This is a genomic window from Bacteroidia bacterium, assembly GCA_026932145.1.
Taxonomy (GTDB): Bacteria; Bacteroidota; Bacteroidia; order J057; family JAIXKT01; genus JAIXKT01.
The window spans coordinates 53,723-111,393 of record JAIXKT010000019.1 but is presented as its reverse complement, the minus strand read 5'-3'; the positions used below and the strand labels follow the sequence as shown (position 1 = coordinate 111,393).

At 44.9% G+C, this 57,671-nt stretch carries 45 protein-coding genes, 3 tRNA genes and 1 pseudogene (1 of these 49 cut by a window edge); 33 read left to right on the top strand and 16 right to left on the bottom strand.

What is annotated here, in order from left to right; genetic code table 11:
• The 7 genes from LC115_05425 to LC115_05395 form a co-directional block, all read left to right on the top strand.
• A protein-coding gene (locus LC115_05425) for a hypothetical protein (protein ID MCZ2356118.1) crosses the window boundary here: on the top strand, nucleotides 1-694 show its 3' portion. It extends 182 nt beyond the left edge of the window; 694 of the gene's 876 nt are visible here — the last part of the coding sequence; the start codon falls outside the window, past its left edge; its stop codon occupies nucleotides 692-694.
• 11 nt (nucleotides 695-705) lie between these two features.
• Nucleotides 706-921: a hypothetical protein gene (locus LC115_05420; protein MCZ2356117.1), complete on the top strand. Its 216-nt coding sequence runs from the start codon at nucleotides 706-708 to the stop codon at nucleotides 919-921.
• Between the two features lie 50 nt (nucleotides 922-971).
• Nucleotides 972-1,676, top strand: coding sequence for a hypothetical protein (locus LC115_05415; GenBank protein ID MCZ2356116.1), 705 nt, complete (start codon nucleotides 972-974; stop codon nucleotides 1,674-1,676).
• A complete protein-coding gene (locus LC115_05410) occupies nucleotides 1,673-2,125 on the top strand; it encodes an aspartate ammonia-lyase (protein ID MCZ2356115.1) in 453 nt (150 codons plus the stop codon). The genes LC115_05415 and LC115_05410 overlap by 4 nt, the downstream gene beginning before the upstream one ends.
• Before the next feature lie 99 nt (nucleotides 2,126-2,224).
• Complete coding sequence (locus LC115_05405; protein ID MCZ2356114.1) at nucleotides 2,225-2,392, top strand: hypothetical protein; 168 nt, start codon at nucleotides 2,225-2,227, stop codon at nucleotides 2,390-2,392.
• 155 nt (nucleotides 2,393-2,547) lie between these two features.
• Complete coding sequence (locus LC115_05400) at nucleotides 2,548-6,369, top strand: SBBP repeat-containing protein (GenBank protein MCZ2356113.1); 3,822 nt, start codon at nucleotides 2,548-2,550, stop codon at nucleotides 6,367-6,369.
• Nucleotides 6,366-7,718 (top strand): T9SS type A sorting domain-containing protein, encoded by a 1,353-nt coding sequence (locus tag LC115_05395; GenBank protein ID MCZ2356112.1) that lies wholly within the window; start codon nucleotides 6,366-6,368, stop codon nucleotides 7,716-7,718. Before LC115_05400 ends, LC115_05395 begins: the two co-directional genes overlap by 4 nt.
• A 911-nt stretch (nucleotides 7,719-8,629) precedes the next feature.
• On the opposite strand, the gene LC115_05390 is transcribed toward LC115_05395, so the two are convergent.
• The gene (locus LC115_05390) at nucleotides 8,630-9,796 is read right to left on the bottom strand and encodes an IS91 family transposase (protein MCZ2356111.1); all 1,167 of its coding nucleotides are present in this window, start codon (nucleotides 9,794-9,796) and stop codon (nucleotides 8,630-8,632) included.
• On the bottom strand, nucleotides 9,789-10,697 hold the full coding sequence (locus tag LC115_05385; GenBank protein ID MCZ2356110.1) for a tyrosine-type recombinase/integrase: 909 nt from the start codon (nucleotides 10,695-10,697) through the stop codon (nucleotides 9,789-9,791). The genes LC115_05390 and LC115_05385 overlap by 8 nt, the downstream gene beginning before the upstream one ends.
• A 419-nt stretch (nucleotides 10,698-11,116) precedes the next feature.
• On the opposite strand from LC115_05385, the gene LC115_05380 reads away from it, so the two are divergent.
• The 6 genes from LC115_05380 to LC115_05355 all read left to right on the top strand — a co-directional run bounded on the left by LC115_05380 (nucleotide 11,117) and on the right by LC115_05355 (nucleotide 18,139).
• A complete protein-coding gene (locus tag LC115_05380) occupies nucleotides 11,117-12,607 on the top strand; it encodes an IS1634 family transposase (GenBank protein MCZ2356109.1) in 1,491 nt (496 codons plus the stop codon).
• 479 nt (nucleotides 12,608-13,086) lie between these two features.
• Nucleotides 13,087-14,538: a T9SS type A sorting domain-containing protein gene (locus tag LC115_05375; protein ID MCZ2356108.1), complete on the top strand. Its 1,452-nt coding sequence runs from the start codon at nucleotides 13,087-13,089 to the stop codon at nucleotides 14,536-14,538.
• Nucleotides 14,539-14,550: 12 nt separating this feature from the next.
• Nucleotides 14,551-14,751 (top strand): hypothetical protein, encoded by a 201-nt coding sequence (locus LC115_05370; protein ID MCZ2356107.1) that lies wholly within the window; start codon nucleotides 14,551-14,553, stop codon nucleotides 14,749-14,751.
• Between the two features lies 1 nt (nucleotide 14,752).
• Nucleotides 14,753-15,739: a T9SS type A sorting domain-containing protein gene (locus LC115_05365; protein ID MCZ2356106.1), complete on the top strand. Its 987-nt coding sequence runs from the start codon at nucleotides 14,753-14,755 to the stop codon at nucleotides 15,737-15,739.
• A gap of 12 nt (nucleotides 15,740-15,751) precedes the next feature.
• Nucleotides 15,752-16,393: a hypothetical protein gene (locus tag LC115_05360; GenBank protein ID MCZ2356105.1), complete on the top strand. Its 642-nt coding sequence runs from the start codon at nucleotides 15,752-15,754 to the stop codon at nucleotides 16,391-16,393.
• A 306-nt stretch (nucleotides 16,394-16,699) separates the two neighbouring features.
• On the top strand, nucleotides 16,700-18,139 hold the full coding sequence (locus LC115_05355) for an ATP-binding protein (protein MCZ2356104.1): 1,440 nt from the start codon (nucleotides 16,700-16,702) through the stop codon (nucleotides 18,137-18,139).
• A gap of 299 nt (nucleotides 18,140-18,438) precedes the next feature.
• Here LC115_05355 and LC115_05350 read toward each other — a convergent pair whose 3' ends face one another.
• From LC115_05350 to LC115_05335, 4 genes are all read right to left on the bottom strand, one after another.
• Nucleotides 18,439-18,612: a hypothetical protein gene (locus LC115_05350; GenBank protein MCZ2356103.1), complete on the bottom strand. Its 174-nt coding sequence runs from the start codon at nucleotides 18,610-18,612 to the stop codon at nucleotides 18,439-18,441.
• 160 nt (nucleotides 18,613-18,772) lie between these two features.
• Nucleotides 18,773-18,846: transfer RNA gene (locus tag LC115_05345), tRNA-Arg, on the bottom strand.
• A 62-nt stretch (nucleotides 18,847-18,908) separates the two neighbouring features.
• Nucleotides 18,909-18,983: transfer RNA gene (locus LC115_05340), tRNA-Pro, on the bottom strand.
• A gap of 40 nt (nucleotides 18,984-19,023) precedes the next feature.
• A tRNA-Ser gene (locus tag LC115_05335) sits at nucleotides 19,024-19,110 on the bottom strand.
• A 400-nt stretch (nucleotides 19,111-19,510) separates the two neighbouring features.
• Between LC115_05335 and LC115_05330 the strand changes: the two genes are divergently transcribed.
• The 6 genes from LC115_05330 (at nucleotide 19,511) to LC115_05305 (ending at nucleotide 26,667) form a co-directional block, all read left to right on the top strand.
• A complete protein-coding gene (locus tag LC115_05330; protein ID MCZ2356102.1) occupies nucleotides 19,511-20,305 on the top strand; it encodes an FkbM family methyltransferase in 795 nt (264 codons plus the stop codon).
• 281 nt (nucleotides 20,306-20,586) lie between these two features.
• Nucleotides 20,587-22,389, top strand: a complete 1,803-nt coding sequence (locus LC115_05325; GenBank protein MCZ2356101.1) for an ABC transporter substrate-binding protein — start codon at nucleotides 20,587-20,589, stop codon at nucleotides 22,387-22,389.
• Nucleotides 22,390-22,421: 32 nt separating this feature from the next.
• The gene (locus LC115_05320) at nucleotides 22,422-23,795 is read left to right on the top strand and encodes an ABC transporter permease (GenBank protein MCZ2356100.1); all 1,374 of its coding nucleotides are present in this window, start codon (nucleotides 22,422-22,424) and stop codon (nucleotides 23,793-23,795) included.
• Complete coding sequence (locus tag LC115_05315; GenBank protein ID MCZ2356099.1) at nucleotides 23,792-25,000, top strand: ABC transporter permease; 1,209 nt, start codon at nucleotides 23,792-23,794, stop codon at nucleotides 24,998-25,000. The genes LC115_05320 and LC115_05315 overlap by 4 nt, the downstream gene beginning before the upstream one ends.
• Before the next feature lie 33 nt (nucleotides 25,001-25,033).
• Complete coding sequence (locus LC115_05310) at nucleotides 25,034-26,020, top strand: VWA domain-containing protein (protein MCZ2356098.1); 987 nt, start codon at nucleotides 25,034-25,036, stop codon at nucleotides 26,018-26,020.
• Nucleotides 26,017-26,667, top strand: coding sequence for a tetratricopeptide repeat protein (locus LC115_05305; GenBank protein ID MCZ2356097.1), 651 nt, complete (start codon nucleotides 26,017-26,019; stop codon nucleotides 26,665-26,667). Before LC115_05310 ends, LC115_05305 begins: the two co-directional genes overlap by 4 nt.
• A gap of 15 nt (nucleotides 26,668-26,682) precedes the next feature.
• On the opposite strand, the gene LC115_05300 is transcribed toward LC115_05305, so the two are convergent.
• A complete protein-coding gene (locus LC115_05300; protein ID MCZ2356096.1) occupies nucleotides 26,683-26,937 on the bottom strand; it encodes a cytochrome b5 in 255 nt (84 codons plus the stop codon).
• A complete protein-coding gene (locus LC115_05295; GenBank protein ID MCZ2356095.1) occupies nucleotides 26,924-27,919 on the bottom strand; it encodes an aspartate-semialdehyde dehydrogenase in 996 nt (331 codons plus the stop codon). The genes LC115_05300 and LC115_05295 overlap by 14 nt, the downstream gene beginning before the upstream one ends.
• 77 nt (nucleotides 27,920-27,996) lie before the next feature.
• On the opposite strand from LC115_05295, the gene LC115_05290 reads away from it, so the two are divergent.
• Together LC115_05290 and mtaB are read left to right on the top strand one after the other, a co-directional pair.
• Nucleotides 27,997-33,087, top strand: a complete 5,091-nt coding sequence (locus LC115_05290) for a lamin tail domain-containing protein (GenBank protein MCZ2356094.1) — start codon at nucleotides 27,997-27,999, stop codon at nucleotides 33,085-33,087.
• Nucleotides 33,088-33,128: 41 nt separating this feature from the next.
• The gene (gene mtaB / locus LC115_05285; GenBank protein ID MCZ2356093.1) at nucleotides 33,129-34,433 is read left to right on the top strand and encodes a tRNA (N(6)-L-threonylcarbamoyladenosine(37)-C(2))-methylthiotransferase MtaB; all 1,305 of its coding nucleotides are present in this window, start codon (nucleotides 33,129-33,131) and stop codon (nucleotides 34,431-34,433) included.
• 311 nt (nucleotides 34,434-34,744) lie between these two features.
• Here mtaB and LC115_05280 read toward each other — a convergent pair whose 3' ends face one another.
• On the bottom strand, nucleotides 34,745-35,734 hold the full coding sequence (locus LC115_05280; GenBank protein ID MCZ2356092.1) for a pyruvate dehydrogenase complex E1 component subunit beta: 990 nt from the start codon (nucleotides 35,732-35,734) through the stop codon (nucleotides 34,745-34,747).
• A 72-nt stretch (nucleotides 35,735-35,806) separates the two neighbouring features.
• The gene (locus LC115_05275; protein ID MCZ2356091.1) at nucleotides 35,807-39,001 is read right to left on the bottom strand and encodes a gliding motility-associated C-terminal domain-containing protein; all 3,195 of its coding nucleotides are present in this window, start codon (nucleotides 38,999-39,001) and stop codon (nucleotides 35,807-35,809) included.
• A gap of 223 nt (nucleotides 39,002-39,224) precedes the next feature.
• Between LC115_05275 and LC115_05270 the strand changes: the two genes are divergently transcribed.
• The 4 genes from LC115_05270 to LC115_05255 all read left to right on the top strand — a co-directional run bounded on the left by LC115_05270 (nucleotide 39,225) and on the right by LC115_05255 (nucleotide 42,322).
• Nucleotides 39,225-40,202, top strand: coding sequence for a polyprenyl synthetase family protein (locus tag LC115_05270; protein ID MCZ2356090.1), 978 nt, complete (start codon nucleotides 39,225-39,227; stop codon nucleotides 40,200-40,202).
• 77 nt (nucleotides 40,203-40,279) lie between these two features.
• On the top strand, nucleotides 40,280-41,212 hold the full coding sequence (locus tag LC115_05265) for a PfkB family carbohydrate kinase (GenBank protein ID MCZ2356089.1): 933 nt from the start codon (nucleotides 40,280-40,282) through the stop codon (nucleotides 41,210-41,212).
• 15 nt (nucleotides 41,213-41,227) lie between these two features.
• A complete protein-coding gene (locus LC115_05260; GenBank protein MCZ2356088.1) occupies nucleotides 41,228-41,545 on the top strand; it encodes a Rieske (2Fe-2S) protein in 318 nt (105 codons plus the stop codon).
• A gap of 27 nt (nucleotides 41,546-41,572) precedes the next feature.
• The gene (locus LC115_05255) at nucleotides 41,573-42,322 is read left to right on the top strand and encodes a TIGR00730 family Rossman fold protein (protein MCZ2356087.1); all 750 of its coding nucleotides are present in this window, start codon (nucleotides 41,573-41,575) and stop codon (nucleotides 42,320-42,322) included.
• Nucleotides 42,323-42,627: 305 nt separating this feature from the next.
• Here LC115_05255 and LC115_05250 read toward each other — a convergent pair whose 3' ends face one another.
• Entirely contained in the window at nucleotides 42,628-43,080 is a 453-nt protein-coding gene (locus LC115_05250) for a hypothetical protein (GenBank protein ID MCZ2356086.1), read from the bottom strand.
• 301 nt (nucleotides 43,081-43,381) lie between these two features.
• Nucleotides 43,382-44,587 (bottom strand): acetyl-CoA C-acyltransferase, encoded by a 1,206-nt coding sequence (locus LC115_05245; protein MCZ2356085.1) that lies wholly within the window; start codon nucleotides 44,585-44,587, stop codon nucleotides 43,382-43,384.
• A gap of 47 nt (nucleotides 44,588-44,634) precedes the next feature.
• On the opposite strand from LC115_05245, the gene LC115_05240 reads away from it, so the two are divergent.
• The gene (locus tag LC115_05240; protein ID MCZ2356084.1) at nucleotides 44,635-45,132 is read left to right on the top strand and encodes a DUF4293 domain-containing protein; all 498 of its coding nucleotides are present in this window, start codon (nucleotides 44,635-44,637) and stop codon (nucleotides 45,130-45,132) included.
• A gap of 11 nt (nucleotides 45,133-45,143) precedes the next feature.
• Here the strand turns inward: LC115_05240 and LC115_05235 are convergent, their stop codons facing one another.
• A complete protein-coding gene (locus LC115_05235; GenBank protein ID MCZ2356083.1) occupies nucleotides 45,144-45,569 on the bottom strand; it encodes a helix-turn-helix domain-containing protein in 426 nt (141 codons plus the stop codon).
• Between the two features lie 245 nt (nucleotides 45,570-45,814).
• On the opposite strand from LC115_05235, the gene LC115_05230 reads away from it, so the two are divergent.
• The 7 genes and pseudogenes from LC115_05230 (at nucleotide 45,815) to LC115_05200 (ending at nucleotide 54,379) form a co-directional block, all read left to right on the top strand.
• Nucleotides 45,815-46,465 (top strand): hypothetical protein, encoded by a 651-nt coding sequence (locus LC115_05230; protein MCZ2356082.1) that lies wholly within the window; start codon nucleotides 45,815-45,817, stop codon nucleotides 46,463-46,465.
• A 15-nt stretch (nucleotides 46,466-46,480) separates the two neighbouring features.
• Complete coding sequence (locus tag LC115_05225; GenBank protein MCZ2356081.1) at nucleotides 46,481-50,119, top strand: T9SS type A sorting domain-containing protein; 3,639 nt, start codon at nucleotides 46,481-46,483, stop codon at nucleotides 50,117-50,119.
• 33 nt (nucleotides 50,120-50,152) lie between these two features.
• Entirely contained in the window at nucleotides 50,153-51,016 is an 864-nt protein-coding gene (locus LC115_05220) for a hypothetical protein (GenBank protein MCZ2356080.1), read from the top strand.
• A 200-nt stretch (nucleotides 51,017-51,216) separates the two neighbouring features.
• The gene (locus tag LC115_05215) at nucleotides 51,217-52,179 is read left to right on the top strand and encodes a phosphoribosylaminoimidazolesuccinocarboxamide synthase (GenBank protein MCZ2356079.1); all 963 of its coding nucleotides are present in this window, start codon (nucleotides 51,217-51,219) and stop codon (nucleotides 52,177-52,179) included.
• Between the two features lie 30 nt (nucleotides 52,180-52,209).
• Nucleotides 52,210-52,584: pseudogene (locus LC115_05210) on the top strand (STAS domain-containing protein).
• 117 nt (nucleotides 52,585-52,701) lie between these two features.
• Entirely contained in the window at nucleotides 52,702-53,610 is a 909-nt protein-coding gene (locus tag LC115_05205; protein ID MCZ2356078.1) for a ribonuclease Z, read from the top strand.
• Between the two features lies 1 nt (nucleotide 53,611).
• Nucleotides 53,612-54,379, top strand: a complete 768-nt coding sequence (locus tag LC115_05200) for a queuosine precursor transporter (protein ID MCZ2356077.1) — start codon at nucleotides 53,612-53,614, stop codon at nucleotides 54,377-54,379.
• Here LC115_05200 and LC115_05195 read toward each other — a convergent pair.
• From LC115_05195 to LC115_05185, 3 genes are all read right to left on the bottom strand, one after another.
• Nucleotides 54,261-55,574 (bottom strand): MFS transporter, encoded by a 1,314-nt coding sequence (locus LC115_05195; protein ID MCZ2356076.1) that lies wholly within the window; start codon nucleotides 55,572-55,574, stop codon nucleotides 54,261-54,263. The two genes, LC115_05200 and LC115_05195, sit on opposite strands and share 119 nt — an antisense overlap.
• A gap of 85 nt (nucleotides 55,575-55,659) precedes the next feature.
• The gene (locus LC115_05190; protein ID MCZ2356075.1) at nucleotides 55,660-56,349 is read right to left on the bottom strand and encodes a PKD domain-containing protein; all 690 of its coding nucleotides are present in this window, start codon (nucleotides 56,347-56,349) and stop codon (nucleotides 55,660-55,662) included.
• Between the two features lie 127 nt (nucleotides 56,350-56,476).
• Entirely contained in the window at nucleotides 56,477-57,511 is a 1,035-nt protein-coding gene (locus LC115_05185) for a TerC family protein (GenBank protein ID MCZ2356074.1), read from the bottom strand.
• Between the last annotated feature and the right edge of the window lie 160 nt (nucleotides 57,512-57,671).

Genomic DNA, 57,671 nt, shown 5'->3' with positions numbered 1-57,671 from the left:
ACTACCGTTCCCTAGTTGGGCATTTTATGGTATAACTGATAGATTGACTGCACAGATAGATTTGTTACCGTGGCTTTACGGTGCATTTTCTGACTTAAAAAAACCAATCCCAAGTTTGAACTTAAGGTATAGATTTAATGAACAACAAGGGATTATACCAACAATTGGCATTGAAGCAATGTTTGTGCATTTTTGGGACACACTCCAAAGATTTGAAACCCCCACTCTGACTGTTTGGGAAAACGGCTCTTACTTTCATCTGAAACCATCATTGGGATATAATTTCAAAGACAAATATTACATTAATCTATCAGCTGGACTAGATTATATTGGAGAACTTATTTTGCGAAACAACGATTCGTTGAATTTTCAATCCAAAACATTTCAAAAAAGTTGGAATCCAAATTTTTCAATAGGGTTCGATTACAGACCATCAAAATGGATTAGCTATCATTTAGCATATACTTATGGTTCAACCTTGACATTTTTAGAAAATGTCCCTCGAAAACATCAATTGACTTATGGATTTAGAGTTGCACCATTTTATAAGAACCGATTTGGTGTTTTAAGAAATATGAGAATTGAAATATTAGCCATTAATGGTTTCTTCCCTGACATTGACGCTCAACAAGTATTTCCTTTACCGATTTTTCCTTATTTCTATTGGCAATGGACTAAGGAAAAAAAGAAATAAAACTATCACAAATGTCGAGTAAATTAATTGACAGAAAAGAACAACGAAGGCATAACAGCGTGTATGTAGCAATAGCGGGTGAAGTGGTAAATCGAAGGTCTGTGCCTCTAAGAAACCTTGTGCTAATCGGACAGGAACGTGTTTCTAATCCGCTACTGCACATACACGCGAACCGTTGTGCGTCAGTATTTCCGAGCAGTCGCACAAAACTCAACATTGACAAATAGGACGACACATTTTGACGTAAAGACAAACTAACTTTGATGAAAAATAAAATATGACAGAAACAGTTTTTGAAATTTTAGCAGAAGGCGGAAGCTTAACAATTGAACGCAAACGAAACCGAAACGGAGAAAAATTCATTTATCATCACAACGAAATGGATTTGACAGACGAAGGATTAGAAGTGAACGAAAAAGGCGAATACGAAAATTTCGACCAACCTTTTCAATTAATCAATTCTAAATATCCTTGGTTTAGACTTCATCTTACAACTCTTCACGAAGATTTTAGAGATTATGTTTTGTATGAACTCATCATCGCATTGAACAAACAAGGCGTAACACCAGACGAACTTCGTTATTCAAAACAAGATTTAGAAAAATCATTAAACGCTAAACTTGAATTCGGAAATCCGCCAGTTACAAACGGTTTGCAAATTATTAAAATATGCAACCTAATTAAACTTACTGAATACGATTATCAAAATTACACAGAAGAAAGTGGTAAACAAGATAGAATTAAGGGAAAGTATGAAATGTGGACAGATGAACAAACATATAATCCTGAAAATATGGAAGTATTAAGAGCGTCAAACAATTTTGAAACTGTTGGCAAACTTGAAATAATAGGAAACGCAATTGTTATAAAAAATGAGTTTGGGCAAATTGACTATACATTTCCATCAGACAAATTTACTGTTTCAACAAAACCAATTTTAAGTCAATCAATAGGTTGGTTTTACAAGAATATACATTTATGATATCAAATAGACTTTCCAAAGGAATTACAGGAATTGCAGGTGAATATTATGTAGCAGCTGAATTATCAAGACGTGGTTTTATGGCGTCTATTACACTACGAAATAATGATAGCGTAGACATATTAGCTTGTGAACCAAATGGATTTAAAACATTTGCAATACAAGTAAAAACAATTCAAAATAAATCAAAAAAATGGCCATTAAATAAAAAGGCTGAAAACATAAAGAGTAAAGACCTTTTTTATATTTTTGTTATGCTTAAAGATGAATTTGAAAGACCAGATTTTTATATTGTACCTAGTATTGAATTAGCTGAAAATGTTAGAAACAATCATCAAACTTGGTTAGACACACCGGGAAGAAATGGTCAAAAACACAATGACAATGATATGAGGTCTTTCAGAGATAACGTTGATATTTATAAAGAAAAATGGGAACTTTTGAATTAATTATGCCGAACGCACAACAGCAGTTTGGCAAAATGGCGGGTTCGGTGCTAAATTGAACATTTGGTTTTCAAATAAGCATTAGTGCTAAAATGAAAGTAAGTGCTTCAAAATCCGCCACTTCGCCAAGCTGCCAAACGTTATAAGCAACCAATAGGACATTGCGAACATGACGGACAGGAGCAACCTTCAACCAAAAAAGCCCACGCGCGCAACCGCACATTTAGGCACATTTCCATTTTCACAACCACAACAGGCAACGGCACATAAAAATGTAAAAGAGCCCAAATTCACCAACCGCACGCCAGCCCCAAAGTATAGATTATATTTCGACTTATATTTTCAATCATTCAAACCACCTTGAACATTTCTGTTTACAGAAAATAAAAATCAATAATTTAAATTAAATCCTTAATTTTAATCACATGAAAAAATATATAATAATTATTATTTCTTTGACCTTTTCCATAACCTTGAAAGCACAAAACACGGCCACAACCATCTGGACAGATACTTTCGGCTTACAGGACACGGTGCTTAAAATACCAACTGTTATAGACGGTAACGGAAATCTTTATGTAGCCGGCTCTTCAATTAACAGCTTAACAGGACCAGATATTGAAATAAAAAAGTACGACCAGTATGGAGCAACACTATTTACAATAAGCTACACGGGAAGTGGAAACTACAGAGATCAGGCCACAGCACTTGCCATAGACAGCAATCAGAATTTAATAGTAGCCGGATTTAGCTATATAAATGCAACCAATAACTACGATTTTTTAGTGCTCAAATACGACAGCACAGGCACCTTGCTCTGGACGTACACCTACAATGGAGTTGGAAGTGCGGCAGATATAGTGAGTGCCATTATTGTTGACACCACTAATATTTATGTTACCGGAGCAAGCATGGGGTATCTGACCTTATTTGATTATGCAACTATAAAATTAAACAGCAGCGGAAGTCAGCAATGGATAAAAACATACAACTACTTAGGGAATGATATTCCATTTAACGTAGAAATAGCCGACAATAACATATTTGTAAATGGAGGCAGCCAAAGCACCATTACCACCTATGATTATGCAAGGCTGCAATATACACCGGCAGGAACCACGGTTGATACACTGCGATCAGCAGGAGTCAGCTTTGATAAATTAACACAGGCAGTAACAGATGTAAACGGAAATGTATATGTTACAGGAGCAGAAGCAACACTATCAAACGGGTTAGATTATAAAACAATAAAATTCGATTACCAGGGAAATGTAAAATGGACAAGAACATTCGATCACACCTCACACCAGGATGATATAGCCAACTCTTTAGGAGTAGATTACTATGGCAATGTATATGTAACAGGCCAAACAAAAAACAGCAGCGGCAATGATGATTACTGCACCATAAAATACGACAGTACAGGAACACAGCAGTGGGTAAGATATTACAATTACAACCATGAGGACAAAGCCAACAGGCTGATTGTGGGTGATGATAATAATGTTTACATTACAGGCGAAAGCAGCAACGGCAGCAATAAAGATTTTGCCACCATAGGCTACAAAGAAAACGGAGACACCTTATGGACCATAAGATTTAACGGAGCATATAACAGCGATGATATAGCCACAGGAATTGAAAAACATGACGGACTGGTTTATGTGAGCGGGCAAAGTAAAATAAGCGCCACGACCTGGCAGTATGTAACCATAGCCTATGGCGAAGCCACGTATGAAGAAATACCCGATGCCTTTAACGAAGAGCCGGGTAATATGTGGTATTACCCAAACAATGGGCAGTTAGCGAATGATACGGGAGGCGTGGCAACAGAGGTAGCATACTATACCCAAAACCAAAGCCCCGCCATGTATTTTGATAACTATGGGGTAAATTACGTATTTAGTAAAATAGACAACGATACGGCCACAACCGATACACTTTATAAAGTGGCTATGAACTTTATAACAGATGCACCTCCTGTACCTGTTCCGGGAGCTATACCGGTAGGCAGTGCAGCAATTTTACCAAACGAAGTATATCCTAAAGGAAAAGAAAGCAGCCATTACCACAACTTTTATTTGCCACATTGCGCAAGCGGAGTAGTAGATGTACACGGCTACAAAGGTCTTTTTATAGAAAAGCTATACAAAGGCATTAATGTTTATTTTACAAGCAATAAGACAGGAGCCAAACATTACTTTGTAATTAACAGAGGAGCAGATTACACAGATATAGTGATGCGGCTTGCAGGAGCCGACAGCATTACCCACAGCCCCGGCACCTACAGCATACACACAGGCATCGGCACTTTAAAATACGATACGCTTGTGGCTTACGAGGTAGATGCTTCAGGAGCAGTAATCCCCAACACCATGCAGCCGCTTAATATTTATAAAGATACGGTTAACGGGCACTGGCATTTTGTACCTTTTACCTACAATACAAGCAATACGTTGGTGATTATGGCGAAGCAGAAGGAAAGGCAGGCGGCCAGCCAGGCAACAGGCTTATGCTGGAGCTCTTATTTTGGGAGAGAAGGTTTTGATGAAATTTATGCTGTAGATGCCGATGCCTCAGGTAATGCTTACACCGGTGGGTTAACGAGTAGTCATGGTTTTCCAAATACACTTGGACAAAATTTTGGTAGTTGGAACACAAATATGGTAACAACTAAATTTGATTCTGACCACAAAAGAGAATGGAGTACCTTTTACAGTGGTTCAAACGAACAGTCTGTTTACGATGTAAAAGTTAAAAGCAATGGCAGTGTTTACACCACAGGCTATACCAAATCTGCCTTATTTAACTGGGTACCAAATGGGAATGCTTATCTCGATAGTATTATAAATGGACCTACTGATGCCTTTGTAGTCAGGTTTGATCCAATAGGTACTATCAGGTGGGCAACGCACTTTGGAGGCACAGGCAGCGACTATGGCTATTCACTTGCTTTTGACCAGAACAATAATTTATTGCTGTGCGGTAAAGGAGAAACGGGTAATTTTCCTCTGAAAACCTGGGGCAGCGCCTATTATCAAACCAATGCAGGCAGCAGCGATGGCTTTATTGCAAGATTTGACCAAAATGATTCATTGCTTTACTGCTCGTTCATTGGTGGAAGTGCTGCTGAATTTGTTTCATCTGTAATAACTGACGGAAATAATAATGTAATAGTTTCGGGCAATACCTATAGCTCAAATTTTCCAACATTAAGTCCACCGGGCTCATATAAGGACAGTTTAAGAGGAGGCACTACGGATGATTTTATCTGTAAGTTTTCGCCAGCAAACAGTTTAATTTGGTCAGCTTATATAGGTGGTTCGGGCGATGAATATTCTATATTCGGTACCGCAGGTACAAAAATTGCTGCTGATGATAATAATAATATTTACCTTGTCGGATCTACTTACAGCAGCGATTTTCCTTTGTACAGCTCAACAGGTTTTAACGACCATACTTTTTCTTCCACAGACGGTTATATTATGAAGTTTTCTGCTGCAAACTGCGATACCTTATGGAGTACTTATTACAGCGAAACGGGTAAAACAGCCTTTACCTCCATTGCTGTTGACAATGAAAACCGCAAGTATATAGCAGGTGGAACAAACGATTTTGATTTGAATATTGTGCCGCAGCAAAGCGCTTATACGCAAAGCTCAGTTAATGGTAATGTCTATGTTTATCCATATACCGATGGAATACTTAATGTATTTAATGAAAACGAAGATATAATTTACTCCACCTATATTGGCGGAAAAACCTCTCAACCGTTTGTAACAGATTATGAATTAATTTATGACCTTGCAGCTGCGGGCAACCAGCTATACATGGTAGGCAAAACAAACGCTGATGATTCAACAGTTACCTTTCCTACTTATGATTCAGGTAATGGTGCATATTACGAAGAATACTTTATGGGAGGTAATTCTGATGCTTTCATTTCTTTAATCTGTACTGATTTAATTGACGGCATTGACGAAGAATATAAGGATATAACGAACAATGGCATTTTAATTTATCCCAACCCTTCCAATAACAGGCTGAATATTAAAGTACCTTATTCAGAAACCTTAATTACACTGGATTTATTGAATGTAAACGGGCAGATAATCACGCAGATTTCAAAAAACAATGTTTCAGGAAATTCAGCTGCTGTGAATATTGAAAACATTCCTGCCGGTATCTATTTAATAAAGGCGAATTATACCAATAAAGTAATCAGCTCTAAATTTATCAAGCAATGAAATTGAAGACTTCCATAGCCATTTTTGCCTTAACGGCAAAAATGGCTTTTGCTCAAAATGGATGGATAAGCGCAGGAACCCCATACACTACACTTCAAATCAACTGTCTCTTTAATGACACCATTTCGGACAGGCTTTATGCAGCGGGTCAAGTATTAAATCCGTCATTCAGTAAGTTAGCAATATTATATTATGACGGTGTCACATGGAATAATATTGGTAACGCTGATAATCAGACACGTGGAATTACAAGATTTAACAACGATATTATTGTATCTGGTTTTTTTTCAAAAATTAATGGCGTTGATGTAAATAATATTGCAAGGTATGACGGAACTAACTGGTATTCATTCGGAAATTTCAATGGCTTCGTTTGGAATGTAAAAGTGCTTAATGATACTTTATATGCTATGGGTGCTTTTTCTATGGTGGACAGCCTGCTTTGTAACGGTATTGCTAAGTGGACAGGCTCATCATGGAAACCGGTTTTTAGTTTCCCTTATGTAGGTGCTTATGTTTACGATGCAGAAATATATCAAGGAGATTTATATTTGGGTGGGAACAGCTTTTATATTGGAACAACAGATTATAATGACATTGTTGTTTACAAAAATGGAGCATGGCAAATGGTAGGAAATGGCATCCTTGGTGGAACTTCATTTGTAGATAAACTACTTGCATATAAAAATGAATTAATTATTGCCGGTATAATATGGCGTTCAGCAAGTAATACTGGTGATGGCATACAAAAATGGAACGGCAGTTCATGGTCTGATTTGGGTATGGGACTTAGAACCGGCACAAATCCTAATAACAGCGCACCTCATGTGCATGATATGAAAATACACAACAATGAATTGTATGTTGCCGGGGTTTTTGATTATGCAGACAGTCTTTATGCTAAACATTTGGCCAAATGGGATGGTGAAAAATGGTGTAATTTTCCTACACAGGATTTTATTGCAACTAATTTAGTAGTGGATATTTACCACGATACCATTTTTACAGGCTGCGGTTATGATACGCTAAATAGCGATACTATAAACTATTTAGCAAAAATGCTCAGCCTTCAACCTTTGGGTTGCAGAGTAACAGGAATTGATGAGAAGCAGAATAATGAAGCTGAAGGTATGGTAGTTTATCCCAATCCTGCAAACGAATATCTCAATTTTTTGCATTTCGAATCTAATTCAACTATTATAGTAACAGATATGGCCGGACAATTGATAATAAAAACTAATTTAGGCTCAAATCAGAAATTAGATATTAGTAATTTGTCAAGTGGTATTTATTTCATCAGGGTGCAATCATCAAAGAATGTACAAACTTTAAAATTGTTAAAGCAATAATAAATGAGCCTCAAATTTTGAGGCTCATTTATTTCAAATTCTATTCAACTATTTTCACTGCAAAATCATTTGAGCGCAAAACTTGTCCTAAAGGGTATTTTGAATACTAATTCTTGACAGCTCCAAATTGTTACTTTTCATTCATAATTTTGGGCAAACTAAAAACTGACAGCTTGAAAACTAAAGACCTGAAAACGACATCTATCATGACGGAATTTCCATCTGAAAGCTCCAAATCGTTATCTAAAGACTCGAAACCGACATATGAAACCTCCAAAGACGAATCTAAAACCTCCGAATTAATATCTAAGAATCTCCAAGACAATATCTGAAAGCTCGAAATTGGTATCTAAAATATCTAAACCGAATTCTAAAATGACAATATCAAAAACTAAAAGATCCAGACGACCTTAGAGAATTAAAGTGGTATCATAATTAAAAGTTAGAATAAAACATACCACCTTAATTGCAAGCACATTTTATTTTTAGCAAATGCAAAATGCCATCGCAATAAAAATAAAAGGAGCTTGCAATCCAACCGCACAGGTTCAGCGCAGAGTAAGTGCTTTATTTTGACCTTTGAAAGCATTGTGGCGTAATTGGCAGCTTATAACATATAGGGATTAAACGAAGCTATGCTTTGATTTAATCCTGTGTTGAATAAAGCTTCCGGAGCTCAGTTGCAAGTAAAATATATTATGGGGTTTTAAAAAATTAGTTGTGCCTTTAAACAATAAGCAAGTGTACTTTTTAGTACCCTTTGAGGGGTGTTTTATGGAGTTTGTGTTGTGTTTATGGTTGTTTTTTTCTTATTTCTTATCGTGTTTTAGTTATTTTTAGTTTTATTTTTGATGTTTGTTCAATACAATGCCTGTTCGCTTTTTGCAAGCAAATACGGTGATGTTCCTAAATTATTTTTTCATCTTTTTTTGATGTTGAATGAGTTGAAGAATTTCCGGTGGCGCATTGGTATCAAAACTAAACACCCTAATCATCTTTCCTGTTTTGCAATGTGGGCAGCTATCTGCATCAAAATTCAGTTTTGTTTTAGCAATCTCTTTCCATGTTTTCTTTTCTATGGTTGGCATGATTATTCCCTGTGTAAATTGATGCTTGCGAAGCATGGGTTTGCAACGACTTGCCAAAATGCCGTAATGACGTATTTTCATAAACTTTGGCGGAAGGATGTGTAAACAAAACCTACGCAAAAATTCTTCTGCATCTAAAGTCATGAGTTTTTGTACATTTCCATGTGCGTAATCTTTGTAAGTAAAACTTACTTTACCATTGCTCACATTTTTTATGCGGTAATTACTAATCGCAATCTTGTGAGAATACCTACCCAAATATTCAATTACCTGTTTTGGTTCACCAAAGGGTTGTTTGGCATATACTACCCATTCTTGTTGGTAGAGTTTTCTTCTTAGCTGAACATCGAGATATATCTTTTCTTTCTTCAAAAACAGTATCAACTTTTCCATAAACTTGTTTTTGTAAACTATGCTCATTGAATCTACAGGAAACAAAAATTCTCCTTTGCTCTTTGCCGTTTTCCAATAACCTGCCGGTGTTATTCCTCCTCCGGGAACAATCATGTGCACATGCGGATGCAGTGATAAGTTTTGCCCCCATGTGTGAAGTACGCTTACCATCCCTGTTTGTGCGCCCAAGTGCTTAGGGTCATTTGCAAATGTTTCAATGGTTTCTTTACTTGAAGCAAATAAAATATCGTACAAGTCTTTAGGGTACTTAAGGCAATACGTGTTTAGTTCCTGTGGCAGGGTAAACACCACATGAAAATAAGTTGTAGATAATAAATCTCTTTCGCGTGCTTCTATCCAACGTTCTTTGTTGGTGTTTTGGCACTTAGGGCAATGCCTGTTACGGCAAGAGTTGTAGCTAATGCGTATATGATTACATGAATTACATTTATCTACATGACCTCCAAAATAAGCAGTACGGCAATGCTCAATGGCATTGAGTACTTTTAAATGGTATTTTAAGGGCTGATGTTTTTGTGTAAATGTAGTTTTGTACTCTGCAATGATAGTTGCCAACTCATAAGTTGGTTTACTCAAGTGGTAAGTTATATAAACTATCCAATGGACTGTGAACAGGGCGAAGTTTCATTTGAGCTACATGTAAATAAACCATCGTTGTTCGTAAATCACTATGTCCTAGTAAACGCTGAATGGAATGTACATCAATGCCATCTTCGAGCAAATGTGTGGCAAAGCTGTGGCGGAGAGTGTGCATACTTACTTGTTTTTTAATATTTGTTTTTTGCAGGGCTTCGTTAATTACATATTGTATGCTTCGTTCGCCCATGGGTTCACTAGGGGTTTGTCCTTCAAATAAATATACTTTGGGTTTTACTTCTTTGAGATACATTTCAAATTTTTGTGCGAGTAGTTGAGATAAAACAACATAGCGTTGTTTTTTACCTTTACCGTTTTTGATATGAACGAGTTTGCGTTGTAAATCAACATCGGCTATTTTAAGCATACGCAGTTCGTTCATCCGCATACCACAGCCATAAGCAAAGGCAAGCAGGTATCGGTGCTTTAAGAGGCGTGGTGTTTTAAATAGTTCTTTACACTCTTCTTTTGATAAAACTACCGGCAGTTTTTGTTCTTTCTTAATGCTTGGCATTTGAATAGCTTTTTCTTCCATACCAAACAATCTAAACCAATGCCGTAAACCATACACCGCTTGTTTAAAATAACTGATGGATTGCTTTTCCTGGTGAATCATTCGATACAAATATCCGTTGATTTCATCTACACCTACTTGATGAGGCACACGGTTAAAGTGTAAGGCAATAGCTGCTATGCTACGACTGTAGTTCGTAATCAGGCTCTTGCTGTTTTGATCAATACTTACACGTTCTAAAAATTTTTGATAGGCCGATGAAAAGCCTATCACGTTTTGTTTGGCTTGTGATACAATGGTATTGTATCGCTTTTTTTGTAAACTCATAATATTTTTTATTTAAAGTGAGTTTGTTTATACGAGATATATGTGTATTTTTGTTTTGTTTGTGGCTACCGAAGGTTTAGTTCAACAGCACATTTGCAATAGGCGGGGTTTCGTGCTCCGCAGACAGTTTAGTGGTAGCCGAAAGTTTTGTGCTTCGCATCAACATTTGTGGTGAAAAGCCCGCCCATCGCAAATCTGCAACCCGTTATAAGAAACCCTTTGGCAACGTGCAACTATAGACAGACAGTGTATACATAAAAGGACAGCTAACCCCGCGCACCCAGCCGCACATTTTGGCACTTTCCCATTTTTCCAACCACCTGACTTGTCCACCCTGTTTTTGTAAAATTTACAACACATTGCAATTCAGTGTATTAAAACTATTTTAGTGCTACATTTGTTGCACTAAGGTCTTCAACATGCTAAAATACAGAAGTGTCAAAACAAGTTCTGGAAAGATTGCCATTCAAGTTTATTACCTGCATAATCGAAAGCGAGTTATCGTAAAACATTTGGGCTCAGCATCCACTCCGGACGAACTTAATCATTTAAAACATCTGGCAGAGCAGTCTATTGTGGATTATTCCAATCAAGCATCTTTGTTTCCGTCTTCGAAGTCTGGAGCATATTCTTATCTCGAACAATATGAATGCGTGGGTTTTTACTATCGTTTTTATTACGATACTATTCAGCGATTAATTACTCAACTTGGCATTGAAGAACTTACTTCTTGTTTATTCAAAGATTTAATAACCATCAGAATACTTGAACCTGCTTCTAAGCTACGTTCCATAGAGCTTATTGAAACGTACTTTGGCATAAAACATCGAAGGCAAAACTACTATAAGGAAGCTCCCAAATGGAACTCTTTGAAAGACCTTGCCATTGCAAAAGTTAATGACTTTGCAAAAAGAGAATATGGTTTTGATTATTCTCTTCTTTTTTATGATGTTACAACCCTATACTTTGAGAGTTTTGAAGATGATGAATTGCGCAAAACAGGTTTTTCAAAAGACAGTAAATCTCAGCAACCTCAGATAGTCGTTGGGCTAATGGTAAGTAAGGATGGGTTCCCTATTGCCTTTGATATTTTCCCTGGTAATACCTTCGAAGGACATACCATTTTGCCGGTAGTAAAAACGTTTATTGTAAAAAATAAAGTTAGCTCCTTTACAGTGGTTGCTGATGCAGCCATGATAAGCAACGATAATATTAGAGAGTTAAAATCGCACGGAATTCATTACATTGTAGGTGCTAGATTAGGTAATTTACCGCAAGCTATCTTTGATGAGCTAGATGCTAAAATTAAGCGAGAAGAAGGCAAAGCTGTCAGGCTCCATACTGACAAGGGACATCTTATTTGCAGTTTCTCAAGTGCGCGATACAGAAAGGATAAGTATGAAATGGAAAAGCAGATTTTAAAAGCCAAAAACATCTTAAAATCACCATCAAAAAACACAAAAGCAAAGTTCGTTAAGACACACAATGAAAAACTTGGGCTTAATGAGGAACTCATCAAGAAGAGTACAAAACTCTTGGGTATTAAAGGCTACTACACTGACTTAGAAGAGCAAGACTTGCCCACTAATATGGTTATTGAAAGGTATCATCAGCTTTACAAAGTGGAACAAGCATTTAGGGTGGCAAAGTCCGACCTAGAGACTCGACCTATATTTCATTTTAAAGATGAACCTGTAAAACTTCATATACTCATTTGCTTTTTAGCGCTAACAATATCAAAACATATTGAAATCAAAACGGGCTTGTCAATAAGACGTTTTATAACAGAAACCAAAAAAGTTACAGATGCCAAAATGCAAAACAAACTAACTCAAAAAGAAGTTATCGTTAAGGGAAAAGTCACTAAAGAATTGGAAGAGTTATTAGCTAAAATTGATTTGTTGCACTAAAGTGGACAAGTCAGGAAAGTTCAATGCTTTTTCATATCTTTGTTGTAGGCTGACAGTGAAACGCATCAACATCGCCTTCCACGCTAAGCCCGAAAACGTTATAAGAAACCCTTTGGCAACGTGCAACTATAGACAGACAGTGTATACATAAAAGGACAGCTAACCCCGCGCACCCAGCCGCACATTTTGGCACTTTCCCATTTTTCCAACCACAATAAGCCAGCGCAATAAAAATGTAAAAGAGCCAAAATTTATCAACCGCACACCAACCCCAAAGTTATGAGTTAATCGGACTTTTAGGTTAAAACATGCAAATCATTTAAAAGCTTTATGGGATAACTCATATGAAGATAAAAAGTATTCATTTGCATTACTTATATTGATTTAGTCGAAGGATATTATTACTTAATTGTTAAATTTTTAATGTTTAGTTTTTTTATCATAAATAATGTAAATTTATACCAATAAAATTTTCGCGAATGAAAAAAAATACATTACAATCAATTTTATTGACAATAATTAATTTGTGTATATACAATTTGGACTGTTTTTCACAAGGTTTTGAGTTAAATAGAACCATAAATTGGCGTTTTGGACATGCTGCTGGCATAAATTTTGACAAAAACAATAATTATCAAGCTAGTGTGTTTACAGGAAGTAGCGGAATTACCTTTGAAGGAAACTCCTGCATGAGCGATACGGATGGTAATCTATTGTTTTATTGCAATGGTGATACCTTGTGGAATGCCCTGCACCAACCTATGCTGAATGGGGCAGGTTTGTTGTGTGATAAAAATGCAAAAGTATCCTCACAAATAATTCCTAGACCTGGTAGTAGTACACAATTTTTTGTATTTGTTAATGGCTGCGTAGCCGACCAGTGTATAAATGGTTTACGTTATTCATTAGTGGATATGACATTGGATAATGGAAAAGGTGGAGTGGTAGCTGGGCAGAAAAACATTTTAGTTATGACTGATACTTATCAGGGTATGGCAGTTACCAAGCATGGGAATAATGTGGATTACTGGTTAGCTTATTCAAAATACTTTCCTCCTCCACAAAACACAAGAGAATTGATTGTTATACCAATTACAAATATTGGACCTGATACATCAAATATTGTCGTAGCCAATTTTGGAGAAGGAGGAATGAATGGTAGCGGCCGATTTTCTCCAGACGGATCAATCTTTGTAAAGGATAGCTATGCATTTTATCAATTCGATAAAATGACAGGTCAATTTTCAAATCAAATTATTCCTAATAACGATAGCATTGGACCTGGAAGCAATTATTTTACTTATGGTTTTGAATTTTCTCCAAATAGTAAAATTTTATATTTATGCCTAGTAACAGGTTTAGGCAACAACTGTATTCAACAAATAGACGTTTCTATTTATGACTCTGCCGCAATATCAAATTCGATTTACTCCTGGCAAATCTATTATGGCCCCCCGGTATTGCAGGGTTTAGGACACATGCAATTAGGCCCAGATGGTAAAATATATGTATCAAAAACTGGAGGATTTACAGATAGTATACATATCATTCACCAGCCAAACATATTAGGTGCAGGTTGCACTTTTGAATATAATGCAATGGCACTGCAAAGACCCTGTAATTTTAGTATGCCTATTTATCCCAACTATTATTTTAATAACATTGTCACTTCTAACAATTCATTGAATCTTTCTGACAATTTAATTTCAATTTACCCAAATCCAGCAAATGATTATATTACAATAAATCACAAATTTACAGAAAATCATCATTACTTATTTTATGATTATGAAGGACAATTAGTTTTATTTTTTAGCGGGAATCAATTAATTCAAAATATAAGCACCAGTCAATTACCTAATGGTATTTATTTTCTTCAAATAACTTCAAATAGTAAATCAATTTCGAAAAAAATTATTATTAATCACTAAAACCAAAACAGTATGAAATCTAAAATTTTATTACCTGTAATGTTTGCATTAATTTTTAATGCTGCTAATGCCCAGACCTATTGGGAATTGAGGGGCAATGCAGCAACAACAGGTGATTGGCTTGGTACAAGCAACTATCAACCTTTAATTTTTAAAACAGATAATTCATCAATAAAGCCATATAAATTTATTATCAACCCTAAATCAAATTAACATGAAAAACTACCTCCTTATTTTATGTTTATTTTTTACTGTATTTATTGCAAAAGCACAAGTTAATTTAGTGCCTAATCCAAGTTTTGAGGATACTTTAGTAACATTTCCTTCATATACTTTCCAAATTAAAAGAGCTAAATATTGGCAGAGGTCGGGCTATGGTACACCAGATTATTTTCACCGTTTATCACCTATAAATAGCAACGTTTCAATACCTAACAATTTATTTGGTAATCAAAATACAGCAAATCCTGATTGTGAGGCGTATGTTGGAATAATTCCATATTTGTCGTTTGGCGGTGTAAGAGAATTTATTTCAGCCAAATTGATCAACCAATTAGTTATAGGCACAAAGTATTTTGTTTCATTTAAAGTATCTCTAGCTGACACTGTTACCCTAGCAACAAACAAATTAGGTATACTTTTTACAACTTGGAATTATACTGATACAACACTAATGTATCCTATCGGGAATTTTTCACATATTGTAAGTGATAGTATAATTTCTGATAAAAATAATTGGGTTCAAGTTAATGGATCATTTATTGCAGATTCTTCATACAGTTATTTAACAATTGGTAATTTTTACAACCAGTCAAACGTTGATACCAGTCATTTAACTACATCAATTGCAACATCTGGTTCTTATTATTATATTGATGATGTTTGTGTATCTATTGACTCTTTATTTTGTAACAATTACTCACAAAATTGTACAATAACAAATTTAAATAACAGTTCAGTTGAGAAATTTGAATTCTATCCTAATCCATTTTCTAATTCAATTAAATTATTTTTAAATAATTTGAGTCTAAAAAAAATTACAGTTTTTGACATCATAGGGAAGCCAATAATTCGTGAAGAATTCAGTGAAAACGAATTTACTTTATATACGGAAAATTTAACACCTGGTGTTTATATTCTTCGAATTTTTGATACCAAAACATTCAATGAGTCGAATCATATTGTTTTAAAAACCAATTAACCCCAAAATCCAATGAAAAACAAAACAACATTTCTTTTTTCAATATTAGTTATACTAGTATTAAAAGTTTCAGCTCAAGAAGATACTATTCAGTGGCATTCTACAGATGATAGTACAAATTACACTTTCAGAAAGGTGGGGATAGGCTTAAATAATCCTACAGTTCCTTTACATGTAAAAGGTCAAATAACAACTGATAGTTTAAGAGTTTTTGGAAGAATTCATGTCGGACCAAGCTCTTTGTGGTTGGGTGGAAACCCAGGTAGTGGCTCTGACGATATTACATCAACCAACGGCTTAATTTCTTTTGGCGGAGAACCTTCTGTAACTACCTTCGATAATATTCAAGTTACGATTGGAACACAAGTTGGGCAACAAAAATTACACATTAGCGATGGTAGTTCAAATGCAGTAAGAATGCAATATACCAACAGTGGCACAGGCACTACCTCAAGCGATGGTTTTCAAATTGGTATTTTAGGAGGCGGGAGCAACGGTCATGCAATCTTTAACCAGCAAGAGAATTTACCTATGTTGTTTAATACGAATGCTACTGAACGAATGCGCATTTTAGGAAATGGTAATGTTGGTATTAATAATGCAAGCCCTGCCAATAAGTTAGAAATTACACATGGCACAAGTGGTAACATATAGGGATTAAACGAAGCTCTGCTTTGATTTAATCCCGTGTTGAATAAAGCTTCCGGAGCTCGATTAAACGGCTTTAGATGTTTATCAGTTTTTATTTGTATTTTTATTTCAAAAAAATTAACAGCTTGTTTTAATTACTACGAGTTTTTTACAGGCTGCCGTTATGGCAAGCGTATTTTAGCGACACCTAATCTTGATAATTAAGAGCCATTTCGACTTCATTTTTTCTTATAAGTGACCAATGTTGAAAAATAAGAGTTGTATAATAATCTTATTTTTTGTAATTTTGCACTATTAAAACCTATTAAAATGGCTTTATTACCATATTCCGAAGAACAGGTTCTTGACCGACTAAGATTTGAAAATCCTTGGTGGGTGACTGGAGCAGTAGAAGAGTATTACACCTCCATGCAAAGGAGATTGTATTTTGACTTGTTTATGCCTCTTGTAACAGAGACCGGTGTTAGAAGAGCAGTTGTTCTAATGGGACCACGAAGAGTTGGTAAAACTGTAATGATGTATCATGCTGTTCAAAATCTGCTTGAGAATGAAATTGACCCTTTGAAAGTTGCTTTCATTTCAATTGAAACGCCTATTTACAACAATATCAGCTTAGAGCAACTTTTTAGTTTCTGCCGAAAGGCAACAAAACAGGAAAGTCTCAAAGGTTGGTATATCTTCTTTGATGAGATACAATATTTAAAAGATTGGGAAGTGCATCTTAAGTCTTTAGTTGACAGTTATCCTCATACTCGCTTCGTAGTTTCGGGTTCTGCTGCTGCTGCATTAAGACTTAAAAGTAATGAGAGTGGAGCAGGACGCTTCACAGATTTCATGCTGCCTCCGTTGACCTTTAATGAGTTTCTTCATTTGAAACAATTAAACAGACTCATCACAGAGACAAATTTAGACTGGCAAGGCAGTTTGACAAAATTTTACAGTACCAATAATATCAACGAACTTAATAAGCATTTTTTGGACTATATCAATTATGGTGGTTACCCGGAAGTAATTTTTTCTGAAAAAATTCAGAGTAATCCCGGACGATATATTAGAAGCGATATTATTGACAAAGTATTATTGAGAGATTTGCCAAGTCTTTATGGAATAAGAGACGTGCAAGAGCTTAATTCGTTATTTACTGCTATTGCATATAATAGCGCAGGAGAAGTAAGTCTTGAAGAATTAAGTAAAAACTCAGGAGTTCAAAAGAATACCATAAAACGCTACATTGAGTATTTAGAAGCTGCATTTTTAATTAAGGTGGTTCATAAAATATCCAACAAACCCAAACAGTTTCAAAGAGCAACACAATTCAAGATTTATCTGACTAATCCTTCATTGCGAAGTGCCTTGTTTTCTCCATTACAACCAACAGACCCTTTTATCGGCAATATGGTTGAGACGGCAATTTATGCTCAATGGCTTCACAGAGATTGGTTTACTCCTTACTATGCAAGATGGCAGAAGGGAGAGGTAGATATGGTTAAACTAGATGACAAAAACTTCAAACCTCAATGGGCTGTGGAAATAAAGTGGAGCAATCAGTTTTATGAAAAACCCGGAGACCTGAAGCCCTTATTACAATTTTTAAAGGACAATAACTTGCAAACTGCATTAGTCACAACCATTGACAAAGAAGGAACTAAAGATATAGACAATTTAAAATTAAAATATATTCCTGCATCAGTTTATGCTTATTCAGTCGGTAAGAACACAATTTTACAAAAACAAAAACGCAACTCGTGACAACAGACACCAGCCGGTAACATATAGGGTTTAAACAAATCTCTGTCTGATTTAACCCTGTGCCTGACTGCCTTTGGCAGGTTGAATAAAGCTTCCGGAGCTCAGTTGCAAGTAAAATATATTATGGGGTTTTAAAAAATTAGTTGTGCTATAAAACAATAAACAAGTGTACTTTTTAGTACCCTTTGAGGGGTGTTTTATGGAGTTTGTGTTGTGGTTATGTTCGTTTTTTTCTTGTTTCTTATCTTGTTTTCTTTGTTTTTAGTTTTATTTTTGATTGGCCTCAAAAAAAGGGAAGCTTACTGTCCGTCTGAATCAATATAGGCTAACAGATTATTATAACAATAGGCATACCTATTAAAATTTTGTGTATTACTCGGATTTTGCACATAATTATCAGGCGAGAGCATCATCCCTACTACAGGGTCATACAACCTTGCATTCATATTTACTAAGCCAAACTCATTTAGCATTTCATGCCCTGTGCAACCACGGTAAAGTCATGCCGGCAAATTGGTATTACTTGAGCTTAAGCCAAGTAATCCATTATCTACTTCAAGAGTATTAGACAAAATATAGCTATAATCTTGTGTATTTCTTCTTCTTCCCTAAGGATCAAAATTTTGGCACTAGTGATTCCGATTGGATTCGAACCAATGACCTACTGCTTAGAAGGCAGTTGCTCTATCCAGCTGAGCTACGGAACCAATATTTGTAAAACTAAAAACGATTTACAAACCGTAATTCGTAAATCGTTAATTTGTAATTGTCGGGGCGGCAAGATTCGAACTTGCGACCTCCTGGTCCCAAACCAGGCGCGATGACCGGACTACGCTACGCCCCGAAAAAATTCATTCTCAAAAGAACCACCTCATAAATCAGTGCGGTGAGGGCGGGATTCGAACCCGCGGTACAGTTACCCGTACGACAGTTTAGCAAACTGTTCCTTTCGGCCTCTCAGGCACCTCTCCGTTGTCCAAATGAGTTTTGGAAGTGCAAAGATAACAAAAGTGTCCCAACTACAAAAGCCAATTTTTGTCTTATGCCTGCCGAAAAGGTTCTGAAGAAATTGGCTTTTTGCCCGAATTTGAGGGGACAACCGGGATGGAGTTCCCACTTCCTGCTACAGCTGAACCTCACCAAAAGATTCTTCCCCCCGGGGAGCAGAGTAGGGTGTTGATTTTCAATTCTGTATTTGGAAGGTAATAACCAGCAGGGCAGGGACGAAATCGGCGGGATTGTATTGCCCCGCCGGGGTCAAATTCGTGGCAGGACGCATGATTTTGCCCTCCACCACCAGGCGTGTTGGTTGATAATGAGCATTCTCCCCATGATTTTGTTACTTTTGAGGCTTAATCTTCCCCCCTACACTTGACAACTATTTTTTCAATCTTTAAATCCCTGCTTCCTTTTGGCCTGGTGCAGATATTGAAGCAGGCCAGCGTATTGAAAAGCGCCGGAGTTGACACCCGCAATCGGTCCGTGCTGGATTATGGCAAAATCGAAACCAGCATGCGTATCTGCAGCCTGGAGTTGTTTCCTGCCGGGGAAGTGGCCAATTTAAAGGTGGTTATTGATGTGGGCGCCAATACCGGATTGTGGAGCCGCCATTTTCTCAATTGTGTGGTGCCGGAAACGCATATTGCCTATGAACCTGTGCCAGCAGCATTCCAGGCTCTTTCGCAAATGCTAAAGGCCTATCCCTTTGCTGAGGCTCGGCCAGTGGCGTTGGGTAATTTTCAGGGACAACGCACCTTCTTTGTTACCCGTGACACGACAGGCGCCTCCCTCTTGCCTCCCAAGTCTGAAATGAACACCCTGGTCCAGGGAAACTGGGATATCCAGGAAGAAATCCAATGTCAGGCAGACACGCTCGATCATCAATTGGCTTCACTCCCCTCCATTGACCTCCTCAAAATTGATGTTCAGGGTGCCGAATTGGAAGTATTGGACGGAGGCAGGTCCGTATTATCCAGAACCCGCTACCTGCTGGTGGAATTCAATTATATGGATCAGTATGAAGGTGGTTCGGATTTTATTTCCCTTCATCAAAAACTGAGTGCAGAATTTGGGTTCTACCTGCACAATATTTCCCGCCCCCTGATTATTGATTCCCGCGCCATTTATTCCGACGCATTGTATATCAACCCACGGTTTAAAGGCTGATCAGGACAGCTCCTGCCATCCCCGCAATGCATTGCCGGCTGTTCGGTAGAAATCAATAGGTGATAGGCAAATTGAAGCGAGGGTTACGCATCAGACAAATTCCCCCGGTTTTCTCCTGCTTCCACCCACCCGAACAAAAGGCTGGAATATTCCTTCTTCAGTTTGTATCCTCAGACCACCCGAAAAAACCAGATGAATAGGCAGTAACGCTTTTTTGCACGGTGGCTGTATTCCCTCATGCTTTTTATCCCTAATTTGAGCAGGTTTTCAATCCGATTGCTATGTTCGTGCGATTCCTGCTGCCCTTATCCCTGTTTTGTTGTCTGGTTCTGGTTTCCTGCGGAGATTCAAAACAGAACTCCGAAGATCCCTTTTACACAGATCAGACACAGCCTGAGGTGAATGACTGGCTCGTGGTTCACCAGCTGGAAGAACCCGATATGCTGCTCCCCACCCACTACAGCACGGTTTCTGCCGATATGTTGTGCACTGGGAATATTTTTCAAAGCCTGCTGCAGTATGACCCACAAACCCTGCAACCTTCCCCGGTGCTGGCTGAAGGCCGTCCACAGGTTTCCGAAGACGGTAAGTCCTTTATCTTTACCATCCGGCAAAACGCATCCTGGGATAATGGCACCCCGGTTACAGCAGCAGATGTAATCAGCACCCTGAAAATTATTCGCACCCCTCCGGTAAATTCCCGCCTGTCCCTCTACATTGATTTCATTGAAGACGCAGTTGCCGACCCTGCCAATCCTAAAAAACTGACCATTACCACTACTACTGCAGGGGTTAACCATGAAATGAGCATCGGCGACCTGCCTGTATTGCCCAAATATCACTATGACCCCAAAGGGGTGCTGGATGCCTACACCCTTCCCCAGCTGAAGAAAGAGGCCGCAGCCCTCACAGACAATCCGCAATTGCAGGCCTTTGCCAAAGAATACCTCGATGACAAACACCTGAGGGAAAAAGGCCAGGTGGTGGGCTCCGGTCCCTATGCCCTGGCAGAATGGACCACAGGCCAGCAGGTGGTGCTGGAGCGGAAAAAAGACTGGTGGGGAGATCGGGAATCCGGAGATGCCTTCCAGGCCTGGCCGCAGAAACTGGTGTTCCGCATTATCAACGATATGAATACTGCCATCCTGGAACTCAAAGCCCAGCGCCTGGATTTATGCTATGCCATTCGCCCCAATGTGTTTCAGGAGCTCGAGAAGAACCCGGATGTTACCCGCAATTTCCAGCTGATGCGTTCCGATATGTTCAGCTACTCTTTCGTGGGTATGAACATGAAACCTGGCAAAAAGCGCAAGCCCCTATTCACCGATGTGCGGGTTCGAAAAGCCATGCAGCTACTCCTGGATGTGAATAAGGCCATTGAGCAGTTTGTTTTTGGATATGCCCGTAGAATCAGTGGACCTGTACCTTATCTGAAAAGAGACGAATACAATGAATCCCTGAAGCCGGTGGATTTGAATGTGGAAGAGGCCCGCAAACTTCTGGCCGAGGCTGGCTGGAAAGATTCGAATGGGGACGGAACCCTGGATAAAATGGTGGATGGGAAAAAAGTAGAGTTTGAAGTGGAATTTGCATTTGGCCAGAATGTGGAGGTTCGGAAAAATATCGGGTTGATGTTTGCCGAAGATGCCCGCAAGGCCGGAGTGAAAATTAATGTTACCGGATATGAGAATGCCGTACTGCGGGAAAAAATGGCCGGTCATGATTTTGATATGATGTACTATTCCCTGGCAGCGGGCCCCGGCCCTTCTGACCTGAAGGAACAGTTTCACACCGATGCCTGGCTGAATGGAGGTTTTAACTTTATGGGCTTTGGCACTACCGAAACAGATCGTATGCTGGATGCCATTGCTGCTGAAACCAATCCCGGCAAAAGAGCCGAAATGGTCAAAGGCTTTCAGGAAGTCATATACCAGGAAGCTCCCTGTATTTTCCTGCTGTCCTCCCAAAACCTCTTTGCCGTCAGCAAGCGCGTGAAAGGGGTACAAACCACCATCCTCCGTCCCAATTTCCTGATGTCCAGAATGTGGATTCCCCATAACCTCAGCCGCTACGCTGAAAAATAATGGGACCGGGCGCCTAATCCGCATACCTGCCAATGGGATACTATTTCCTCAAACGGTTATTCCTGTTTGTTCCGGTTCTGTTGGTGCTGGCCCTGTTGTCCTTCTGGCTGACACGCAATACGCCCGGGGATCCGGTTTTGAGATCATTGTCCAAAGAGGGTCTTCGAATGGGGAATGACCCCCTCAGTGGTCCTGAAGTCTATATTCGCAAATGGCAGGAACTCGGATTGAACCGGCCGATTTTCTACTGTGCTGTGTTTGCCCCCCATGAGCCAGATTCGCTTTTTGCCATTCCTTTTCCTCAGGATAAAGAATGGGTGCAGGATCTGTCTGCAGCCACCGGGAATCCTGAGTGTTGGCAGGCTCTTTATTTTTCTCTCTTGTCGGCAGAGCGACAGATGTTTCAAATGCCCTCCGATTCTTCCCGAACCCTGATTCTGACCCGTTTGCGGGAACTGAGATCGGAACCGCCCCAACAGGTAGGGGATGCAATCATTCGGCTGAAGGCGCAATTTCCGGCCTATCCCCTGAATCAGATTGCACTACCGGCTGGAATGGAGCAGCCCGGATGGTATTCCCTGATGCCCCGGTTTCGATGGTATGGTTCCAACAATGCTTTTCATGAATGGCTGAAACGCGTGGTTCGAATGGATCTGGGATTGTCTTACCGGGATGGTCGCCCAGTGGCCAGTCATTTGCCCACGGCCCTGCTATGGACCTTTCTGGTTAACTTCCTGTCCCTGCTGCTCGCCCTTGTGGTGTCTATTCCGGCAGGGGTTTATTCCGCCCGGGCTTACGGCTCTTCAGGTGAGCGATTGTTGAATGGCCTGTTGTTTATTCTATACTCCATTCCGGCTTTCTGGCTGGCCACCCTGCTGCTGGTTTTCTTCGCCTCAGGTACTTTTCTAGACTGGTTTCCTGCCGGGGGAATTGCCGATATCCGCAGTCAGGACAACTGGCCCTGGTACCGCAAACTGGCCGACTGGTCCTGGCACCTGGTATTGCCTACCTTCGCTTATGCCTACAGTGCATTTGCCTTTCTCACCGGACAGGTGCGAAATGCCATGCTCGAAAACATCCAGGCAGATTTTATTCGCACCGCCCGGGCAAAAGGCCTTCCGGAGAAAATCGTCATCTGGAAACATGCCCTCCGCAATTCCCTTCTCCCCCTCATTACACTTGTGGCACAAATTATACCCGGCCTGGTAGGAGGCTCCATTATCCTGGAAACCATATTCTCCATTCCGGGAATGGGATTGCTGACCTGGCAGGCGGTGAGCATGCGGGATTATCCCGTACTGATAGCTGTGTTTATGCTCTCCGGCCTGCTTACCCTGACCGGGGTCCTGGTGGCTGATTTTCTCTATCGCATCGCCGACCCCAGAATCCGTCTGGAAAAATCATGAAATCTCCCGACCTGCCGGTAACCAATCCTTTCTCGCGCTGGCTCCTTTGGGCCGGGATGGGCTGGCTGTGTCTGTGGGTGATGACCGCGCTGACAGCAGACCTGCTGGCTACCCATTTTCCCTGGAAGACCACCTGGGAAGGAGAGACGGTCTATCCTGCTTTTCGGCATTTTCTTAATTTGGATATGCCTGCTGAATGGAAGCAGATGGACTGGCAAAACCGCTCCCTGCCCGGAGACTGGAAAGCCCCGGTGCCCTTTTCCCCTGGGGATCTGGACTTCAATGGGAAAAATGATTTTAACCGCCATCTGCTGGGTGCCGATGATTTGGGTCGGGATGTTCTGAGCCGCATTATCCATGGGTGTCGCACCGCATTCCTTACGGGTATCGGCGCTGTGCTTATTTCCCTGCTGACAGGCCTTGTGCTGGGTGGCGTCGCCGGCTACTGGGGCGATTCCGGACTGCGTGCATCCCGGGCATCGGTACTGCTGGCTTTCCCTGCAGGTTTTGTGGCCTGGTTTTATGGGTTTCAGTACCGCCTGCCTATATTGAAATCAGCTCTGCAGGAGAGCGCTCTTTCCTGGGCTCAGGAGGGGATGATTTCTATCCTGATTTTTCTGGGATTGTTTTTTGGTGTGCTGAGTCTGCGCCATGTGCTCAAACGCATTCCCTGGTTTCGCCGCGAGGTAGCCCTCTGGATCGATATCGTCCTTTCCCGACTCATCGAAATCAAGCAATCCATTCCCACACTGTTTTTGATCATCACTGTCGCAGCCATTACTGAACCCGGAGCGGGAATGACCGCTTTCTGGATAGGGATTACCGGTTGGACAGGCATTGCCCGTTTGGTTAGGGGGGAGCTGCTTCGCATTCGGGAAGAGCCTTATATTCTCGCTGCCCGGGGACTGGGGTTCTCAGGTGCGCGGCTACTGTTTTTACACGCCCTCCCCAATGCCCTTGCCCCTGTATGGGCTTTGCTGAGTTTCTCGGTAGCTGGTGCCATACTCGCTGAAGCGGCATTGAGCTTTATCCGGGAACCTGCCGATATCGTTTCCTGGGGAAATCTGCTGAGTGCGGCCCGAAAAGACATGTCTTCCTGGTGGCTCGGGGTTTGGCCTGGCCTCGCCTTGTTCCTTACCTTGTTTTCGCTTAATCTTTGTGGGGAAAAACTGCGGGACAGATTCGATCCCCGATACCGGGCCTGACGCACGCGCCCCTTTTTTCAGTAATTTTCCTGTGTGATTGAGTGGGCTAATTTTTCAGACATCTGGTGGCTCGCAGGCCTGCCTGTTTTGCTGGCCCTGTTGCTCCTGATTCAATACCGTTCCGAAAAGGTTTTCCAACATTGGTTTAACCGAAATCAATATGGCCGCCACCATCCCGTTACACGCTATTTCCTCACCGCAGGGGCACTGTGCCTCGTATTTGTTGCCATCCTGGGTCCTGCCTGGGGAAATGCAAGCCGGGAAGTGAATATCATGGGAAGAGAAATTTACTTCCTGCTCGATGTGAGCGCATCCATGAATTGCCGCGACATCAAGCCCTCCCGACTTGCCCGGGCCAAACAGGAACTTGCCAAAGTGATTCAGGCACTCAAAGGAGATAAGATGGGGCTCGTAGTCTACACCTCCCAGGGATTCGTTCAGTGCCCGTTGACTACCGACAGCCAGCTGTTAACCACCCTGCTGCAAATCGTGGAAACCCGGCAGTTCTCCAATACGGGTACTGACCTCAGAGCCGGTTTGTCCCGATGTCTGGAACGATTTGCATCGGAACCCAGAATAGAAGGGAAAAAAGTAAGCCGGGCAGTGGTGGTCATTACCGACGGGGAAGACTTTGGAGATAAATACACTTCGGTATTGTTGCGTCTTGAGAATCAGGGTGTAAAGGTGATACCCGTTGCCATCGGCACTTCAGGGGGAGCTCCGGTACCCTTGGATTCGGGTTCAGATCAGTATTTTCAGGAAACCGGAGGAAAGCCGGCATACAGCAGGGTGAACCCCGAAACGGTAAATGCCATAGCAGCCCAGAGTGGGGAGCCTGCGTTTATACTCGATCAGTCCGGGGCCAGCCTGAGCAAACTTACGCAGCATTTGCAGAATCTTCCGGCTACCCTCGTGGACCAGCGAACTGAAAACTTGGCATCCAACCGGTATCAGTGGTTTCTGGGGCTGGCCATTGTTTTGAGCCTGATTAGTATGTATCTGTTGCCGGTGCGAAAATGAAATGGACCCTGCTGATTCTGTTGCTGGCCTTCTGGCCGGGTAGCGAGCCGCAACTTCCCGAGGTGGCAAAGCAGGCCTATGCCCAAAAGGAATTTCGAAAGGCAGCCCGTTTGTATGAAGGCACAGGCAATCACTGGCAGGAGGTGAAGATTCCTGCTCAATGGAATGAAGCCGTGTCCTGGTTGCAGGCCGATAGTCTGGATGTGTCCATGTCCCTGCTGGCAAACCTTTCCCGGTCACCAGAGCCTGAAATTCGCTCAAGGGCCCTGACCAACCGGGCCGTATTTCTGGCACGCCAGAATAAAATCGCGGAAGCTCTCGACATGCTCAGGCAGGCATTGCGGGAATTTCCGGAAAACGATCTTGCCCGGTATAATTACGAAGTGCTCCGTAAACCTCTGCCCCCTCCGCCTCCACCGCCTCCAGATCCGGAACAGGAAAACAGGCAGCAGAAACAACAGCAAAACAATCCTCAAAAGCCAAAGCCTACCGAGCAAAACGGTAACAGGAGCGAGAATCCTATTCTGACGCAGCAGGAAGCAGAACGCGCCCTGATTGAAATGGGAAAAAAGGAGGAACAACTGCTCCAGCAACTTCGCAAAAAAGTAAAAGGAAAATCGGAACGGGATGGAAAGCCATCCTGGTAAGGGAGAGGGATAGAGTCAGGTTTTGGGCAGGTCTCCTGCTTTCAAAACCCCTACCTGCGGGAACCGGCAGAAAACACTGGTGGTATGCGGCGCATCTTTTAATTCATCGGTTAAATCCTGCCCGGCCCAATGCTCATAATGTTTGCCATTTCGCCAGAGTCTGCTTTGGGTAACATCGTAAATACGGCCCTCCCAGGCTATCCAGATTTCTTCACGGTCCTGGCCATTGCGCAGGGCAAGCTGGCTTCGCGTGTACTCAGGCCATGCCATTGCGTGACTCAATCAGATACTCCATGATTTGCACGGCATTGGTGGCGGCTCCCTTACGCAGATTGTCAGCCGTTACCCAAAGATGGATACCATTGGGGATGCTTTCATCTGCGCGAATACGGCCCACAAGCACGGCATCCTTTCCGGCGCTGTGAATGGGCATGGGGTATAGGTTTTCGGTCGGGTTGTCCTGCACGAGCACTCCGGGAGTGGAGGACAGAATGGCGCGTACTTCAGCAGGTTGCACGGCTTGGGAAAACTCCAGATTGACCGACTCAGAATGCCCTCCGATCACCGGTACGCGAACTGCAGTTGCGGTAATGGGTAAATCCGGAACTCCCAGTATTTTCCTGGATTCCAGGATGATTTTCATTTCCTCTTTCGTGTACCCGTTGTCGGTAAATACATCACATTGAGGAATGCAGTTTAAATCAATGGGCCAGGGATAAACCAACTCAGCAGGGGAGCCCCCGCGCTCTGCCATCAATTGATCTACAGCTTTTTTTCCCGTTCCCGTTACCGACTGATATGTGCTCACTACTACTCGTCGAAGTCCAAAGGCATGGTGCAAAGGGGCCAGTGCCATGACCAGCTGGATAGTGGAGCAATTCGGGTTCGCTATCAGCAAACTGTCACCAATGGTATGTGCGTTTATTTCCGGAACCACCAGCGGTATCTGAGGTTCCATCCTCCATCGGGAGGAATTATCAATTACGGTGACGCCACGCTGGGTGAAGAGGGGTGCATAGTGGCCACTGGGCCCTCCTCCTGCGGAAAACAAGGCGTAATCCGGACCTTCTTCCAGTGCCGCCTCGGGTGTCAATACGGGTCGGTTGATGCCGTTCAATGAAAGAAGCTTTCCGGCGGATGCTGCACTCGCTGCGGGAATAATCTCAGCCCGCTCCATCCAGCCCCGCTCCTGTAAAACCGCCAACATGGTCTGACCTACCAAACCTGTGGCGCCAATAACGGCAATTTTCATCTTTAATTTAAATTTTATTAACCCCCGGTTAGGCTTCTTTCCGTAATTTTAGCAGTTCAGATTGCAAAGATACTATTATGAAAAGAGTTTTGACTCTGTTTTGGGTGTTATTCAGTTCGTTAAACCTGATGACTGCCCAAAATTGGACCGATGATTTCGGAGATGGGGATTTTACCTCGGGTTTAAAAACCTGGAGCGGGGAAACTACGCTATGGCAGGTCTCGGCTGGGCAATTACGCCTGAACGGAAATGCGGCCACTGATACGACCTGGCTCTCCACTTCCAGCACCCTCGCAACCGATGCACAATGGGAATTCTGGGTAAGGCTGTCCTTTAACCCCTCTGCCAATAATTATGCTGATGTGTATCTGATTTCCGATTCTGCTGAGGTGAACCATGCTCAGTCAAAAGGGTACTACCTTCGAATCGGATCCTCGGATGACGATGTAAAATTGTGGTATAAAAACGGAACCAATCCGTCAACCCTGTTAATTGACGGAAGCGCCACCAGCCTGAATGCTACCAATAATATTTTAAAAATCAAGGTGACCCGTTCCGCCACTGGAGCATGGACACTCTATACAGATGCTACCGGTACAGGCTCCTCCTACGCCACCGAGGGAAGCTTTACTGAAAACTCCATCACCCTGAGCAGCTATTTCGGTGTAGTCGCACGGCATACTTCTACGAATGCTACCCGATTTTATTTTGATGATTTTCTGATGGTCAGTCCTATTCCGGTTGATAATACCCCACCCACGGTTAGTTCTGTGACGGTGGCCTCCCTGAATCAGCTCGACCTGGTTTTTTCCGAGTCCCTGGATCTGACTTCCTCTCAGTCCGCTGCCAATTATCTCGTATCCGGAAATACAGTGGTTTCCGCTGTGCGAAATCCGGCCAATACGGTTCGTCTTACTTTTCAGAATAATTTCCCTCCCTCCACCCAACAGACCATTACCATCGCCAATGTGAAGGATAACGCCGGAAATATCATGGCTCCCGTGCAGTTTAATTTTCAGCGCGGGGATGATCCGGCTTTTGGAGATGTAGTGATTAATGAAATAATTGGAGATGTAAACCCGGTTGTTGGTCTGCCTCAGGTTGAATGGATCGAATTATATAATCGCTCATCTAAAACTTTTAATATTCAAAACTGGAAAATTGCTTCACAGTCCGGCACAGGTTCCCCGACAGAATTATTGCTGCCAGCCTTTACCCTGAATCCGGACACTTATGTTGTTGTGTGCACCATTTCCGGAAAAGATTCCTTTAATGGATGGAATATACAGGTCATTAATCCTTCCGCATTCAACACTAATTTTCTGACGACTACCGGCAGGTTGCTGACTCTTTCCGATTCCCTGGGAAATACAATTGATACCGTGAATTACCTCAGCTCATGGTACAATAATTCCACTAAAGCCAATGGTGGCTGGACCATCGAAAAGATTAATCCCCTTGACACCTGCGCTGCCCCGGCCGGAAACTGGTCTGCATCGGTAGATCCTTCCGGGGGAACCCCGGGAGCCAAAAACAGTATTTGGTCCACTACCATCAATCCGGTTGCCCCGACCATTGCCTCCCTGTCCATTCTGGATTCGGTAAATGTACAGGTTTGCTTTTCTGTGAAAATGGATCCGAATTCGGTTTCCAGTTCCCTGAATTACACCGTATCCGGTAGCCTCGGTATTCAACAGGTGACGGTGCTGAATGCAGATTATTCCTGTGTTCAGGTTACTTTCCTGAACCCCATCGTCATGGACACCCTGTACACACTCAATGTGAATGGGGTGCAAAATTGTTATTTGTCCGGAGGCGTAAATCTTCAGTCGATTTTTATTGTGAATTCTCCTCCCGGTCGAAATGAAATTATTATTAATGAAATCTTTGCCGACCAGACTCCCCAGATTGGATTGCCCAATGCAGAGTTTATTGAAATATACAACCGAAGCAACCGGGCCCTCAATATTGAAAAATGGAAGTTGAATGAGGGTAGTTCTTCCCTCACAGACCTGCCTGGAATCGTGATGCTTCCGGGCGATTATCTCATTCTGTGCCACATCAATAATTACTGGGATTTTGCTCCCTTTGGAAATACAGTAGGTCTGAATTCCTTCTCCCTGACCAATAGTGGCGAAATGCTTACCCTCTCCGATAGTTCAGGGACTATTATCGATCAGGTTACCTATTCGGATACCTGGTATAACGATGCCGTCAAAGATGATGGGGGCTGGACGCTCGAACGCATTGACCGGAATGATACCTGCTCTACCTTCCGTAACTGGACCGCAAGTCAGGCTGCCATTGGTGGAACTCCAGGTACACTGAACAGTGTGGACGGGGTCACTACCGATGCCCAGGGACCATTACTGCTTTCTGTCACGGCACTTGGAACCGATACCATTATTGCCTGCTTCGACGAACCCGTATCCCTCAATTTTATTGGCAATCCGGCAAACTACAGCATTCTCAATAACGACCTGATTATTGCATCCGTTACACCACTCTCACCCGCTTATCAGTGTGTGCAGATTGTATTCTCTACCCCTATGAATGCAGGTCAGGTGTATCAGCTGAATGTGAGTAATGTGGAGGACTGCCGCGGAAATCCAATACTGGCCAACGCGAATCTGGAATTTGTACTGAATGTGCCCATCCAGCGTGCCGACTTGGTAATCAACGAAATTTTTGCAGATCCTACCCCGGCCGTGGGTTTGCCTCAGACACAGTTTGCTGAGATTTACAACCGTTCTGACAAAGCCTTTGATGTCACTGGACTGAAGTTCAATGGTAAAACCATGACCTACGGCATTATCAGGCCAGGGGAGCACATGATTATTACCCGTACAGATAATGTGCAGGATTATGTGCCTTATGGAAAGGTAAATGCAGTGGCCGATCTTTCCTCCTTTACCCAGTCAGCCTATACCATGACCCTGGAAACTGCCGCAGAGGATGTGATTGATGAGGTGCGCTATACCCGCGACTGGTATCAGGATGGAGCTAAACAGAACGGGGGGTGGACACTGGAGCGTATCAATCCGGATGACACCTGTGCCACTTTCTCCAACTGGATGGCATCCATTGACACAGCTGGTGGTACTCCGGGTGTCCAGAATAGTCGATTCAATAATGCTCCGGATATCACTGGTCCCGTTATTTTGGATATTGCCGTTTCAGGCCTGGATACAGTCTATGTCTATTTTTCGGAAACGCTGAATGGAGTGCAGGCTTCCGATTCCTCCCTGTATCAGATCCGGGAGTTGTCTACTGGAAATGTCCTGGCAGTAAGGGAAGCACAGGCCTTGTCCCCTGATTTCGGAGTGGTTAAGCTAACCCTGGGATCATTCATGCAATTGGCCAATTCGTACGAACTCACCATCACCGGAGTTGAAGATTGCAAAGGGAATTCATCAAACCTCATAGATACATTTGTAGTTGGGGATATTGCGCAGCCCAATGAGGTGGTGATTAACGAGATTTATACGGATGTGACCCCCACCGTCGGACTGCCGGCAGTAAAGTTTCTGGAGATTGTAAACCGGGCTTCCAAACCCTTTGATATGACCGGATGGAGCATTCGAAAAATAAATTCCGCCGGAGAATTCAGTTCCACTTACACCTTCAATCTGCCCCGGGTGCTGTTGCCGGGCCAGTATCTGGTTATTTGCCCAACCTCCGGAATGGCCCTTTACGAAGCCCTTGCAACGAATGTGATGGGTGCGGGTTCTTTGTCCTTTAATATTTCCAGTGACCACATTGCACTTGTGGATGCTGAGGGCGTTATTCTGGACAGGGTAGCCTACAGCGACAGCTGGTACCAGGACAATACCAAAAAAGCCGGAGGCTGGAGCCTAGAACGCATTGACCCGGATTTCTTCTGCCCCAACAGTCTGAACTGGATTGCTTCCTCCGATTCCTCGGGCGGTACACCGGGTAGATTGAATTCCAAGAGGGCTTCTTTCTCGGATACCATTCCCCCGATTCTGCTCAATGCCTATACAGTAGCCCGGGATACCATTGCCCTGAAGTTTTCCGAACAATTGGATTATCTCACAGCACTTGACCCTGCCAATTATATTATCGGTAATGGTATTGGAAGCCCTGCTCAGGTGATCTTCCCGGGAGAAATATCTTATCAGTTTGACCTGGTTTATTTGATAACTCCGAGTCCTTTGGATTCTAATGTGATCTATACCGTTACCGTCACCAATCTGAAGGATTGTCCGGGAAATGCCATCGGCAGTATCGTGGCTCAGGCCGCTATTCCCCTGATTCCTGGTGTGAAGGATGTGATTATTAATGAGGTCCTGTTTTACCCCTATACCGGAAGAAACCGGTTCGTGGAGTTGTATAACAGGTCGGATAAAATTGTGGATTTAAGTAAAATCTACCTTGCCGAAGTAGTGACCGGAATTGACTCCATTCAAAGTGTCAAAAACCTGACCTCAACCCCAACCCTTCTTTTGCCGAAATCTTACATTTGTCTGACGCCGAATGTCAAGGATCAGGTGGATGTTTACAAGCCCAAAGATAATGCTGCCTTCCTGCAGATTGCTTCCATTCCTGCTTATAGCAGCACAAAAGACGAGGTGGTGATTATATACTCCGAAATACAGCTCTCCACGGTTACCTCTACTTCTCCTATCATTAAACTGGATCAGTTCTATTACGAAGATTCCTATCATTTTCCGGATCTGATATCCAAAAGAGGAGTGTCACTGGAACGATTGAATTCTGAAGGCGATACCCAGAACAAGGATTTATGGCACTCTGCCGCCAGTACTGTCAATTATGCTACCCCGGGATATGAAAACTCTCAGCAGCTGAGACCTCAGTCAAATGGCACCGTGTCTGTGCTGCCGGAAACCTTCTCTCCGGATGGAGATGGCTTTGAGGATATTCTTTCCATCAATTACAAATTTACCTCGACCGGAAATAATGCACGCATTACCATTTATGATGCTGTTGGGAATCGGGTGAAGGTATTACGACCCAATTTTCTTTTGGAAACGGAGGAAGGGTTTGTTACCTGGGATGGTACCAACGACAATGGAAACAAAGCTCCTGTGGGCGTATACCTCGTTATATTTGAGCTGATGGCTCCGTCCAACGGAAATCGGGAAGTGTACAAGGTGCCCTGTGTGCTCGCTGCGCGCCTGAATTAATCGGCTGCTGCCTGCCCGCAATCCTTTTGTATCTTTGCAGGGTGAAAGTAGCATTCCATACCCTCGGGTGTAAACTCAATTTCTCCGAAAGTTCGGCACTCAACCGCCAACTGGAAGAAGTGGGGTTTCAATCTGTTGCCTTCCAGGATACTCCCGATGTGTTTGTGGTGAATACCTGCTCTGTGACGGAAAATGCCGACAAAAAATGCCGCAAACTCGTCGCTCAGGCCAAAAGGATTAATCCCAATGCCCTCATTACCATCATTGGGTGCTATGCCCAATTGAAACCAGCAGAAATTGCGGCTATTCCCGGCGTGAATGCGGTTTTGGGAGCTGCAGATAAATTCAGGTTGCCCCAGGTTCTGCAGGAACTGACAGCCACCCGGGAAACCCTGGTGCGTAATACCCCCATACGGGAAGTTAATGTATTTGAACAGGCCTGGTCGGCCGGTGATAGAACCCGGTCTTTCCTGAAAGTTCAGGATGGATGCGACTATAAATGCACCTTCTGCACCATACCACTGGCCAGAGGAAAAAGCCGAAGCGATACAATAGAAAATGTGCTCCGGAATGCCGAGGCTATTGCTGCTACCGGCGTACAGGAAATTGTTTTGACAGGCGTGAACCTGGGTGATTTTGGGAAAGGCACCGACAATGATTTCTTTGACCTGGTGCAGGCTCTGGATGCTCAGGCAGCCGTTCCCCGCATTCGCATTTCTTCCATTGAGCCGAATCTGTTGCACGACGATATTATCCGGTTTGTAGCCAATAGCAGGGTGTTTATGCCCCATTTTCATCTGCCCCTTCAAAGTGGCAATAATGAAATGCTGGCAGTTATGCGGAGGCGCTACCGGAGAGAATTATACGCATCCCGGGTAGAATACATCCGTCAGGAAATACCGCATGCATCCATTGGGGTGGATGTCATTACCGGATTCCCGGGCGAAAGCGAAGCTCATTTTTCCGATACGTGGCAGTTTATTGAAGATTTGCCCGTATCCTACCTGCATGTGTTTACTTATTCCGAACGCGCGGATACTCCTGCAGCAGAAATGGCCAATCCGGTACCCATTGCAGTTCGGCAGGAAAGAACGCGTAGATTGATATCCCTTTCCGAAAAAAAGAAGCTGGCCTTCTATCGGCAGTTTATCGGTCAGAAAAGGCCGGTATTGTTTGAAGCAGATCAGGAGGATGGAATGATTTCCGGCTTTACGGATAATTACCTGCGTGTGCAGCTTCCCTGGGAAGCATCCCTGGTGAATTCCCTGCTTCCGGTTCATCTGGAAGGCCTTGCACCCAATGGGAATCTGGATGGGCAGATTCAGTTGGTGAGAGATTCTATTTAATTTGAAGAAAATTGTTTAAAAGCCTGCCTTGAGCAGGCTTTTTTTGTGCTTGGTCCAAGTCCCCGCTTGGTCCAAGTCCCCGCTTGGTCCAAGCCCCCGCTTGGTCCAAGTCCCCGCTTGGTCCAAGTCCCCGCTTGGTCCAAGTCCCTGCTTGGTCCAAGTCCCCGCTTGGTCCAAGTCCCCGCTTGGTCCAAGTCCCCGCTTGGTCCAAGTCCCTGCTTGGTCCAAGTCCCTGCTTGGGTCAAGCCCAGAGATAACTCAATAAAAAAAGCCCGCGTGGAGCGGGCTTTTTTTATTCTTTAACTCAACAATTAATTCCGGTATAATACCTGCTTAATTGCCTCTATTGTTCTTTGCTTATTCGGCAGGTAAGCCTGAATCAGGGTAGGGGCGTAGGGCAACGGCACATCCATGCTGTTTACCCGCACAATCGGAGCATCGAGGTAGTCGAATGCTCTTTTTTGAATCATATACGCCAATTCACCACTCATGCTCGCCAAAGGCCAGGATTCTTCCACAATAACCGCACGGTTGGTTTTCCGCACAGATTCCACCAGTGTATCGTAATCAATGGGGCGAAGTGACATCAGGTCAATCATTTCACAGCTGATTCCTTCCTTTTCCAGCTCATTACAGGCATCCAGAGCCACATGAACCATTTTTCCGAAAGAAATCACCGTTACATCTGTCCCGGCTTTCTTAATATCAGCCTTGCCCAGCGGAATCAGGAAGTCCTCTGTGTCGGGTACCTCACCTTTCATTCCATACATTTGCTCAGACTCCATGAAAACAATCGGATTGTCATCCCGAATGGCCGATTTCAATAAGCCTTTGGCATCTCTTGGAGTTGAGGGGGTAACCACTTTCAGACCCGGACAGTTGGCATACCAGCTCTCAAAACACTGAGAGTGCTGGGAACTCAGCTGGCCTGCCGATCCACTCGGACCACGGAAAACCATCGGTGCACCAAAATGACCGCCACTCATGGACATCATTTTTGCCGCACTGTTGATCACCTGGTCAATGGCTACCAATGAGAAGTTGAAAGTCATAAACTCAATAATGGGACGTAACCCTACCATGGCTGCCCCTACGCCCACTCCGGCAAATCCCAGCTCAGCAATCGGGGTATCAATAATGCGACGGGCTCCGAATTCCTTCAGCATGCCCTCGCTTACCTTGTAGGCGCCATTATATTCAGCAACCTCTTCTCCCATCAGAAAAACCCGGTCATCCCGACGCATTTCTTCACTCATGGCTTCCCTCAGGGCCTCGCGAAACTGTATTACTCTTGTGCTCACTTTTTTGCTGTTAAAAAACCGAAGACAAAGTTAGCAGGAATCCTCCATTTATCCGATTTTTTGCCCTCAATTTCACCGCAAAAGCGTCACACTGCCCTGACGGGTTTCCTGCACCCCGATACAATTTAAACTGCTGATCACGAAAAAATAAACCCCGGACTCAGCAGGCCTGCCGTTCACCTTCCCATCCCAGAATAATTCCGGATTCCTCGCAGACCATATCAGATTACCCCAGCGGTCCCAAATGCTGATCTCAAATCGCTCCGGTTTCTTTAACTCCGGCCTGAAAAAATCATGAAATCCATCTCCGTTAGGGGTGAACACATTGGGCAGAAACCGAAATTGCTCCATGGGAATGGCCAGATCCACCGATTTCTCCAGAACTGTGGTACAGCTGTCGCTCCGAACATACATCCGCACCGGGAATTGCCCAATTTTCGGGAACTGATGAACCGGATTGTTGGCATCCGATATTTCCCCGTCTCCAAAATCCCACATCACATCCAGAGAATCAGATACCCCGGAAAAGAACCGTGCTTCCCGGCTGCAGGTGTCTGTCTCCCAGGTAAAGGCGGCAGGAGGTGCTGAAGCAAACCGAAAAGTATCCTGCAGCGTATCGGCACACCCCCCCGCCCAGGCAATCAGCGTGAGCACATACTGACCGGCACCCGGAAAGGAAATAACCTGTTCGGGGTTGCCCGTTCCTCCCGTTCCACTTTCCGGTTCCCATCGCAAGGAATCAGCCGTTGGACCAGTGTAGCTAAATTTTACTTCAGGATTGCACAGGGTATATTCCTGAGCCCAGCTCGCAAATGGCTGCTGCTCCAGAGTTATGGTTTTGACTGCCGTGTCCGACCCCATACAGGTAAATTCCCGTGCAATCATGCGAATGTCATAAGTCCCGTCGGCCGGAAATGCCTGCACCGGATTCTGCAAATTGGAGGTGTCTCCCGGCCCCATGCCAAAATCCCAGGAATACTGATCCGCACCCAGTCCCTGATAAGTAAACTGAACCGAGTATGGAGGACAGAGGGAGCTGGTCTGCCAGATGAAATCGGCAGAAGAGGTGGGCTCAAAATCAACTTTGAAGGCAGCAAGGTTGCAGTTGGTGCTGTTGTTGGTGTTGGATACAACCCCGCTGGTGGTGGGGAAGTCCGAATTGCCCCCGCATCCTGCACATACTGCATGATACACAATACCCTGGGGCGAAAAACGGGAGGTGCCCCCGTCCACATGTTCCTTGCTGATATTCCCACCCAGAAAGGTGCCATACAGCAAACCCGTCGCATGCTTCTTCAATACCATCAGGTAAAAGTCCGTGCCGTCGGTAGTGGCTTTCAATGCTCCCATTGTTACCGGAAGCCCTGTGGTATTCAGAAACTGGTTGGAGGTATTTCCTGTTCCCGGAAACTGACACCCCCATCCCGAACAGTAAATATTGCCACAACGGTCCACCAGGAAAGCTGTCGGGGAAATGTCAGGACCCTGCCTGCCTGCCCCAAAAACAGTACTGAACAGGTTGGTGCTCAGGGTGCTATCCAGGCAAATAATAAATTGTTTTCCTCCGGTGTTGAAGTACAGGGTGCCTCCGCCAAAACCCACAATCGGCATGGATCCTGTGCTCTGTCCGTACAGGTTAATTCCGCCATCTTCATCCGTCTGAATAAAATAAGATTGCTCCTCCCCGGAAGTGCCGATGAATGTGGAATGATTCAGGTTTTGTCCATCGCTGCTGAACACACTGGCAAATCCATCAATGGAGCCTCCGGGCGTACTCCGGAATGCCCCGCTAGTTACCGGAAAATCAGGACTGAGTGTGCCTCCCGTTACCAGCACTTTCCCCGATGCACTTACCTTCACCCCATAAGCAGCATCCTGATTGGCTCCACCCAGATAAGTCAGCCATCGCACCGAAAATAAGTCGGGTGAAAAACTTCCCACTATGCCATCCTGGGTGCCCGACAACGCATTCTGAAAACATCCTGCCGTTACCGGGAAATTGGCCGAGGCCGAATTGCTCGCCACAAAAATCTGATCCAGAGAGTCCACAAAAATTTCCCCCCGATACTCATCCCCATAATTGTAATTCAGTCCAAGCGCATTGTATCCGTCATCCCCTGCACCCCCGAGGTAGGTGGAAGCAAGTAACTGGTTGCCGGCTGCATTAAAACGGCTGATAAACAAATCATAGCCACCTCCCGGTGTCGGTTGTGTGGCCTGCACTATAGGGAAATTGTTGGATTCCGTGGTGCCCAATACCAATAGCTCATCCTGACTGTTTACCACAAGGGAATGGGGCTGATCTCCTGCTGAGCCACCGAGGTAGGTGGAATATATCAGCTGCGTGCCCGAAGCGTTGAATTTGGATATTGCAGCATCATACATCCCCTGAAAGGAACTCTGATAGGCCCCAAACACCGGATAACCCGCGGCATACACACGCCCGCCGGCATAGAGGTTTCCTGCATTGTCGTAAGTGGCTGTGAAGCCGAAATTATCCGCTACCGATCCGGTATAGCTGGAGAAAATCAGCGTGGGGTCAATCACCAGTTTCCCTTCCGGATACTGTCCCTTCAGGCAAAAGCGAATGACTTCCTCCTCCTGGCAAAACCCAATCTTAACAGGGATCTTTTCATTCTCCTGACCAGTAGGTACTATCCAGGCTACAGGAGGTGTTTCAGTCAGGGTGCGCACTGAAGTGAAAATGCGAAGCGACCCATCAGAGTCAATCCTGACAGAATCAGCGCCCATGTATCGAAACCCAATGGAAGCAGCATCTGACACACGCTGGCAGGTATAGGTGTAGCGCATATGTCCCGCCCATTCCTCCCAGAGTAAATGCACGCCGGGCCAGATATCTGGGTAGACAATCTGTGCATGAGCCTGGGCATCGGTTGCAAAATGGCCTGGATCATTACCGGTGAAATAATGGTAGCGAACCGCATCTGCGCCTACTCCCTTTGCCTCACAGTTTGGGCTGGTGCTGATGTATTCCAGGCGTAGTCCATGACAGCGTACAGCAGCATCCCGGCGTAGCTGATTCTCATGGGAGAGATCCTCCGGATGGGCCAGCTGAAAGGCAATACCGTAATTTTCAAAAAATGCAGCACCGGCTTTCAGGGATGCCCGATACCGGATGTGCGCCGCCCACTGCCCTTTATTTTCAATCGCCCGAAATCCCTCGCTTCCACCAGACCCATGCGCTCCCGCCACTCCGGTACAAACCGTAAGTAAGACCAGAATCCGCAAGAGTAAAAATCTGAACATAGATGGTAACAACAGATACTACGCCGTAATAACCCCCAAATTACCCATAAAGTTAATGCAATGACCTCAGGTAGTCAATTGCCGGGTTGAATGGTTCCCCTGCCATTCCAATCGCTGTCACCGAAGGTAATTGCGGGAGGAAGGGATGCACCACCCAAAGAGGAGGAGGCAGGTTTTTTCGGCATCGGATTCTTTTTTACCGTTATTTTGTTTCTCATTAGCGATGAAATCTATCAGTCTGGAGGAAATCCAGAAACCGGTTGAGGCCGAACTCCGGCAATTTGATGACCATTTCCGCGGGGCAATGAAAACCCGGGTAATGTTGCTGGATACCATTATGCGCTACATACTCCGGAGAAAAGGCAAGCAGGTGCGTCCCCTGTTTGTATTGCTCTCAGCACAGGTATGTGGGGGCATTCAGCCAGCTACCTATCGGGGAGCCGCCCTGGTGGAATTGCTCCATACAGCCACCCTGGTTCATGACGATGTGGTGGACGAAGCCGATGAACGCAGGGGATTCTTTTCCATTAATGCCCTCTGGAAAAATAAAATAGCCGTTCTCGTAGGAGACTTTCTCCTCTCCCGGGGTCTGCTTATGTCCTTGGAACATGATGATTTTAACCTGCTCAAAATAGTATCCAATGCCGTACGCCTCATGAGTGAAGGCGAGCTTCTCCAGATTGAAAAGGCCCGTCGCCTGAATGTGGACGAACCGGTATATTTTGATATTATTCGTCAGAAAACAGCATCGCTCATTGCTTCCTGCTGTGAGGTGGGGGCCGCCAGCGCCTGCAGTGACAAAGACATTGCAGAGAAAATGCGCCTCTTTGGCGAAAAGGTCGGCATCGCATTCCAGATAAAAGATGATCTCTTCGATTACGGTACCGCCGATGTGGGCAAACCCCTGGGCATCGACATCAAGGAGAAAAAAATGACCCTGCCCCTTATCCATGTGCTCAACAAGGCATCCTGGGCAGAAAGAAGGCAGATTATCAATGTGGTCAAAAATCACAATAGTAACCCGGCCAAAGTGCGCTGGCTGATGGATCTGGTTATCGGAAATGGTGGTATTTCCTATGCGGAAGAAACCATGAAACGCTACATCCAGGAGGCTTTTGAAATCCTGGATTCTTTTCCCGACAGCCCCAGTCGCGAGTCCCTCCGCCATCTGGTTCAATATACGATTGAACGAAACCGCTGAGTTGCCGGAGGTTACACCTGACCCATATTCCGGGATTTTGGTACTTTTGCAGGCAAATCAACCAATTTACTTTTACCATGAGTGTTCTGACAGTAGGATCCGTAGCCTTCGATGCCATTGAAACCCCATTCGGCAAAACGGATAAAATCATCGGTGGGGCTGCTACCTACATTTCCATAGCTGCATCCTATTTTGTGTCCGGAAGTGCAGTCGTTTCTGTAGTCGGAGGCGATTTTCCGGCAGAAGCCATCCTGGATATGAACCGTCGGGGAATCAATACCGATGGACTCGAAATCCGCCAAAATGAAAAGTCTTTTTTCTGGTCCGGTAAATACCACAACGACCTGAATTCACGCGATACCCTGGTGACAGAACTCAATGTGCTGGCTACCTTCAAGCCTGTTGTTCCTGCCTCAGCCTCCAAATCCCCCTTCCTCATGCTGGGGAATCTGACTCCGGATATACAGCGGGAAGTTATCGGGCAAATGACCGAAAGGCCCAAACTCATCGTCATGGATACCATGAATTTCTGGATGGACATTGCCATGGACAGCCTGAAAGAAACCATCCGCCTCGTGGATGTACTGACCATTAATGATGAGGAAGCCCGCCAGCTTTCCGGAGAGTATTCCCTCGTTAAGGCTGCCCGCGCCATCCTGCAAATGGGCCCCAAATTTTTGATTATCAAAAAAGGGGAACATGGCGCCCTGTTGTTCCATGGAAAAGAAGTATTCTTTGCCCCGGCCCTTCCCCTCGAGGAGGTGTTTGACCCCACCGGTGCCGGAGATACTTTTGCCGGAGGCTTTATCGGTTACCTTGCCAAAACCCGTGATATCTCCTTCCAGAATATGAAAAACGCTGTGATTTATGGTTCAGCCATGGCCAGCTTCTGCGTGGAGAAATTCGGTACCGAAAGAATTCTGAACCTCAGCCGTTCCGAAATCGTGGACCGCGCCAGACAGTTCATTCAGCTGGTGAATACCGACCTGAAACTCGAACTTCAGGATTAATCCTCCGCCCACCCCATGGTCCGATGGCATAAGGTTCTGGAACCTGATGGCCCCTGGCCCGACCGGGGAATTCCCTTTATGACCCTGGTGAGGGGCACAGAAATATGCCTGCTCCGCCTTTCTGATGGAAACTGGAGGGCCTGGCGGCCTGTTTGCCCCCACCAGCAGGCCAGCCTCAAAGGTATACGGCCCGACCCGGATGGATGCATCACCTGCCCTCTCCACCGGTATTCTTTTTCCCTGGATACCGGATATGAAAAACAGGGCAGGGGGCGTTTATACCTCTACCCGGTGGAACAACGCGATTCCGGTGTGTTCATCGGAATGGAATAATGGATTCAATTTTGCTTACAGGAACTTATGTCCGCACTCAATACAGCCCGTCATAAAGAATTGGAACACTCCAAAGGTTTTCTCGAAGGCCCCAGATCCAGATGGAGTGAATTTGTATTTACCCTCAGGGTTATGCTCGAGTTTATCAAAGGCTTTCGCACCCTGCATTTTGTCGGTCCATGTGTCACCATTTTCGGGTCGGCAAGGTTCCGGGAAGACCATCCCTACTACCAGTTGACGAAGGAAGTCGCAGCAGGTATTTCCCGCCTGGGTTTTACCATTATGACAGGGGGTGGGCCCGGTATCATGCAGGCAGCCAATGAAGGCGCCCGTTCGGTGAATGGCCCCTCCGTTGGGTGCAATATTATTCTTCCTTTTGAACAAAAGCCCAATCCATTCCTGGATAAGTTCGTTAACTTCCGGTATTTCTTCGTTCGCAAGGTTCTGTTGGTTAAGTATTCCTATGCCTTCGTTATCATGCCCGGTGGTGCAGGTACCCTCGATGAAATGTTTGAAACCATTACCCTGATCCAGACCGGCAAGATATCCTCCTTTCCGGTCGTATTGATGGGAAAAGATTACTGGCAACCCATGGTGGATTTCATGTATAAAATGGTGGCTGAAGGCACAATTTCCGAAAAGGACCTGGAATTGTTTTTTCTCACTGATGATGTTTCTGAAGCCATTGCGCACATAGAAAAGCATGCGGTGAGCCAGTTTGAACTGGATCGGAATAATCCCCGGCCCAACCGGAGTCGCATTCTCGCCGAAGCCTGAGTTAATATTTCTTCTGTTTTATCCAATGGGAATGGAAGAACCATACCCTGTTAATGCGTTATTATAAAAATATTTATAAATCGCTATGAGTGGATTATTATTCAGCAGATTGTGTAAAAAATTATATAAAAGTTTACTGTATGTGCCCGAAATTCAATAAAAATAGTCATTTCCTTGTTTCTGGATTTTATATATAAGTTTATTTAATGTAAATAGTCTTCCGAAAATCAGTTGGTAAAATGTATTCAAGAGGCAAAATCTATTTCTGGTAAGAGATTCTGTCTTTCAGGTTTTTGTAAATAAATTTATTTATCAATAAAAAATCCTTCCGGAAAGCCTGTGTCCCACAAAGTAAGGCCCTGGGGTTCCGCCATCGGCCGGGCCATAACGCCTTCCGGATTGTTAAGGTAATGGAGAAACTCGGATATGTCTTCATTCCGGTGTGCAATTCGCAGCATAGAGCCTGTGAGCATGCGCACCATCCCGCGTAAAAATCGGTCTGCCTGAATCTCAAAATACCACTGGTCTTCTCCAAAATGCCAATGCGCAAAATGTACCCGGCATCGCGTATGCTTTTGGCCGGTCTGTTGAATGGCAAAAGCACCAAAATCCATTTCGCCCTGTAATGCAGCCGCACAGGCAGTGAGCATTTCCGGTCTGGGCCTGTATCTCAGGCGAAGGGAAGTGTGGTGCAGAAAGGGGTTTTTCCCAAAATGCACATAATACCGATACTTTCTCCAGAGGGCACTGTACCTCACATGGGCACCCGGGATAGGAGATACCATAAACGCATTCGCGGCAATATCCGGAGGCAGCAGGTGATTTAAGTGTTGAAGGAAATTTTCTCCTGGTTCGACTTCCGTTTCAAAGTGCAAAATCTGCCCCCTGCCATGTACGCCGGCATCGGTTCTTCCGCAACCTAAAGAGGAAATTGGATGGCGCAGGATTTTTTCCAGCGCATCATTGAGTGTTCCCTGTACAGTAGGTAGATTGGGCTGGGATTGCCAGCCCCGATAGGCTGTTCCCAGATATTGTACTCGGAGAAAATACCGAGGCATCCTACACCCGTTCTACAATCATGGCAACCCCCTGACCAACCCCCACACACATGGTGGCCAGTCCGTAACGGCTGTTGTTTCTTTTTTGCAGCTCATGCACCAGCGTGGCGGTAATCCTCGCACCCGAACAGCCCAGGGGATGGCCAATGGCAATTGCCCCTCCGTTTACATTCAGGATATCCGGATTGTATTGCAATTCCCGGTGACAGGCAATGACCTGAGCCGCAAAAGCCTCATTGAGCTCAATCAGGTCGAGGTCTGACAGTTTTAGCCCGGCACGCGTCAGTGCCTTTTGCGTAGCAGGCACAGGCCCGATACCCATGATGGCCGGATCCACACCGGCTACCGCTGCCGATACTATGCGTGCAATCGGTTTCAGATTGTATTCCCGGATCATTTCTTCACTGGCGAGAATCGTCATGGCAGCACCATCATTGAGACCGGAGGCATTTCCAGCCGTTACACTCCCGTCTTTTTTAAACGCAGGTTTCAATTGTGCCAGTTGTTCCAGGGTAGATAAGCGGGGATGCTCATCTGTATCAAAAGTACGGGGCTCTCCGCCTTTTTTCAGGGGGGGAAGCGGGTAGGGGATTAGTTCCTCCTGAAACTTACCGGCTTCCTGTGCCTGTTTCCATTTCAGCTGGGTTTGCCAGGCAAAAGAATCCTGCTCTTCTCTTGAAATCGCATATCGTTCGGCCAGGTTTTCTGCCGTTTCTCCCATCACATATGGATGGTACAAAGCCGAAAGGGCAGGGTTGGTAAAGCGCCAGCCGAATGTGGTGTCAAAAAACTCAGGTAGTCTGCCATATGCCGACTCACTTTTAGCCATAACAAAGGGTGCACGGGTCATACTTTCCACTCCGCCAGCCAGTACAAAATCAGCCTGTCCGGCCTGGATGGATCGGGCACCGTCCAGAATAGCCTGAAGACCGGATGCGCACAACCGGTTTACGGTAACGCCCGCCACAGTGACAGGCAGGCCGGCAAGCAGGGCCGCCATTCGGGCTACATTCCGGTTGTCTTCCCCGGATTGATTGGCTGCTCCGGCAATCACCTCCTCAATCCTGTCTTTGGGTACGCCAGGATTGCGCTCCAGTATGGCTTTGATTACCCACGCAAGCATGTCGTCGGGACGCACTCCCGACAGGCTTCCGGCATATTTCCCGACCGGAGTACGGCAGGCATCCACAATGTAAACGGCTTTCATAATCTTATCCATTAACTTTGCCGCAAATTAACTCATATTGCTGATTTATGTTGCAACGGAAACAATCCCTCTTTTTACTCACTTCTGCACTATGCATGTTCGTCATGCTGGCTGCTCCATATTGGAAAATTTCAGATGCTGCCCACACCGTGGTGCTTTCAGGGGGGAGTATGGAATTAACGACAGCCGATGGTCTTCAGACGGTTATGGGGCCACTGGAGGATGGAATGCAACTGATGATGACGCTGTGGCTGACGATATCGGGCCTGTTGGCCCTGGTGCTGATATTTTTGTTCAAAGACCGGCCGCGCCAGGCTTTGATAGCCGGAATTTTGATGGTGATTGAACTCCTGACCGGGGTTTCTGCCGGGTGGATGGTGAGTCAGATGGAAGCGAAACTGACAGAGGCAGGGGCATCTGACCTGATTTCCGGCTACGAGTGGGGGGCAGCTTTGCCTGTGGTAGCCATGGTATTTGCCTGGCTTGCCCGTCGTAGCATTTTAAAAGACGAAGCGCTGGTTCGATCCGTGGACCGTTTGCGCTAATAGGTTCTGATTTAGGGATTTTGTTCGGATTTGAGTCTGGAAACTTCAGCTTCCAGCATCCGGATTACTTTTTCCTGCATTTGAATGGTGGTTTCCTGAGACCGGATGGTTTGTTGCATGGATTCTACCAGCATGGGGTCAGAGTAGTCGTGGTGATCAGCTCCTTCCTCCAGGGGCGGTCCTTCCGGTGCGGTGCTATTATTTCCACTCGGATCACCAAACGAAGACATGATATTTCCCTGTCCGGTAATGAGCCATTCCGGAGAGATGTTGTACAAACGGTACATGGCAATGATGATGTTGGAAGTAACCTCATTGCGTCCCTTTTCGATGTTGGAAATATAGGACTGCTTGAACCCCAGGCTTGTGGCCAGGTCTGCCTGTGTCAGCCGGAGGTGCTTTCGGGCAGTGATGAATCTTTTGATTACATTTTGCATAGTTGGTGGGAGAAGGCAAAGTGAAATAGCGGAGAATCGCCTGGTATTTAAGGTGATTTTAAGCCAAATTAATGGTAAAAATATCACTCTGGCAAATATAAATGTTTACAATCCAGCGGTGTGGAAAATCGTGTTGAAACTAAAAAAACAGGATTTTTTTATTTTTTTGGTGAATATGAAGAGAAAAATATTTAGTTTTGTCGCTGATATGAATTGTAACCAGTTAATCCAATTACATAAAGCCTATGCGTAAATTACACACCATGCTGCAGGCGCTGATTTTACTCTTGCTCACTGCAGGAGTATTTGTTGGCTGCCGGAAAGGGGAAGATGACCCCTGGCTGACATTCCGAGGCCGGAAGGCTCGGATGGTCGGTAAATGGTCTGTTACCAGTGGAATGGTATCGCGTGGCGCAACGTTTACTGCCGATAATGGAAATCAGGTAGTGGGCACTGCGACCTCACGGTATTCAGAGAAGCGGGTTGAACAGACCAATTATTATTCCACTCCTCAGGGGGACAAAACCTGGACGGTTGCCGGAGATTTCTCAGGCAGCGTTGAAATTTTCCGTGATGGGACCTATCAAATGACCCACACCGAGATTTTCAAAGCAGACGGTGCTACTCCTGAAGTGAACAACAGTGCCGTTGTTAAAGGCTACTGGTCGTTCACCGGTGGAGCGAACGATACCCGCAAGCGCGAGCAGCTTCTGCTCCAGCAAGTGACGGTAGTACCCTCCGCAGGTTCCGGTTCTGTGAACAACAATCCGGTACCCAGCGCTCTCTACAACATTCGTCAGTTGAAGCACAAAGAAATCGTTCTGGAATATTCCAACGATTCCAGCGATGCCCTCGACACTCGTCGTGAAGAATGGACCTGGAGCCTCGTTGACTAATTTGTACCCTCAATCATGTTAAACCAATTGAAACCACAATATCCGATGAAAAAAGGACTTAGACCTGATTTCAAGGGGACGATGAAGTTCTTCGCCGTTCTCCTGTTAATCACTGCAGCCCTCCCGCTGCAAGCCGCAAAGTACTACTGGGTGGGCGGTTCCGGAAACTGGACCGACCTTAGCCACTGGGTAAGCACCTCAGGTGGAACCAAGCAGTATCTCACTCTCCCCGGAAAGTACGATGATGTTATCTTCGACGCCAACTCCGGCTTTACCTCCACCAGCAATGTCGTTACACTTGACTCTACAGGTCACTGTAAAAACATGGACTGGTCTGCCGCTACCAACACTCCCGTATTCACTGATGTAAATGCAGGTTATTTCCTGTATGTTACCGGTAATATGAATCTGGTATCCGGTATGACCTTTGATATTAATACCGTACAAATCGAAGATCTCGACATGTGGCCTTCCTACATTGAGGAGCGCTTCCGTACCATTAATACAAACGGTGTAACTTTCAATGCCAACCTCATTCTGACTGGTGATGATCACCTTCAGTTCCTGGGTAACCTGGATCTGGCTGGTAATGACCTGTTCCTGAATGCCAATTATTCCATTGATGCACGCAACATCACAGTAACCTGCCGCAACCTGTTTGCCAATGGTAACGCTGAAGTTGATTTCAGAAACGCCACTCTGGTATGTACTGAAGCCATGACGATCAACAATGCTAATTCCTGGTACATGGACGGTTCTTCCGTAACTGTAAGCGCTGGTATTTCTGCTCCATTCTGGACTGAGTGGAACAACCTGACCGTTTCCGGTTCTCCTGCCGATGCAGCTCAGAATGTAAATGTTTACCTTCCCGGTGCCAGCATCAACAACTTCACCATTAACATGGCTTCTACCTGGACTGGTAACATGAATGTAAGCACTGACTGGCCAGGTACAAATGCCCGTCACTTTAATGTTTCTGTTGCCAATGCTTCCAATAACCTCCATTTCGATGGTGACTGGAGTGTGTACAGCACTGCCAACATCAGCGCAACTGCCGGTAAAATTTACTTTGACAATGGTAGCTTTGATGCAACCAACAGCGACTCCACTACAATCGGTGCCGGTACCAACCTGTTCATCGCTCCAGGTGAGTCTGTAGGTTCTTCCAGGTTCATTCTGAATGGTACTGCTACTGACACAGTACGCGTACACTCCACTCAGGATGGTAACTCTGCTTCCTTCTACGCTACTTCCGGCTATCATTGCTTTGATTTCGTTTCCTTCAAGGACATCGATGCTACTAACGGTAATAACCTGAATGCTCCTGTTGCTTCTGACAAAGGAAACAACTCCGGTATTACTTTTGCCGCTACTTGTGGTGACACAGTAGAAGTGTTCGTAACCAACGATCCTTCCAGCCTGTCCATTTGTACTGGTACTCAGTTTACCATCACTTACTCCTACTACGGTGCAACTCTTTCTCCTTCCAACTTCTTCCTCCTCGAGCGTTCTGATGATGAAGGAAACTGGGTAGGTGATATCATTGATGCTAAGAATGACAGCGTTCTGGGTAATACCGTGTACAATGGTACTTTCACCATGAACATGTCTTCTCTGAACTACAATGCTTCTAAGAACTATCGTTTCCGTGTTCGTGCTACGGATCTTCCCGGTTCCGGTTATTCCGTTGCCAACCCGACCAATGTTGCTCTGGGTTATTCCCCATACGCCAGCTTCTCTGTAGGTTTCCAGAATGTGGTTCCCGGTCAGGTAGTTTTCGAAGGCTGGGATTTTGATGGTCTGCCTCCGTTCACCTTCTCTTACACTGATGGTACTTCCATCATCAATTCTACTACAAACGAAATGTCTGTAAGAGAATACACTACCTCCGTTTCTGACAAATCCTACTCTATCCTGAATGTATACAATACCTGCGGTATTGGTAGCTACGGTGGTGGATACGATGTTGACATGAGCAACGGTTACCAGAATGAGGCTCCTTCCGCTACTTTGTTTGGTGATACTACCATCTGCCGCGAATACTTCGGTGGTAATGACTATGTAAATGTATGGGCCATGATCAGCAATGTTGATGATCCTTCTGATTACGATATTTACTACGAAGAGTCAGAAAATGGTAACTACAATAACATCAACATGAGCGATTTCGCTGACTTCGTAAATGAGTATCCTAACGAAAGCCTCGTTGCCTTCAAGCCTTTGTTCATTCAGAATGAGAATACCGGTGGTTTCTTTGATAATGTTTCTGGTTTGATCCACGATGTTATCAATGCCCGTCCTCGTGCCAATCTTAGCCTGGCTCCGAATCAGCAGACTACCATCTGCCAGGGTTCTTCTACCATGCTGCAGGTTGACTTCGAAAAAGGTAATGCTCCCTGGGATCTTACTTACGATGCAGGTGGTTCCCCAATCACTGTAAACGGTATCACTGCCAATCCTTACTTCCTGACTGTATCTCCTTACTCTGATATCACTTACGATATGAATACCCTGTTTGCCAGCGTAACTTCCGGAACTTGTTCCAGCGAACTGTATGCAAACAACGGTAACGTAACTGTGAACGTTCAGACTCCTGCTACTGTTTCTCTGTTGTCCGGTGATTCTGCTATCACTTATTGCACAAGCACCAACGCAGGTGATACTTTCAAACTGGAAATCGACATCCAGGGTGGTCAGGCTCCTTACTCTGTGAGCATGTTCGATGGTACGAATAACTTCGCCATCTCCAACCTGAGCGGTGCTGACACAGTATTGATTCCGTTGTTCCCAAGCGCTACTACCACTTACACCATCACTGGTATCTCTTCCGGCGGTGTTTGTCCTTCCGGTCTGGTTAACGCTGTACCTGTTGTAGCTACTGTAACCTCTTTCACCTCCCTCAATGCTACATTGAGCGGTACTCAGGCTATTTGCGCTATGACTCCTGCTACCCTGACTCTGGCTGTTAATGGTTCTTTCCCTGCTACCCTGGTTGTTAACCATGGCGGTATGATGGACACCATCAGCGGTATCATGAGCAGTCCGTACCATTTCTATGTAGCTCCTACCACTAACACTACTTACAGCATTGTAAGCATTAAGAATAAGTGTGGAGCTGGTTCTGGTACTGGTACTGCTACCGTTACAGTGAATAATCTTCCTGTAAATGCTGCTTTCAACGTTATTCCTCAGGGTAACAATACTTACCGTTTCGTTAATACTTCCGTAGGTGCTACTAGCTACACCTGGAACTTCGGTGATGGTACAGTATTCACTACTACTACTGCGGATACTACTCACACTTACGCTAATGCCGGTATCTATCAGGTAACCCTGACTGCCAGCAACCAGTGTAACATTCAGAATGCTACACAGACTGTATCTAACGCTGTTGCAGTAGATAACGCTCTGGAAGCTGCTGAAATCCGTGTGTATCCGAATCCGTCCAACGGTTTGTTCAATCTGGAAGTTGCCGGTGTTGATCAGTCTGTAAACGTGTCCATCGAAAACATTCAGGGTCAGGTTGTATATCAGAACGTAGTAAATGGTAATGGTCGTGTGGAACTGAATATTCAGAACCAGGCTGCCGGTATCTACATGCTGCACCTGAGTACTGAACAGGGCCGTGTTGTTCGTAAACTGATCGTTCAGTAATTGTTGGGTTAATCTAAAACACAAGTAAAGAAGATGAATAAGTATTTCATAAGATTGGCTCTGACAGCAATTGCAGTTACAGCCTTCATCGGGTGCAGAAAAGAGGATAAATCCGCTCTCTCTCCCGTTGTAATCTCCAAGCAAACTACCACTGTAGATGATACCGTGGAAGTGATTGACGAAACCAATTGGGTTCACTACACCGTTAATGTTGTCCCCGGTGGCAACGCTACAGGTGGTGGTCACAAAGTTGCCGGTATCTCCGGTGCTGAAGTTACCTGTGCCGTAAGTGGTAAGAAAATCACTGTTGTAACTGGTCCGGATGGCCAGGCTGTGTTCAACAAACTGAGCCGCGGTAACGTAACCGTTACAGTTCGTGCTCAGGATCACACTACCCTGTCCTACACCGTAACCCTCAACACTGACGACGATTTCGTTGACATGCCGTTCATCAACGGTCAGCGTTACGCTTCTACCATGGTTGTTCTGTTCCCCACCGCTGGTGCCGGTACTGCTACAATCTCTGGTCGTGCTTATGCTGATCTGAACCAAATGGTTGCCGGAAATGAGGCTGTTGCCGGTATCAAGGTAACAGCTGTAATGGAAGACGGTGCCCAGTTGCGCAACTTCGTTAACCATGAGCCCGATGTTCCGGGTAATGTGTTGAATGTTATGTACGAAAACATGGTGTCTACTGGTAATACCAACAACACTGGCGATTACAGCCTGTCTGTACCCGCTACTGGTAAACCCCTTACTTACCGTGTATTCGGTGATGATTTCGCTACTGATGTAATCACTGGTCCTACTACTATCGAAAGAATTGTGTTCTCTCACGGTTCCAAATTCGTAGATGTAGTTTCCAATGTTACCAAAGTGGTAGATCTGAACTACTAAGAGATTGTTATCAATCTAGACAAAAGGCCGCTGGAAACAGCGGCCTTTTTGTTTTTTATATGGTCTGAGCTGCTTTCTGATAGGGTTATGCCAGATTGAATTTCGACCTTGGCTTTGTTTCATCGTGTCATACCCATTTTTTGATTCAAAATGGCAGGTGCCCATTTGTTTCTCCTCAGTATTATTTCCAATTTTGTTTGATGAAATCAGGAATTCCTTCTACCCATTTACAGTTTTTCCACGATTTTACCCGTTATCAGGGCAAAGTCAGGGATGTCTATAACCTGAAAGATACCGTTCTGGTTATGGTGGCCACCGACAGGATTTCTGCATTTGATGTGATTTTGCCCAATACCATTCCCTTCAAGGGGCAGGTGTTAAATCAGCTTGCTGCTTATTTTCTGGAAGCGACGGAAAGTATTATGCCCAATCATCTGCTCCTTGTTCCGGATCCCAATGTGAGTCTTTGTCTGGCTTGTAAACCCTTGCCCGTTGAGTTTGTGGTGAGGGGGTATTTATGCGGCCATGCCTGGCGTGAATATCAGGCAGGAAAGCGTGTGATATGCGGGGCTACACTGCCAGATGGGCTCGTTGAAAATCAACAATTGCCAGAGCCTATTCTGACCCCCACAACCAAATCTGCCATCGGGCATGATCTCGATATCTCTCCGGATGAGATTATTCGTTCCGGGTTGCTGGATGCAGAAACCTGGCATCAGGCCAGCCACTTTGCCCTGCTCTTGTTTGCCAAAGGCCAGGAAATGGCTCAGGAAAGAGGGTTGCTCCTGGCCGATACCAAATATGAATTTGGTATTTTCGAGGAAGAACTTCATTTGATTGATGAAATTCACACACCGGATTCTTCTCGCTATTTTGTGGCGGAAAATTATTCCCTGAATTTCCCGGAAGGTCGTCCCGTAGGTCAGTTGTCGAAGGAGTTTGTCCGGGAATGGCTGATGCAGCAGGGTTTTATGGGTAAGGACGGACAAACTCCGCCTGTTATGCCGGATGCTTTTGTGGAAGAAGTCAGCAGCCGCTACATTCAGCTATATGAAACCATGACCGGGCGGAAGTTTCAAAAAGCGGATTACGCCGAGGTCGAAAGTCGCATTCAGCAAAATGTAAATGAGGGACTCAAAAAACTGGGCGTCTATTCCGCATAATTTTTGATAATTTTAGACCGGAAACACATTATGAAATATCAGGCTGACTTACAGGAAAAATATGTAGTGCTTACACTACTGGAGGAGAAACTTGACTCCCGGATTGCACCCAAACTCAAGAGTGAATTTTTGGTGCATAATGCCGAGGGCGTACGCAACATTATTCTGGATTTAAATGCTGTCAAATACGCCGACAGCAGCGGACTCAGTGCTATTCTGATTGGCCATCGCCTGTGTCAGAATAACAAGGGCATCATGATTCTTACCGGAATTCAGGAGCAGGTTGAAAAACTGATTACCATCTCCCGCCTGGATGAAGTCCTAAATGTGTTGCCCACACAGCAGGAAGCAGTGGAGGCGATCTTTCTCAATGAACTGGAAGGTGATTTTCTGGATGAGGAGGAAGGCGTGGATGATGAATTTCTGGAAGAAGAAATTGATGATTTGGATGAGGTCGAGGACTGGGAAGAGGATAAATCCGAATTCGATGAGCGGGAGGAATTTTAATCCCCCTCGCACGCTATGTTTGAATTAACCATTCTGGGGAGCAGTTCTGCTACGCCGGCATTTAAACGCCACCTTAGCGCCCAGTTGGTTTCACACAACGATCGTTTATTTCTGATTGATTGCGGAGAGGGAACCCAGTTTCAGCTCCTGCGGTACAAGGTTCGGATTCAGCGCCTTGATGCTATCTTTATTTCTCATCTTCATGGAGACCATATTTTTGGTCTTCCCGGATTATTGTGTACCCTTGGAAATCATGAGCGCACCCGCCCTCTGACTCTGGTATGCCCGGAAGGTTTGCCCGAAATGTTGTCCCGGATTTTTCAGTATTCCGACACCCGCCTGAAGTTTGATATCGAGTTTGTGGAACTGAAGGAAAAGGAATCCCGGGTCGTGTTTGAGAACAATGGTCTTGAGGTGGAAACTATTCCCCTGCGACACCGGGTCTATTGCAACGGATTTCTGTTTCGGGAGAAAAAACGACCCGGAAAATTTGAAACTATTCAGGCTATGGAGGATGGGATTCCCCGTCAGTATTTTCATCTGCTTAAACAAGGAAATGATATTGAACTGGATGGCAGGGTGATTCATGCATCCGACTATCTGGGTGCTTCACCCAAAAGGTACGCATATGCCTATTGCTCCGATACGCGATATATGGATACTCTGGCCCAACAGGTTCAGGATGTGGATTTGTTGTATCACGAAGCCACCTTTATGGAGGATTTGAAGCATAAGGCCGAATCTACATTTCATTCCACTGCCCATGAGGCTGCATTGGTGGCCAGGAAGGCAGGGGCCCAGAAACTGGTTATTGGTCATTTCTCCGCCCGATATTCTGATTTGTCACCACTGCTTCAGGAAGCACGGATGGTTTTCCCGGAAACTTATCTGGCCGAAGAAGGTGTTCCTGTTAAAATCAAATAGTATGGAAACTCCCAGGGCCAGAATTCTCTTCGTTTTTTTAGGTGCCATTTTTGTGGCCAATGCCCTGCTGGCAGAATTTATCGGAGTAAAAATCTTTTCCCTGGAGCAGACCCTCGGAATTCCTGAAGCTGATTTTTCCCTGTTCGGTAAGGATCACCTCTCCTTCAATATGACCGCAGGGGTACTGCTGTGGCCGGTGGTGTTTATCATGACCGATATCATTAATGAGTATTACGGAATAAAAGGGGTTCGGTTTTTATCCTGGCTGGCGGCCGGAATGATTGTGTATTCCTTTTTAATGGTCTGGCTGTCCATTCATCTGACTCCTGCTGGTTTCTGGTCGGGTTCCGCTACAGGTAAAGGTATTCCCGATATGCAGGCTGCCTTTTCCGGAATATTTGGGCAGGGGCTCTGGATAATCATCGGTTCCCTCACGGCTTTCCTGATTGGTCAGATTGCCGATGTGCTGGTATTTCACCGGATCAAAAAAATGACGGGAGATAAATGGATTTGGATGCGCGCTACCGGTTCTACCCTGGTATCCCAGTTGGTGGATAGCTTTGTGGTTTTGTTTGTGGCTTTTTATCTCGGAGCAGACTGGGAACTATCGCTGGTGCTGGCAATTGGACTGGTTAATTACCTCTATAAATTTATGGTAGCGGTGTTGCTGACTCCTGTACTATATGGGGCTCATGTCCTGATAGATCGTTATCTGGGCGCTGATTTGTCGCGGCAGATGCAGCAGGATGCTCATCCTTTCTCAGCATAGGAATCAGTTTCCACGCAATCCAGATGGCCAGCAGGCTGAATCCCGATGCCATCCAGCCTACCCGGGCATAATCTTCCATTTTCCCTTCTGCTGTTTCGGTTATCATTGCTCCTGCTATCCAGGCAGCAGCTCCCGATGCGCTTTGTTGGAGAGAGGCCAGCAGACTCATAAATGTGCCCCGCAGCCTCGGTTCAACGGTCTGGGTTATCATGGAAATAACCGGAATCAGCCTTGCCGACAATAGAGCCATAAACACAGTGGTGATGACCAGTATCCACCCCATGGCCATGGGCTGAAGATCGGTGAGTATCAGAATGGGAATTACGGATAAAGGGGTTGCCCAGGCAAACACCCGGAATGCGCCATACCGGTCGGTCAGCCGTCCCGAAAGATTGCTGGCGCCAAAGGTGAATAAACCTCCGGTGAGGTATATGAGAAACAGCTGGTCTTCCCGCACACCGCAGTTGCTGACCAGATATGGGCTGATATAAGGAATGATGGAAAATCCAGCCAGCATCATAATCATCATAAGCAGAAAGGCCATTCGTGCTCCCGGGGTCTGGATTACTTCCCGAATTCTGGGCCAGGCCTGGGGGCGTTTGCCTTCCTGAATATGGATTACCATATCGGGCAAAACTTTCCAGGCTATGCCCAGCACTGGCAGACAGGTGATGGCGAGTAGGAAAAACGGACCATGCCAGTCGGTTCTTTCTGCAATCCATAAGCCGGAAGGTACGCCTACAACAGAGGCAAGGGAAAAAGCGGAAAGCACCAGGCCAGTGGCTCTGCCCCTTCGCTCAAGAGGAATATAATCTCCAATGATGGAAAGGGTGAGTGCTGAAAGAATACCTCCGAATGCTCCGGCCAGAATACGCGCTGTCAGAAAAGGCCAGTATCCTCCTGCCAGGGCGCATAGAAGCGTGCTGATTCCAAAACCCAGAAAGAGGCCGGTCAGCGCCCGTTTTCGGTTAAAGCGATCGAGGAAGAAGGAAGAGAGAATACCGGAAATGGCAGCGCTGAAGGTGTAGGCAGAAACAAGAAAGCCAAATTCCTGAGTGCCGATATGGAAATCCCGCATGAGTTTGGGCCCCAGAGGCATCAGGACAACAAAATCCACGATATGGGTAAACTGCACAGACAACAGGATAAACAAAAGCCAGTTTTCTGTTTTCCGGCTGAACTCGGCATTTTTCATGATGCAAAGGTACGGGATTCCGGTTTGCCGGGGCAGGGTATCGATTCCGGTGCATCCCAGAAGTTTCTCCGGTGCGTCCCGGGAATTATCGGACGGATTCCATCCACAAATGCCTTTCCAAAATCCCGGGAAAAAGCGACTGGGGTTGAAACAAGGTATCCGTACTACGCAGGTGCAACTGCTGACCAGTCATGTCCATTACCGAATATATGTGATGCCCTGTGTATAGATTCCTGCCGTTCAGGTACCAGTTTTCGGTGGCCGACAAGGGAAATCCGCTGATTCGAAGGGTGCCGTCCAGGGAAAACTGCCAGATGGTTTCGCTGAAATAGGGCTCCATGGAGTCAATCGGATAATTATTGTTCAGCAGGTATTCGCTCACCTTTAACAACCGCCAACTGCCCGTCAGGCTGTCAGCCAAAGCGGGAAGATTTAATGAAAGGGTTCGTGCTGTGCGTGCTTCCCTGTCTCTGAAACGAGTGGTCAGGGTGACGGTGAATATTCCCGGGGCATCATACTGGTGTCGGGGATTCTTCTCCCGGCTGGAATGCCCGTCTCCAAAATCCCAGTAAAACGACTCGCCTTCGGAGGAACAGTTGGAAAATACGACGGGCTGATTAAAGAGCAGGGGCAAATCATCGGGTCTCTCCTGCTGGGTAAACCCAAAACAACTCTCTGGCTTCTGGCCACAGGAACAAACCATCAGAAAAACAGCGAGTATGCCGGCCAACATTATCCATTTGGTTGTTTCCTCTGATGAGTAAGGAATTTTCATCCGTGTAGGGCGTAAAGAAATCTCATGACCTGTTTTGCAGGATAAAGATAGTAAAAAGGTAGACTACTCTTTCACCCGGGAGATTGGGGCTACTCACCAGCCCGGTCTGGCTACCGAATGGGGCTTGTTATTCTTCAGATTCCTTGGTGACCAGAGAGATCAGGATGGAGCCTGAGAGCACCACCAGAATGACCGCCAGAGACAACCACGCCGGAATATGAATCTCAAACCCAATGTCCACAATGGATTTTGCCCAAGGCTCATTTAGCAGAGTAAGCACCATTTTGGATCCAATAAACATCAGGATAAAGGAAAGGCCCCTCTGCAGGTACCGGAATTTATCCATGATATCGGCGAGCAGGAAGAACATAGCCCTAAGTCCCATTACCGCAAACACATTGGAAGTGTAGACAATGAAGGGGTTCTGGGTTATGGCAAATACAGCAGGAATGGAGTCCAGGGCAAAAATCAGGTCGGTGGTTTCAATTAACAGAATGACCAGAAAGAGAGGGGTGAAGAATCGTTTTCCATCGTTCCGGCGAATCACAAACTGACCATTTCGGTTTTCGTCTGTGAAGGGCAGAAACCGTTTGGCGAAGCGTAATACGGGTGATTCTGCCGGGTCAAAATTATCTTCCTTCTCATTCAGCATCTTATAGCCTGTACCAATGAGGATGGCACCGAAGATGTACAGGATGAAGTGAAAGTGGCTGACGATCTGCCAGGCTACAGTAATGAAGGTTCCCCGCATAACCAGTGCCCCCAGGATGCCCCAAAACAGAATCTTGTGATAGTACTTTTCATCGACCTTAAAATATCTCAGGATGACCAGGATGATGAAAATATTATCTACCGATAGCGCCCATTCCATGAGGTAGGCGGTGATATAGTCTATGGTGTTTTTGGAACGGATAGCCGGTGTATCTCCGTCAAAGAACCAGATGAGGATGCCAAAACTCAGGGAGAGGGCTACCCAGAAAATGGTCTGGAACAGTGCGGACCGGGTGGATGTTTTTTCGGCCTTGTTGTGGAGAATACCCAGGTCGAAGGCGAGAAACCCCAGAACGAGAACGGCGAAAATAATCATCAACCAGTTTTCGGTCGAGAGTGCGGAAAGATCAAAAATACCCATGCCTGCGAGGCTGTTTAAAAAGTTACGCAAATTAAAGGATTTTAACGGTACGGGGGGGAAGGAGTTATGGTGTATGGGTAATCTCATCCGTATGCGTCATACCCCGGTTTTTGTGTGCGTTATACCCCGATTTCGGTATGCGTCATACCCCGGATTGGGTATGCGTCATACCCTGGATTTGGTATGCGTC

What these genes read in the sequence shown, in the direction of transcription:
- LC115_05195 (MCZ2356076.1), bottom strand. Translation starts at nt 55,574, where the DNA reads ATGAAAAATGCCGAGTTCAGCCGGAAAACAGAAAACTGGCTTTTGTTT.
- LC115_05275 (MCZ2356091.1), bottom strand. Translation starts at nt 39,001, where the DNA reads ATGTTCAGATTTTTACTCTTGCGGATTCTGGTCTTACTTACGGTTTGT.
- LC115_05190 (MCZ2356075.1), bottom strand. Translation starts at nt 56,349, where the DNA reads ATGAAAATTCCTTACTCATCAGAGGAAACAACCAAATGGATAATGTTG.
- LC115_05235 (MCZ2356083.1), bottom strand. Translation starts at nt 45,569, where the DNA reads ATGCAAAATGTAATCAAAAGATTCATCACTGCCCGAAAGCACCTCCGG.
- LC115_05415 (MCZ2356116.1), top strand. Translation starts at nt 972, where the DNA reads ATGACAGAAACAGTTTTTGAAATTTTAGCAGAAGGCGGAAGCTTAACA.
- LC115_05200 (MCZ2356077.1), top strand. Translation starts at nt 53,612, where the DNA reads ATGGAAACTCCCAGGGCCAGAATTCTCTTCGTTTTTTTAGGTGCCATT.
- LC115_05300 (MCZ2356096.1), bottom strand. Translation starts at nt 26,937, where the DNA reads ATGGCATGGCCTGAGTACACGCGAAGCCAGCTTGCCCTGCGCAATGGC.
- LC115_05410 (MCZ2356115.1), top strand. Translation starts at nt 1,673, where the DNA reads ATGATATCAAATAGACTTTCCAAAGGAATTACAGGAATTGCAGGTGAA.
- LC115_05385 (MCZ2356110.1), bottom strand. Translation starts at nt 10,697, where the DNA reads ATGAGTTTACAAAAAAAGCGATACAATACCATTGTATCACAAGCCAAA.
- LC115_05380 (MCZ2356109.1), top strand. Translation starts at nt 11,117, where the DNA reads ATGCTAAAATACAGAAGTGTCAAAACAAGTTCTGGAAAGATTGCCATT.
- LC115_05220 (MCZ2356080.1), top strand. Translation starts at nt 50,153, where the DNA reads ATGAATAAGTATTTCATAAGATTGGCTCTGACAGCAATTGCAGTTACA.
- LC115_05355 (MCZ2356104.1), top strand. Translation starts at nt 16,700, where the DNA reads ATGGCTTTATTACCATATTCCGAAGAACAGGTTCTTGACCGACTAAGA.
- LC115_05350 (MCZ2356103.1), bottom strand. Translation starts at nt 18,612, where the DNA reads ATGCTAAATGAGTTTGGCTTAGTAAATATGAATGCAAGGTTGTATGAC.
- LC115_05420 (MCZ2356117.1), top strand. Translation starts at nt 706, where the DNA reads ATGTCGAGTAAATTAATTGACAGAAAAGAACAACGAAGGCATAACAGC.
- LC115_05400 (MCZ2356113.1), top strand. Translation starts at nt 2,548, where the DNA reads ATGAAAAAATATATAATAATTATTATTTCTTTGACCTTTTCCATAACC.
- LC115_05240 (MCZ2356084.1), top strand. Translation starts at nt 44,635, where the DNA reads ATGTTGCAACGGAAACAATCCCTCTTTTTACTCACTTCTGCACTATGC.
- LC115_05295 (MCZ2356095.1), bottom strand. Translation starts at nt 27,919, where the DNA reads ATGAAAATTGCCGTTATTGGCGCCACAGGTTTGGTAGGTCAGACCATG.
- LC115_05230 (MCZ2356082.1), top strand. Translation starts at nt 45,815, where the DNA reads ATGCGTAAATTACACACCATGCTGCAGGCGCTGATTTTACTCTTGCTC.
- LC115_05375 (MCZ2356108.1), top strand. Translation starts at nt 13,087, where the DNA reads ATGAAAAAAAATACATTACAATCAATTTTATTGACAATAATTAATTTG.
- LC115_05320 (MCZ2356100.1), top strand. Translation starts at nt 22,422, where the DNA reads ATGGGATACTATTTCCTCAAACGGTTATTCCTGTTTGTTCCGGTTCTG.
- LC115_05325 (MCZ2356101.1), top strand. Translation starts at nt 20,587, where the DNA reads ATGTTCGTGCGATTCCTGCTGCCCTTATCCCTGTTTTGTTGTCTGGTT.
- LC115_05365 (MCZ2356106.1), top strand. Translation starts at nt 14,753, where the DNA reads ATGAAAAACTACCTCCTTATTTTATGTTTATTTTTTACTGTATTTATT.
- LC115_05290 (MCZ2356094.1), top strand. Translation starts at nt 27,997, where the DNA reads ATGAAAAGAGTTTTGACTCTGTTTTGGGTGTTATTCAGTTCGTTAAAC.
- LC115_05370 (MCZ2356107.1), top strand. Translation starts at nt 14,551, where the DNA reads ATGAAATCTAAAATTTTATTACCTGTAATGTTTGCATTAATTTTTAAT.
- LC115_05225 (MCZ2356081.1), top strand. Translation starts at nt 46,481, where the DNA reads ATGTTAAACCAATTGAAACCACAATATCCGATGAAAAAAGGACTTAGA.
- LC115_05260 (MCZ2356088.1), top strand. Translation starts at nt 41,228, where the DNA reads ATGGTCCGATGGCATAAGGTTCTGGAACCTGATGGCCCCTGGCCCGAC.
- LC115_05270 (MCZ2356090.1), top strand. Translation starts at nt 39,225, where the DNA reads ATGAAATCTATCAGTCTGGAGGAAATCCAGAAACCGGTTGAGGCCGAA.
- LC115_05245 (MCZ2356085.1), bottom strand. Translation starts at nt 44,587, where the DNA reads ATGAAAGCCGTTTACATTGTGGATGCCTGCCGTACTCCGGTCGGGAAA.
- LC115_05305 (MCZ2356097.1), top strand. Translation starts at nt 26,017, where the DNA reads ATGAAATGGACCCTGCTGATTCTGTTGCTGGCCTTCTGGCCGGGTAGC.
- LC115_05315 (MCZ2356099.1), top strand. Translation starts at nt 23,792, where the DNA reads ATGAAATCTCCCGACCTGCCGGTAACCAATCCTTTCTCGCGCTGGCTC.
- LC115_05215 (MCZ2356079.1), top strand. Translation starts at nt 51,217, where the DNA reads ATGAAATCAGGAATTCCTTCTACCCATTTACAGTTTTTCCACGATTTT.
- LC115_05395 (MCZ2356112.1), top strand. Translation starts at nt 6,366, where the DNA reads ATGAAATTGAAGACTTCCATAGCCATTTTTGCCTTAACGGCAAAAATG.
- LC115_05205 (MCZ2356078.1), top strand. Translation starts at nt 52,702, where the DNA reads ATGTTTGAATTAACCATTCTGGGGAGCAGTTCTGCTACGCCGGCATTT.
- LC115_05265 (MCZ2356089.1), top strand. Translation starts at nt 40,280, where the DNA reads ATGAGTGTTCTGACAGTAGGATCCGTAGCCTTCGATGCCATTGAAACC.
- LC115_05255 (MCZ2356087.1), top strand. Translation starts at nt 41,573, where the DNA reads ATGTCCGCACTCAATACAGCCCGTCATAAAGAATTGGAACACTCCAAA.
- LC115_05360 (MCZ2356105.1), top strand. Translation starts at nt 15,752, where the DNA reads ATGAAAAACAAAACAACATTTCTTTTTTCAATATTAGTTATACTAGTA.